Annotated in this window: 52 protein-coding genes and 2 pseudogenes; 25 read left to right on the top strand and 29 right to left on the bottom strand. The window is 64.8% G+C overall.

What is annotated here, in order from left to right; translation table 11 throughout:
* Positions 1-25 precede the first annotated feature (25 nt).
* The 3 genes from H0W40_RS05680 (at position 26) to H0W40_RS05670 (ending at position 2,945) form a co-directional block, all read left to right on the top strand.
* Positions 26-607, top strand: coding sequence for a family 16 glycoside hydrolase (locus H0W40_RS05680; protein WP_367153746.1), 582 nt, complete (start codon positions 26-28; stop codon positions 605-607).
* Between the two features lie 136 nt (positions 608-743).
* Positions 744-1,649 (top strand): DUF1259 domain-containing protein, encoded by a 906-nt coding sequence (locus H0W40_RS05675; RefSeq protein WP_292444077.1) that lies wholly within the window; start codon positions 744-746, stop codon positions 1,647-1,649.
* Between the two features lie 51 nt (positions 1,650-1,700).
* Positions 1,701-2,945, top strand: coding sequence for an MFS transporter (locus H0W40_RS05670; RefSeq protein WP_292444076.1), 1,245 nt, complete (start codon positions 1,701-1,703; stop codon positions 2,943-2,945).
* 427 nt (positions 2,946-3,372) lie between these two features.
* Here the strand turns inward: H0W40_RS05670 and H0W40_RS05665 are convergent, their stop codons facing one another.
* Positions 3,373-3,636, bottom strand: a complete 264-nt coding sequence (locus H0W40_RS05665) for a hypothetical protein (protein ID WP_292444074.1) — start codon at positions 3,634-3,636, stop codon at positions 3,373-3,375.
* 410 nt (positions 3,637-4,046) lie between these two features.
* Positions 4,047-4,259 carry a LysR substrate-binding domain-containing protein gene (locus H0W40_RS20000; RefSeq protein ID WP_367153743.1) on the bottom strand — a complete coding sequence of 71 codons (213 nt, stop codon included), beginning with the start codon at positions 4,257-4,259 and terminating at the stop codon, positions 4,047-4,049.
* 235 nt (positions 4,260-4,494) lie between these two features.
* Between H0W40_RS20000 and H0W40_RS05660 the strand changes: the two genes are divergently transcribed.
* Positions 4,495-5,379: a sulfite exporter TauE/SafE family protein gene (locus H0W40_RS05660; protein ID WP_292444072.1), complete on the top strand. Its 885-nt coding sequence runs from the start codon at positions 4,495-4,497 to the stop codon at positions 5,377-5,379.
* A gap of 131 nt (positions 5,380-5,510) precedes the next feature.
* Here the strand turns inward: H0W40_RS05660 and H0W40_RS05655 are convergent.
* The 3 genes and pseudogenes from H0W40_RS05655 to H0W40_RS05645 all read right to left on the bottom strand — a co-directional run.
* A pseudogene (locus tag H0W40_RS05655) lies at positions 5,511-5,771 on the bottom strand (IS110 family transposase); the annotation flags it as partial.
* A gap of 25 nt (positions 5,772-5,796) precedes the next feature.
* The gene (locus tag H0W40_RS05650) at positions 5,797-6,276 is read right to left on the bottom strand and encodes a cupin domain-containing protein (RefSeq protein WP_292444071.1); all 480 of its coding nucleotides are present in this window, start codon (positions 6,274-6,276) and stop codon (positions 5,797-5,799) included.
* A gap of 120 nt (positions 6,277-6,396) precedes the next feature.
* Positions 6,397-7,773 carry an FAD-binding oxidoreductase gene (locus H0W40_RS05645; protein ID WP_292444069.1) on the bottom strand — a complete coding sequence of 459 codons (1,377 nt, stop codon included), beginning with the start codon at positions 7,771-7,773 and terminating at the stop codon, positions 6,397-6,399.
* Between the two features lie 213 nt (positions 7,774-7,986).
* Between H0W40_RS05645 and H0W40_RS05640 the strand changes: the two genes are divergently transcribed.
* On the top strand, positions 7,987-8,229 hold the full coding sequence (locus H0W40_RS05640) for a nickel-binding protein (protein WP_292444067.1): 243 nt from the start codon (positions 7,987-7,989) through the stop codon (positions 8,227-8,229).
* 10 nt (positions 8,230-8,239) lie between these two features.
* Here the strand turns inward: H0W40_RS05640 and H0W40_RS05635 are convergent, their stop codons facing one another.
* The 4 genes and pseudogenes from H0W40_RS05635 to H0W40_RS05620 form a co-directional block, all read right to left on the bottom strand.
* Positions 8,240-8,467 carry a hypothetical protein gene (locus tag H0W40_RS05635; RefSeq protein WP_292444066.1) on the bottom strand — a complete coding sequence of 76 codons (228 nt, stop codon included), beginning with the start codon at positions 8,465-8,467 and terminating at the stop codon, positions 8,240-8,242.
* A gap of 176 nt (positions 8,468-8,643) precedes the next feature.
* Positions 8,644-8,835, bottom strand: a pseudogene (locus tag H0W40_RS05630) (hypothetical protein); the annotation flags it as partial.
* 91 nt (positions 8,836-8,926) lie between these two features.
* Positions 8,927-9,133, bottom strand: a complete 207-nt coding sequence (locus H0W40_RS05625; RefSeq protein WP_292444064.1) for a hypothetical protein — start codon at positions 9,131-9,133, stop codon at positions 8,927-8,929.
* A gap of 163 nt (positions 9,134-9,296) precedes the next feature.
* Positions 9,297-9,827, bottom strand: coding sequence for an MOSC domain-containing protein (locus H0W40_RS05620; protein WP_292444063.1), 531 nt, complete (start codon positions 9,825-9,827; stop codon positions 9,297-9,299).
* Positions 9,828-9,922: 95 nt separating this feature from the next.
* Between H0W40_RS05620 and msrB the strand changes: the two genes are divergently transcribed.
* From msrB to H0W40_RS05605, 3 genes are all read left to right on the top strand, one after another.
* Positions 9,923-10,372, top strand: coding sequence for a peptide-methionine (R)-S-oxide reductase MsrB (gene msrB, locus H0W40_RS05615; RefSeq protein ID WP_367153745.1), 450 nt, complete (start codon positions 9,923-9,925; stop codon positions 10,370-10,372).
* A complete protein-coding gene (gene msrA, locus H0W40_RS05610; RefSeq protein WP_292444059.1) occupies positions 10,369-10,902 on the top strand; it encodes a peptide-methionine (S)-S-oxide reductase MsrA in 534 nt (177 codons plus the stop codon). The genes msrB and msrA overlap by 4 nt, the downstream gene beginning before the upstream one ends.
* Positions 10,903-11,765: 863 nt before the next feature.
* On the top strand, positions 11,766-12,926 hold the full coding sequence (locus H0W40_RS05605; RefSeq protein ID WP_292444056.1) for an NAD(P)/FAD-dependent oxidoreductase: 1,161 nt from the start codon (positions 11,766-11,768) through the stop codon (positions 12,924-12,926).
* 114 nt (positions 12,927-13,040) lie between these two features.
* Here the strand turns inward: H0W40_RS05605 and H0W40_RS05600 are convergent, their stop codons facing one another.
* The gene (locus tag H0W40_RS05600; protein WP_292444053.1) at positions 13,041-15,197 is read right to left on the bottom strand and encodes a glycoside hydrolase family 3 N-terminal domain-containing protein; all 2,157 of its coding nucleotides are present in this window, start codon (positions 15,195-15,197) and stop codon (positions 13,041-13,043) included.
* A 106-nt stretch (positions 15,198-15,303) separates the two neighbouring features.
* Between H0W40_RS05600 and H0W40_RS05595 the strand changes: the two genes are divergently transcribed.
* The 7 genes from H0W40_RS05595 to H0W40_RS05565 all read left to right on the top strand — a co-directional run bounded on the left by H0W40_RS05595 (position 15,304) and on the right by H0W40_RS05565 (position 24,867).
* Positions 15,304-16,593 (top strand): glucoamylase family protein, encoded by a 1,290-nt coding sequence (locus H0W40_RS05595; RefSeq protein ID WP_292444051.1) that lies wholly within the window; start codon positions 15,304-15,306, stop codon positions 16,591-16,593.
* Complete coding sequence (locus tag H0W40_RS05590) at positions 16,590-18,071, top strand: glycoside hydrolase family 15 protein (RefSeq protein ID WP_292444048.1); 1,482 nt, start codon at positions 16,590-16,592, stop codon at positions 18,069-18,071. The genes H0W40_RS05595 and H0W40_RS05590 overlap by 4 nt, the downstream gene beginning before the upstream one ends.
* Positions 18,068-19,828 carry an ABC transporter ATP-binding protein/permease gene (locus H0W40_RS05585; protein WP_292444045.1) on the top strand — a complete coding sequence of 587 codons (1,761 nt, stop codon included), beginning with the start codon at positions 18,068-18,070 and terminating at the stop codon, positions 19,826-19,828. Before H0W40_RS05590 ends, H0W40_RS05585 begins: the two co-directional genes overlap by 4 nt.
* Positions 19,829-19,901: 73 nt before the next feature.
* A complete protein-coding gene (locus tag H0W40_RS05580) occupies positions 19,902-22,163 on the top strand; it encodes a CocE/NonD family hydrolase (protein WP_292444042.1) in 2,262 nt (753 codons plus the stop codon).
* 211 nt (positions 22,164-22,374) lie between these two features.
* Positions 22,375-22,725 carry a hypothetical protein gene (locus H0W40_RS05575; RefSeq protein WP_292444039.1) on the top strand — a complete coding sequence of 117 codons (351 nt, stop codon included), beginning with the start codon at positions 22,375-22,377 and terminating at the stop codon, positions 22,723-22,725.
* Between the two features lie 107 nt (positions 22,726-22,832).
* Positions 22,833-23,756: a nuclease-related domain-containing protein gene (locus tag H0W40_RS05570; protein ID WP_292444036.1), complete on the top strand. Its 924-nt coding sequence runs from the start codon at positions 22,833-22,835 to the stop codon at positions 23,754-23,756.
* A 127-nt stretch (positions 23,757-23,883) separates the two neighbouring features.
* Positions 23,884-24,867, top strand: a complete 984-nt coding sequence (locus H0W40_RS05565; RefSeq protein WP_292444034.1) for an HNH endonuclease — start codon at positions 23,884-23,886, stop codon at positions 24,865-24,867.
* Positions 24,868-25,253: 386 nt separating this feature from the next.
* On the opposite strand, the gene H0W40_RS05560 is transcribed toward H0W40_RS05565, so the two are convergent.
* Positions 25,254-25,700: a fumarylacetoacetate hydrolase family protein gene (locus H0W40_RS05560; protein WP_292444080.1), complete on the bottom strand. Its 447-nt coding sequence runs from the start codon at positions 25,698-25,700 to the stop codon at positions 25,254-25,256.
* A 108-nt stretch (positions 25,701-25,808) separates the two neighbouring features.
* Positions 25,809-26,756, bottom strand: a complete 948-nt coding sequence (locus H0W40_RS05555) for a GlxA family transcriptional regulator (RefSeq protein ID WP_292444032.1) — start codon at positions 26,754-26,756, stop codon at positions 25,809-25,811.
* Positions 26,757-26,865: 109 nt separating this feature from the next.
* On the opposite strand from H0W40_RS05555, the gene H0W40_RS05550 reads away from it, so the two are divergent.
* Complete coding sequence (locus tag H0W40_RS05550) at positions 26,866-27,666, top strand: SDR family oxidoreductase (RefSeq protein WP_292444030.1); 801 nt, start codon at positions 26,866-26,868, stop codon at positions 27,664-27,666.
* A 342-nt stretch (positions 27,667-28,008) separates the two neighbouring features.
* Here H0W40_RS05550 and H0W40_RS05545 read toward each other — a convergent pair whose 3' ends face one another.
* The 7 genes from H0W40_RS05545 to H0W40_RS05515 are packed head-to-tail and all read right to left on the bottom strand — an operon-like array spanning position 28,009 to position 33,567.
* Positions 28,009-29,247 (bottom strand): ATP-binding protein, encoded by a 1,239-nt coding sequence (locus H0W40_RS05545; protein WP_292444028.1) that lies wholly within the window; start codon positions 29,245-29,247, stop codon positions 28,009-28,011.
* Positions 29,223-29,972: a response regulator gene (locus H0W40_RS05540; protein WP_292444025.1), complete on the bottom strand. Its 750-nt coding sequence runs from the start codon at positions 29,970-29,972 to the stop codon at positions 29,223-29,225. Before H0W40_RS05540 ends, H0W40_RS05545 begins: the two co-directional genes overlap by 25 nt.
* A gap of 34 nt (positions 29,973-30,006) precedes the next feature.
* Complete coding sequence (locus H0W40_RS05535) at positions 30,007-30,885, bottom strand: ATP-binding protein (RefSeq protein ID WP_292444079.1); 879 nt, start codon at positions 30,883-30,885, stop codon at positions 30,007-30,009.
* Between the two features lie 35 nt (positions 30,886-30,920).
* Complete coding sequence (locus H0W40_RS05530; protein ID WP_292444024.1) at positions 30,921-31,934, bottom strand: SpoIIE family protein phosphatase; 1,014 nt, start codon at positions 31,932-31,934, stop codon at positions 30,921-30,923.
* A 4-nt stretch (positions 31,935-31,938) separates the two neighbouring features.
* Positions 31,939-32,355, bottom strand: coding sequence for an anti-sigma regulatory factor (locus H0W40_RS05525; RefSeq protein ID WP_292444023.1), 417 nt, complete (start codon positions 32,353-32,355; stop codon positions 31,939-31,941).
* Entirely contained in the window at positions 32,327-32,707 is a 381-nt protein-coding gene (locus tag H0W40_RS05520) for an STAS domain-containing protein (RefSeq protein ID WP_292444021.1), read from the bottom strand. The genes H0W40_RS05525 and H0W40_RS05520 overlap by 29 nt, the downstream gene beginning before the upstream one ends.
* Positions 32,708-32,718: 11 nt before the next feature.
* Positions 32,719-33,567, bottom strand: a complete 849-nt coding sequence (locus H0W40_RS05515) for an STAS domain-containing protein (RefSeq protein WP_292444020.1) — start codon at positions 33,565-33,567, stop codon at positions 32,719-32,721.
* Between the two features lie 849 nt (positions 33,568-34,416).
* Here H0W40_RS05515 and H0W40_RS05510 point away from each other — a divergent pair.
* Entirely contained in the window at positions 34,417-34,896 is a 480-nt protein-coding gene (locus H0W40_RS05510) for a VOC family protein (RefSeq protein ID WP_292444018.1), read from the top strand.
* A 2-nt stretch (positions 34,897-34,898) separates the two neighbouring features.
* On the opposite strand, the gene H0W40_RS05505 is transcribed toward H0W40_RS05510, so the two are convergent.
* The 5 genes from H0W40_RS05505 to H0W40_RS05485 all read right to left on the bottom strand — a co-directional run bounded on the left by H0W40_RS05505 (position 34,899) and on the right by H0W40_RS05485 (position 39,470).
* Complete coding sequence (locus tag H0W40_RS05505; RefSeq protein WP_292444016.1) at positions 34,899-35,528, bottom strand: hypothetical protein; 630 nt, start codon at positions 35,526-35,528, stop codon at positions 34,899-34,901.
* 46 nt (positions 35,529-35,574) lie between these two features.
* Positions 35,575-36,360 (bottom strand): thioredoxin family protein, encoded by a 786-nt coding sequence (locus H0W40_RS05500; protein ID WP_292444014.1) that lies wholly within the window; start codon positions 36,358-36,360, stop codon positions 35,575-35,577.
* 85 nt (positions 36,361-36,445) lie between these two features.
* Positions 36,446-37,132: a hypothetical protein gene (locus tag H0W40_RS05495; RefSeq protein WP_292444013.1), complete on the bottom strand. Its 687-nt coding sequence runs from the start codon at positions 37,130-37,132 to the stop codon at positions 36,446-36,448.
* A gap of 47 nt (positions 37,133-37,179) precedes the next feature.
* A complete protein-coding gene (locus H0W40_RS05490) occupies positions 37,180-38,481 on the bottom strand; it encodes a helix-turn-helix domain-containing protein (protein WP_292444012.1) in 1,302 nt (433 codons plus the stop codon).
* Positions 38,482-38,561: 80 nt separating this feature from the next.
* Positions 38,562-39,470: a YihY/virulence factor BrkB family protein gene (locus H0W40_RS05485; protein ID WP_292444011.1), complete on the bottom strand. Its 909-nt coding sequence runs from the start codon at positions 39,468-39,470 to the stop codon at positions 38,562-38,564.
* Positions 39,471-39,676: 206 nt separating this feature from the next.
* Here H0W40_RS05485 and sat point away from each other — a divergent pair, with 206 nt between their 5' ends.
* On the top strand, positions 39,677-40,915 hold the full coding sequence (gene sat / locus H0W40_RS05480) for a sulfate adenylyltransferase (protein WP_292444009.1): 1,239 nt from the start codon (positions 39,677-39,679) through the stop codon (positions 40,913-40,915).
* Here sat and H0W40_RS05475 read toward each other — a convergent pair.
* A complete protein-coding gene (locus tag H0W40_RS05475) occupies positions 40,910-41,818 on the bottom strand; it encodes a LysR family transcriptional regulator (RefSeq protein WP_292444007.1) in 909 nt (302 codons plus the stop codon). The two genes, sat and H0W40_RS05475, sit on opposite strands and share 6 nt — an antisense overlap.
* Positions 41,819-41,891: 73 nt before the next feature.
* On the bottom strand, positions 41,892-42,398 hold the full coding sequence (locus tag H0W40_RS05470; RefSeq protein WP_292444004.1) for a metallophosphoesterase family protein: 507 nt from the start codon (positions 42,396-42,398) through the stop codon (positions 41,892-41,894).
* A 168-nt stretch (positions 42,399-42,566) separates the two neighbouring features.
* Between H0W40_RS05470 and H0W40_RS05465 the strand changes: the two genes are divergently transcribed.
* From H0W40_RS05465 to H0W40_RS05435, 7 genes are all read left to right on the top strand, one after another.
* Entirely contained in the window at positions 42,567-43,391 is an 825-nt protein-coding gene (locus H0W40_RS05465; RefSeq protein ID WP_292444003.1) for a hypothetical protein, read from the top strand.
* Between the two features lie 45 nt (positions 43,392-43,436).
* Complete coding sequence (aprB, locus tag H0W40_RS05460) at positions 43,437-43,916, top strand: adenylyl-sulfate reductase subunit beta (protein WP_292444001.1); 480 nt, start codon at positions 43,437-43,439, stop codon at positions 43,914-43,916.
* Positions 43,916-45,838 carry an adenylyl-sulfate reductase subunit alpha gene (gene aprA, locus H0W40_RS05455; protein ID WP_292443999.1) on the top strand — a complete coding sequence of 641 codons (1,923 nt, stop codon included), beginning with the start codon at positions 43,916-43,918 and terminating at the stop codon, positions 45,836-45,838. Before aprB ends, aprA begins: the two co-directional genes overlap by 1 nt.
* Complete coding sequence (locus H0W40_RS05450) at positions 45,825-46,175, top strand: hypothetical protein (RefSeq protein WP_292443997.1); 351 nt, start codon at positions 45,825-45,827, stop codon at positions 46,173-46,175. Before aprA ends, H0W40_RS05450 begins: the two co-directional genes overlap by 14 nt.
* Positions 46,176-46,213: 38 nt before the next feature.
* Positions 46,214-46,723 carry a hypothetical protein gene (locus tag H0W40_RS05445; RefSeq protein WP_292443996.1) on the top strand — a complete coding sequence of 170 codons (510 nt, stop codon included), beginning with the start codon at positions 46,214-46,216 and terminating at the stop codon, positions 46,721-46,723.
* An 82-nt stretch (positions 46,724-46,805) separates the two neighbouring features.
* The gene (locus H0W40_RS05440) at positions 46,806-46,964 is read left to right on the top strand and encodes a hypothetical protein (protein ID WP_292443994.1); all 159 of its coding nucleotides are present in this window, start codon (positions 46,806-46,808) and stop codon (positions 46,962-46,964) included.
* 33 nt (positions 46,965-46,997) lie between these two features.
* On the top strand, positions 46,998-47,363 hold the full coding sequence (locus H0W40_RS05435; protein WP_292443992.1) for a nucleotide pyrophosphohydrolase: 366 nt from the start codon (positions 46,998-47,000) through the stop codon (positions 47,361-47,363).
* Between the two features lie 99 nt (positions 47,364-47,462).
* Here the strand turns inward: H0W40_RS05435 and H0W40_RS05430 are convergent, their stop codons facing one another.
* From H0W40_RS05430 to H0W40_RS05420, 3 genes are all read right to left on the bottom strand, one after another.
* Positions 47,463-48,395 carry a DmsC/YnfH family molybdoenzyme membrane anchor subunit gene (locus H0W40_RS05430; protein WP_292443991.1) on the bottom strand — a complete coding sequence of 311 codons (933 nt, stop codon included), beginning with the start codon at positions 48,393-48,395 and terminating at the stop codon, positions 47,463-47,465.
* A 19-nt stretch (positions 48,396-48,414) separates the two neighbouring features.
* Entirely contained in the window at positions 48,415-49,161 is a 747-nt protein-coding gene (locus tag H0W40_RS05425) for a 4Fe-4S dicluster domain-containing protein (RefSeq protein WP_292443989.1), read from the bottom strand.
* Positions 49,162-49,382: 221 nt separating this feature from the next.
* Positions 49,383-50,798, bottom strand: a 1,416-nt coding sequence (locus H0W40_RS05420) for a molybdopterin oxidoreductase family protein (RefSeq protein ID WP_292443987.1), incomplete at its 5' end; no start/stop codon positions are given.

The following is a 50,798-nucleotide window of genomic DNA, read 5'->3' as shown; positions in this document are numbered from 1 at the left end:
TCGCAAACGACGCCCGCCCGCCGCCGTGGACAACTCTCCACCGATATCAAACCCGCAGGGCTCCACTTATCGAAGCCGATTCGGTGTTCGAACAACCGGAGCCACCTCTAAGGGTAGCCCGCGCTGGACGATCGTTACCGAACCCGACGCACGGAGCAAGCCCAATGTGCTCAAGCACGAGGGTCAGGCCGATTTTTCCTGGTGCGCCAAGAACGGAACCGATCTCGCCGATGGCTTCGTCGAGGTGAAGTTCAAGGCCGTCTCCGGCAAGCAAGATCAGGCAGGCGGTATCGTCTGGCGGTGGAAGGACGGCGACAACTACTACGTCGCCCGCGCCAACGCCCTCGAGAACAACGTCTCGCTGTATTACACGGAGCGCGGCAAGCGCAAGACGCTGAAGTACGTTGATGCGCCGGTGGCCCTCGGCGCCTGGCACTCCTTGCGCGTTAACTTCGAGGGCAACCACATCGTGGTGCTGCTCAACGGCAAGCCCTATATCGAGCTCGACGACAAGCACATCAGCGGGCCCGGCGCCGTGGGCGTCTGGACCAAGGCCGATAGCAACACCTCCTTCGACGACTTCACGCACGGCGCGAGAAGTCGCTGAGGCGAGGCAGAGCACAACAACAGCGCTCGCTCCCAAGGCTCGTCAGAGCCGGGGGCCGGGCGCGCAAGACAGGCTGGCGGAGGGAGAAGCAAACCGCCTCGCGGCGGATCGATCCTCACCCTTCAAGGAGCATTTCATGTTGCGCTCAACCTGCATCGCGGCAGCCTTCGCCGTGCTGACCCTTGCACCCATCCACGCCGCTAACGCCGCGCCAGCGCTCGATACCAAGAGCATCGAATCCATCACAGGCCTCGAGGGCAGCTTCGACAAGACCGAACAGGTCTTCAAGCTGAGCAAGCCGCGCGATGACGTCAAGGTCGTGGTGGACGGCTGGACCCTCCCCAGCTTCATGGGCACCGGCTCCTGGGCGGCCTTCAAGAGTGCGGGCGACGGCGTCATGTTGATGGGCGACACGGTGCTGTTCGAGGACGAGGTCAACGCGGCGATGAGCGCGGCGCTGAAGTCGGGTCTGGAAGTGACCGCCTTGCACAACCACTTCTTCTTCGACGAGCCGAAGGTTTACTTCATGCACATCGCCGGCATGGGCGACACCGAGGAACTGGCCAAGGGCGTGAGGGCGGTGTACGACGCCGTGGATCGCGTCCGCGCCAAGGAGCCAAAGCCGCAGGCCGCGTTCGGTGGCCAGATCCCGGCCAAGAGCAGCATCACGCCGGGGCCTATCGAAACACTGCTCGGCGAGAAGGCGCAGACCAAGGACGGCATGGCCAAGATCGTCATCGGTCGCACCGCCGAGATGCACGGTGTCACGATGGGCAAGGCCATGGGCGTCAATACCTGGGCGGCGTTCGCCGGCAGCGACGAGCAGGCAGTGGTGGACGGCGACTTTGCCATGCACGAGGACGAGCTGCAGCCGGTCCTCAAGGCCATGCGCGCCGGCGGCATCAACATCGTGGCGATCCACCATCACATGACCCATGAGAAGCCGCGCTACATCTTCCTGCACTACTGGGGCAAGGGCCCGGCGCTCGAACTCGCCAAGACGGTCAGGGCAGCCCTCGACGCGCAAGCGGCGAGCAAGTAGGGCCCGGCCCACAAGAGCCGGCTTCCTGCCCCGGCATGTGAGCAATGCGACATGACGGCGGCCGCATCAGTGCGCCAGCGGGCCGCAAGACTGCTGGTGCCGCCCGGGGCGGAGGGCGCCGTCCCGCTGCTCGCTGCCCGTGGGCTGCGGGCCTTTGCCGACGGCTACATGGCCGTGCTGCTGCCGGCCTACCTGCTCGCGCTCGGGCGGGGAACGGTCCAGGTGGGCATCTTGGCCACCGCCACGATGCTTGGTTCCGCTGCGGCTACGGCGGCCGTCGGAGCTTGGGGACATCGGGTGCCTTCGAGCCGCCTGCTTCGCGCCGCAGCCTTGCTGATGGTTGCCACCGGTTTGGGATTTGCCGGCTTCTCGTCGTTCTGGCCGCTCCTGTTGGTTGCACTCGTGGGCACCCTCAACCCCAGCGCTGGAGACGTCAGCGTGTTCCTGCCGCTCGAACATGCACGCCTGGCCGACTCCGCCAGCGGGCACGAACGAACGGAACTCTTCGCCCGCTACAGCTTTGTCGGCGCTCTATGCGCAGCGCTAGGAGCACTGGCTGCTGCAGTGCCGGATTGGCTGGTGAGCCAAGCCAAGGTGTCCCAGGTCGACGCGCTGCGCGCTATGTTCCTGCTTTACGCGATGGTGGGCATCGCTGTCTGGTGCATCTATCGGCGCTTCAGCAGCGGGACTGGCGGGCCTGCTGCAGCCCCGACGGCGCCGCTTGGGCCTTCCCGGCGCGTCGTCGTACGCCTCGCTGCCTTGTTCAGCCTCGATGCCTTTGCCGGCGGCCTGGTCGTCAATGCGCTGTTGTCGCTGTGGCTGCTGCAACGCTTCGGGCTGTCGCTGTCGCAGGCGGGCGTCTTCTTCTTCTGGGCGGGGCTGTTGAGCGCTGTCTCACAGCTGGCCGCACCGCTGGTTGCGCGACGAATCGGACTCCTCAACACGATGGTCTTCACGCATATCCCGGCCAACGTATGCCTGATCCTCGCGGCGCTCGCCCCCACTTTGCCCGTCGCGCTTGCGCTGCTGTTCGTCCGCAGCGCCTTGTCGCAGATGGACGTGCCGACCCGCAGCGCCTATGTGATGGCCGTCGTGACCCCAGCGGAGCGGCCAGCGGCTGCGAGTTTCACCGCCGTTCCGCGCAGCCTGGCAGGCGCGTTGAGCCCGACCCTGAGCGGCATCCTGTTCGCGACCGGATGGTTCGCCCTGCCGCTCGTGGCGTGCGGGCTGCTGAAGATCGGCTACGACATTGCGCTTTGGCGAGGCCTGCGCCGCGAGCGCCTCAAAGGTGTATGAGACCGACTAGGGCAACCGGTCACCCTGCACCAACTCCTGGCCGCGAGCCTCTCACGTCGGTCGGCTCGTCGGCATCTACGACTTCACCGGGGTGGAGCACAGTTACCCACGGGCACGCTTTCCGACAGCATCGGAGGCCACGGGCTCAATGCTTGAGCAGGTGCCGAAGTGCTTCGGCGCCGGCTCGGCAGAGCGACTGCCGGTACGAGGCCGCGCGAACTGGCATCCGCGATGCGGGCCACATGCTGAGGTGCCGGGCCTCGCCCATTACGCTCTTGATCGGTACATCACCGCTTGGCGGCACGGCTCGGCGAGGTCGCAAGCCGAAAAATCTGCCGAAGACCGCGAGTGCTCACGCCGCCTGTCGGGAGGCGAGTGAGCGACCCTCGGTCCTTGTCAAGTGCTAGAAAAGCCTTGCGGCCGCCCCTTACTTCTTCATCGATTTCTCAGTCATGCCGTCTTTCTTCTTCATCATGTCGGCGCACATGGCGTCCTTCTTCATCATCATGGCGTCACCTTTCTTCGCGTCCTTCGACATCGCCATATGATCCTTGCACTGCTGCATGGTCATCTCCTTTGCCATACCGTCCTTGGCCATGGCGGCGTCCTTCTTGGCCGCGTCCTGAGCGACGGCGCCACCGGTTGCCAGCGCCATACAGGCGCACATCAAGCTTGTTGCAATCGTCTTCATTCGGATAGCTCCTGGTTGGTTACTGTGCGGATGCGTCGTTGCGCAATTCCATGCGCTAACAGCAAACGGGCGGCCCGCCCTTCGCTTCAAAGTAAAAAAAGCGCGAAGGGTCCATACCATGCCAGCTCCGTTCCTTCAGGAGCCGCTGGACGCCGCTCCGGGTGCTGCAGTAGCACTACGATGACTGCATCGCTACAGTCCGACGCATCCAATCGGTCCTTCCCGTCCCCTGCGTTTTGGAAAGCAGGAGCTGGGTGCAGGATCCGGGACTGTCCCCTACGCTAGGTGTGAAGCTTCAATACGTTGTATCGGGTGTTCACCCGGACTGAGCCTGGGAGACTGGAAGTCGCCAAACACCCAGCCCTCCAGGACATCAGCCGAATGAACACGCACATGCATGCCCGATTGACCTATGCCCGGAGAGTGGAGATGCTCCGCGGCATCAGCGCAACGCCAATTCCCGCCTTGAGGACACGCGCCATGGCGTCGAAGTTGCTCACGCGCACTCGGTGCTGCGGGACGCGCCCGCTTCTGGCGACCTGTTGTGCCAAGAATCGGCTGAGCCCGCTAGGCAGACAGCCCCACGAATGGCCGATACAGCAGTTGTGCGGACCGGAGCGCACCCGATCGCCGGCGCGGGTGCGTTACCGGCAGTGCCACGAGCCCATCTTCGATCCAGGGTTGCGCGAGCAAGCCCGCTGTGTCCGCATGTCGACCACGATTCCCACGCCAGCGACACCACGCCGCAGCGCCTCGAGAACGGCATCGCTGGTCAGTTCCTGCAGTCCGAGGGGCCGCGCTAGCCGCCGCCAATGACAAGCTCATCGCCTGGGCCCGGCAGTGACGGTGCCGTGCTCCATGACGGCGGCAAACAACTGCAGATCAAACGCCGTCGAGGAGGTGGTTCAGCGCCCGGCGTGTGGTGAATATGAGGCTTCCTTCGTCAGCGCCGAAGGATATGCGGATCACTTCCAGATGGACGCATGCCCAGGTCGCTGTGAAGATGCCGCTATGGATGCACTGCACGCGTTGGGGGTGGGAGCCGTGTTTCTGCTGGCTGGCGGCGTCAAGGGCGTCACCGGGATGGGACTGCCGACGGTGGCCGTCAGCCTTCTGGGCCTCTGGATGGCGCCAGCGCAGGCGGCGGCCCTGTTGGTTGCACCGTCGCTGGCGACCAACGTCGCACAATGCCGAGGCTCGCACTGGCGGCGGCTGCTGGGCATGCTGTGGCCCGCTTGGCTGACGTTGGCCCTCGTCACGGTCTGGGCTCCCGAGGTCAGCACGGAACCATCGCCCATCGATGCTCACCGGCTTTTGGGCTCGGTCCTCGTCATTTACGGCGTGTGGGGACTGTGGCGCCCGACGCTCCCGGATCTGTCGCGGCAGGCGGCATGGATCGGCGCCATAGCCGGCGCAGCAACCGGCTTCGTGACGGCCGCAACGAGCGTGTTCGTGATCCCGCTGGTGGCGTACCTCCAGGCCTTGCGCTTGGACAAGGATGAGATGGTGCAGGCGCTCGGGTTGTCGTTCACGGTGGCCACCCTTGCGCTGGCCGCACGGCTGCAGGCGTCCACTGGGCTGGTGCTGCTGTCTGCACAATCGGTCTTGGCACTTGCCGCGGCGTTCATGGGCTTATGGCTGGGTTTGGCGGTACGGAACCGCATCAGTGGGCCAGCGTTTCAGCGCTTGCTGTTCCTCGTTTTCGTCGGACTCGGAGCAGCCAATCTGCTGAGAGGTTCATGATCCTTGCAACAGGCGAGCGATCAATCTTGCGCAGGCAATGCAGAGGAGCGCAAGGATTCGCTCAAGAACTTGAATCGCTTCATGTCCGGCTTGGCAACTGCGGTCACCCGGCCGCCGAACTTGAGCGGCCGCTTCATCCACTGGCCGAGCCGACGTTCGATCTCGCTTATCCGCTTGTCCAGTTCGGTCAGCCCGCTCCACTGATCGCGCAGCGTGTCGATCAGCACCGCTGGCAGTCGGTCGATCAACCTTGCGATCACCACCGGGAAAGCTTCGTTCAACGCAGCGCGACCCATGCTCATCACTTCGCCGTACTCCGTCAACAGCCCTCGGAGATTGTTGCTCTGGGCGACCCTGTACTTCACGAGCTGCTGCCGCATCCGATGAGATGCAGTGCCAGCAGCCCAGGCCAATTGATCATTGGGACTTCTTGCGGGGGTCGTCGTCGGGGTTCACGTAAACGATGCTCCAAGGTCCAGGGCCGTGCAGTTGCACGATCGTTTCTTCCTTCGTCATCGCGAAGTGCGGCGTATTCGGCTCCATGATCATCATGTCGCCAGGGCGCAGGACCATCGTCGCATTTTCGGCATCGAGCTTGTCGCCCATGCCCATGTAGAAGGCGCCTGTCAGCCCGGTGACGCGCTCGAAGTGCGGATGAATGTGTGCTGGCAACCTGTAGTTCGCCGGAAACTTGATGCGCGCGGTGACGGGCACCGCCTCGCCCAGCGGCCCTTCGATGACCGCGAGCTTGGCGCCCGGCGGCAACGACGGGAGGTCCGTCCATTTCAAATCCTCGGCGGAAATCATCCGGTGCGAGTTGTCCGACCATGCCATGCCACTGAATGCCGTGACCAGCGCTGCCATGGTGATGCTGCGGGTGATGGATGCGGTTTTCATTGTCGTTTCCTGTCGTGAAGAGGGACCAGCGAGTGCCCGGCTCGGGGCCGGTCCCTCGACGGCGCCCTGCGGGATGTGAAGACAAGTTGCTGTTTTGGCGAACGTAGTCGGAAGGCGAACTCACTCGGTAGGCCGAATGTTCTGGTTGACGTGGAACAGGTTCTCCGGGTCGTAGCGACGCTTGACCTCGGCGAGCCGTGCGTAGTTGTCGCGGTAAGTCGCCTGCACGCGTTCCTGGCCTTCGTCCATCATGAAATTGACGTAGGTGCCGCCGGCGCCGTAGCCATGCATGGCGTCGTGGTAGCGGCGCGTCCAGTCGGTGATCAGCGTCTTTTTATCGGGATCAGGATCGACGCCGACAATCACCTCGGCCCACTTCGAGGTGCGGTAGCTGAACGCGGTGTCGTGGCAGCCGGTATCGTGCACCGCGCCGTCAATCGGGTACAGGTGCATCGTCGACAACGCCGTCGGCACGCGGCCGTGCGCAACGTGCTGCTCGATGGCCGCGTCGGACAACCCGTCGATGAAGTCGGCGCGCCAGTACCACTGGTGTCCAGTGCAGTAAAGCGGATCGAAGAAGCTCTGCAGCGCCGGATAAGGCATCGCGCCCACCGCATGGTGTGCGGGCGGGCCAAAGGCGCGCACTGGCGCGAACACCTCGTCGGCTGAATCCGCCGGGCCGGACCAGCGCCACACCACGCCGCACATGATCGTTTCGTGCAAGGCGTCGGGAAACAGCGGGATCGGCGGAATCTTCAGGAAGGTGAAGAAGCCGTTCAATTCGCGGGGTGCGTTCGCAATGAAGTCGCGATACCAGCGCAGCACCTCGGCCGCGCGTTCGTAGGGCCACACCGTCGGTCCGGCAATGACCTCGTCCACAGGGAGCAGCCGGAACTCAAAGGAAGTGACGACGCCGAAGTTGCCCCCGCCGCCGCGGATCGCCCAATACAGATCGGGGTGCGCTTGCGGGCCGACGCTGACGAAGCTGCCATCGGCGAGCACCAGGTCGGCGCCGAGCAGGTTGTCGATGGTCAGGCCGCAGCGGCGCGACAGGTGGCCGATGCCGCCGCCCAACGTGAGTCCGCCGACGCCGGTGATGGAGATGATGCCGCTGGGGCAGGCCAAGCCGAATGCGTGCGTCGCGTGATCGATATCGCCCCAGGTGCAGCCGCCTTGCGCATGCACCGTGCGGGTCTGCGGGTCCGCGCGGATGCCCTTCATGCGCGACAGGTCGATGACCAGCCCGTTGTCGCAAGTGCTCAAGCCGCCCCCGTTGTGACCGCCGCAGCGCACTGCGAGCATGAGCCGCCGTTCGCGCGGGAAATCGACGGCGACCATGACGTCGGCCACGTCCACGCAGCGGGCAATGGCTCTCGGGTAGCGATCGATCATGGCATTGAAGACCTTGCGCGCGGCTTCGTAGTCGGCGTCGTCAGGCTCGATCAGCTGGCCGCGCAAACGACTGCGCAAGCCATCGAAAGCGGACGTGTCTGTCATGTCGCCCTCCTTGTGCCGACCGGCTCTGTCCCGCTGCGCCGGTGGGCCGGCTCGCCCGTGACGCTGCTGGCACCATCAATTTATTCGCCGCAAGCGGCCGGCGCATCAACAGCACAGACCATTTCGCGCACCAGAAAAAATGTTCAGAATTGACCAGTGGTAGCCCGGCCGCCGCCCGGGACAATCGTGGACCGCCGCGCCGGGAGAGTCAATATGCCGCTGTTTGTCATCGAACGCCATTTCGCGGAGCAGCTCGACGTCACCCGCGAAGGCGCCGCCGAAGTCCGGCTCGTCAACGACGCGGTTGGCGTGCACTGGTTGTTTTCCTTCCTCTCGCTGGACGAGAAGAAAACGTTCTGCCTCTACGAGGCGATCCGCGAGGCCGCGTGGCGCGCCAGTTTGCCCGCCGACGTCATCACCGAGGTCACGGAACTGCGCCCCGAGGCCTTCGCCTGAGGTGCGGTGTTCAGCGCCGCTCGAGCAGGCGGTGCCGCGCCGCGAAGGCTGCCGCGTCCGTGCGGTTTGCCGCTCCGATCTTGGCGAGGATGCTGTGGACGTGGTTGGCGACCGTGTTGGCGCTGTGGAACACCATTCGCAACACTTGCAGCTCGCGCGCGGTGAGCCCGACCGGAGGGGCGTCCCCGGCCCCCGCCGGTTGCTGCAGCCCCCGCACGCGCTGCGCCAGCGTGAGCATGCCGAGTTGTTGACGCAGGGCCAGCGCGTCTCCCAGCAGCGCGGCGGCAAGCGCCGCGCGTCCACTTCCTTCCGCGCAGCGGCACCGGGCTCCCGATGCAAGACGCGGGTGGCGCGGTTGGGATTCTTCTGCCACTGGATAGATAGCGGCACCCTTCGGACAGATTTTTCGCTGACGGGGCTGCGCGGGTCGCCCTCGATGTTGACGATCTCGCCCTTGACGGCGTGTACCAGCGTCGCGCACCCCACCGAGCAATATGGGCAGACGCTCGGCGTCGCACGGCGCTGGAATGCGCAATTGCTGCGCTCGGGCTCGTTGCAGTGTTGTTCATGACTTACCCTTTCGCTCGCGCCGCTAAAGTGACGCATTGGATATGTCGTGGGCAATTTAAGTGCCCACTCTTGCAATCCTCGCCAACGCGCGCAGTCGCGGGTTGGCGTTCAACTTACGGCCCCGTACTCAGGCTGCGCAGGAACGCCACCATGTCGCGCGTTGCGCGGCGTCGGAGAGATAGAACGGATGCGGCACCGTGCTGCCTCGGCTCGGGTTCAGCAGGTTGTCGAGCTCGGGTACCGAGTTGTCGTGCAGGAAGCTCGGCTTGCGCGCCAGGTAGAGCAGCAAGGGCATCGCCAAGCCGCGCACTTCGCCGCGCAGGCTCGCGTTCACGACCGCTATTTGTCGTCGAAGATGCTCGCCACCGTGTTCAGGATCGGGTTTAGCAACGGGTCGCGCTGGGCCAGCAAGACCACCGGGGTGTCGCCGAGGAATACGCCCTTCATCAGTGCGGTGAAGGAGGGATCCGGCCTGCCTTGGTCGACGTTGGGGCAGGCTACGACTTGAAACTCCCGGCGATCTGTTCGCGCGCACCCGGCATGGGCTCGACCCGGTCGCCGACCTGGATCGCCCCGCCTTCGACGATACGCGCCGTGATCCCGCCCAAGCCGCGCACCGCGTTGTAGCCGCCGGCTCCCAAGGTCGCTTCCAAGCGGGAGCATGGATGGCACTCTCCGGAAGTCTCGAGGCAGACGGCGCCGATCCGGAACCGCCTGCCCTTCAGCGCCAGAAGGTTGATGCCCTTGACCACGATGTTCCGGCGCAGCTCGTGGGGACGGACGATTTCCCGTCCCAGGTGACTGGCGATGGTCACGAGACTCTCCGCTTGGATCAGCGTCACCTGCCGGGCTCCGTCGAGACTGCGGTACAGATCGCCGACCACTCCCTTGCCGGCTTCGAGGTCAGCAGCCATCTCGGCCCGCATTTCGGCCTGGCGCGCCGGCCGGGTGCCGATCCAGACCACCGCTCCGGGGCGAACGGGCGTCTCGATCAATTTCGCAAGCGACGAAGCTGGATGGAACGGCATGACATCTCGTGGTTGGGGCCATCACGGCGTGGATCATCGCTTGCCGTGAACTTCGCTAAGCTGTTTTGTGTCGAATGGCGATGTGGAGAATAGAAATGCCCCCTTATCAAAAGACTGCCGAGGCCGTTTCGCGCCTGACACCGGAACAGTATCGCGTCACCCAGAAAAGCGGTACCGAGCCCCCCGGAACCGGCGAGTACCTTGCCAACGAAGAGCCCGGAATCTACGTCGACATCGTGTCGGGGGAGCCGCTGTTCGGCTCGGCCGACAAGTTCGAGTCGGGCTGCGGCTGGCCGAGCTTCACTAAGCCGATCGAACCCACGACCGTCAACGAGCTGAAAGACTCCGCGCACGGCATGACCCGCACCGAAGTGCGATCGACCTGCGCCGACAGTCACCTGGGACACGTCTTTCCCGACGGGCCGGCGGACCGCGGCGGCCTGCGCTATTGCATCAACTCGGCCTCGCTGCGCTTCGTTCATCGCGACGACATGCAAGCCGAAGGCTATGGCGCTTACATCGACCAGATGGAACACAGCAAATGAACGAAGAACGTGCCGTCCTCGCCGGTGGCTGCTTCTGGGGCATGCAAGAACTCATTCGCAAGGTCGACGGCGTCTTGTCTACTCGCGTCGGCTACTCGGGCGGTGACGTTGCGAACGCGACCTACCGCCGCCACGGAACCCACGCCGAAGCGATCGAGATCGTCTTCGATCCGTCTCGGCTGAGCTTCCGCAAGCTGCTGGAGTTTTTTTTCCAGGTGCACGACCCGACAACGGAAAATCGCCAGGGCAACGACAGGGGGCTCAGCTATCGATCGGCTGTCTTCTTCACCAGCGACGAGCAGAAAAGAGTCGCCGAAGACACGATCGCCGATGCGCAGGCATCAGGGCTGTGGCCCGGACGCGTGGTGACCGAAGTGGCACCGGCAGGCTCGTTCTGGGAGGCCGAACCGGAACACCAGGACTATCTGCAGCGCAAGCCGAACGGCTACACCTGCCATTTCGTGCGGCGCGACTGGAAGCTGCCGGCCCCCAGCCCGACGAGCCTGCCCGCCGACGCGGCCGAGGTATAGGTCGTTCAAAGGCTTTTTTTCGATGGGCTAGGGTGGCTGGGCTCGTCGGTCGAGTCTTGGATTGCGGTGTTTGAGGCTGAAGCGGACTGCTGAGCGCCGGAGAACCCGGCCTTCGAGCTGACGATCCGGCCGCTTCGCCCGATTCGGAAGACCCCCGACGCAGCCGTTCCCGGCCTTAGTGCCGGCCGCTCGAACGGAATGCGTCTGATATCGCTCGGGCCGCTCGCACGGTACTGCTCACGCGCTGGCGCCCAGGGTCGTGCACGGGCCTGCAGCCCCAAGTGCGTGAGAATTTTCTCGATGACCGATGCCTCCACGATGCCGGCGATGATCTTCAGCACACCGCGCCACAGTTCGGGCGTGCTCGAGGTCGAGTTTGAAGACGCGTTTGAGTAGCCGCGCTCAACTCAGCCCGGGCGGGGATGCACACAGTTCGGCGTGCACTCGGCGGGTTGGGCTGCCTTTGGCGTTCGGTGCTTGTTTAGACCTTCAGGGTCGGCAGTACCGGTTGGGGGGCCGGCGAGAGCAGCCCTTGGCCTGATGGACCGGTGCTGGTCGGCGCCCCTCGTGCCGCCGTGCGTCAGCAGTCCACCGCATACCGGCCCTTCGCGAGACGGGCGCGCCGCCGAGGCTATGGCCGGTATACGACCTTGACCGTGAGCTCGGGGCTCCGGCGCGACAGACGGCAATCGCTGCATTGCCGTCGTCCACATGCCCAGGTGGAGAAGCAGCAACGGGTCAATCAGGCTCAACGCCAACATCGTGCACGGCTGACGCGCGTCTCGCTCAGCGCCCGCCACCGCTAGGCCTGCCATGCTGGCGCCTGTGGACGCAGTTCCTGCCCGCCGAAAAACAATCAGACCGTGCCCGTGCAATCCGAAGACATCCTTGTGATCGGCGCCGGCCCCGCGGGGCTGGCCACCTCGGCCTGCCTGCGCCACGAAGGGCTGGCGCACGTGGTGCTGGAGCGCGAGCTCACGATCGGCTCGGCCTGGCACCGGCACTACGACCGGCTGAACCTGCACACCACCAAGACCTACTCCGGCCTGCCCATGACGCCCTGGCCGAAGGCGACGCCGCGGTACCCGTCGCGCGAACAGGTGGTGCAGTACCTTCAGGCCTACGCCACGGAACACCAAGTTGCGCCTCGCCTGGGCATCACCGTGCAGGCGGTAAAGCGCGCCGGCGACCGCTTCAGGGTCGAAACGAGTGCCGGCGCGATGATGCCGCGCATCGTCGTCGTGGCCACGGGTTACAACGGCGTGCCGAAGCGTCTTTCGATGCCCGGGCTGGAGCGCTTTCGCGGCACTGCGATCCATGCCAGCGCCTACAAAAACGCCGCGCCTTACCGGGGCCGGCGCATGCTGGTGGTCGGTTGCGGCAACTCGGGCGCCGAGATAGCGCTCGACCTGGCCGAGCAGGGCGTGGACGTTGCGATGGTGGTGCGCGGCCCGGTGCACGTGGTACCGCGCGACATTTTCGGGCGACCCACGCAGCACACCAGCGTCCTGCTCTCGCACCTGCCGCTCGCGCTGCGCGATGCCATCGCCACCGCCACCATGGGCCTGGTGGTGGGCGATCTGTCGCGCTGGGGCATCGTGCGCCCGGCGCTAGGGCCCAACCGCATGATCGAGGAGTCCGGGCGCATCCCCATGCTCGACCTGGGCACCATCGCCATGGTCAAGCAAGGAAGAATCCGCGTGCTGCCGGCGGTGCAGGAGATCCTTCCCGATGCCGTGCGCTTTGCCGACGGTGCCCTGCACCCGTTCGAGGCCATCGTCTTCGCCACCGGCTACACACCAGGCCTTGGCCACGTGATCGAAGGCTTCGAGGCGATCGCCGATGCACGCGGCAGGCCGCACCGCTTCGGCGAGGAGACTGCGATCGCCGGGTTGTACTTCGTCGGTTTCAGGAATCCGCCGACCGGTGCGCTGCGCGAGATCGGGCTTGAAGCGCCACGTGTGGCAAGGGCGATTCGTGACGCCGCGGAAGGTCATACGGAGGCGCGCGCTTCATCGGTCTGAGTGCTCGGCGTCGGCCGGCCGCAAGGGCGGGTCGATGCAATCGACAGAAACTTCCAAGCTGTTGTCAATTGACAAACATCTGCCAGGCAAAGCGCCGTCAACGCAAGCACGATTTCAGCCCAACTCGATGGTCTCCCTCAGCAAACCTGCCGGCTCGGCACTCGGGCCAACGCAGATCTCGATCTCACCCGCCTCGAACAGCGGCTGCAGATCCGGCCCTAAATAGCGCAGCTCGCTCGCCGGCAGTTCCAGCTTCACCGAGCCGGCCTCGCCCGGCCTCAATCGCAGCTTCGCGTAGCCCTTGAGCTCCAGCAGCGGTCGGGTCACGCGGCTCACCTTGGCGCGAACGAACAGGAAGACGGTCTCTTCGGCCTCGCGCGCGCCCTCGTTGCGCAGCGTGACGCTGATCTTCAGCGTGTCCTGCTCGCACACGCGCCGCGGCTCGACCTGCAGCTCCTCGTAGCGGATGCGGCCGTAGGTCAAGCCGTGGCCGAAGGCGAACAGCGGCGTGTTGTCCACATCCTGGTACTTGCTCGTGTAGTAGTCGGCGGGATTCATCGGCCGGCCGGTGGGGCGCTGGCCGAAGAAGATCGGCACCTGCCCGACGGCGCGCGGCCAGCTCATAGGCGTGCGACCACTCGGCGATGCGCGGCCCGTCAGCACATCGGCGATCGCGTGGCCGGCTTCGGCGCCGAGGAACCACGCCGCCAGCAACGCATCGGCGTGTTCGGCGAGCCAGGGCACGACGAGCGGTCGGCCCGAGAACAGGATCGCGACGACGGGGATGCCGAGCGCATGCGCACGGGCTGTCACTGCCTCTGCCAGAGCCTGCTGCCTGCCGGGAAGCGCGGGCGTGGCGCGGCTCGCCGCCTCGCCGCTCATCGTCGCGCGCTCGCCCAGGCACAGCAGCACGGCGCTGGCGCCGTCGCACAGCGCGACGGCGGCTTCGATGCCGCTGTCGTCGCCGCCGTCGATGGCGACGCCGGGCGCATGGCGGATGTCGGTCTGCGGCAGCGCGACGCGCAGGCCGTCGAGCACGCTGACGGCCGGCTCGTGTTCTCCGGCGCCCCACCACGGGCCTTTCATCTCGGTGCGTGCGTCGGCCAGCGGTCCGACGACGGCGAGCGCTTTCGCCGCCGCCGGCAAGGGCAGCACGTCTCGGTCGTTCCTGCGCTCGTTCTTCAACAGGACAATGGCCCTGCGCGCGACGTCGCGCGCCAGCGCGTGCCGCTCGGCGACCGCCTCCGCGGGCTCCGGGGTCGCGCCGCGGCGGTAGGGGTCGTCGAACAGACCGAGCTGCTCCTTGAGCCGCAACACGCGGCGCACGCACGCATCGATCTCGTCGATCGTCACCCGGCCCTGCTCGAGCGCGACCGGCAGGCCCTTGCGATACGCGTCGGCCATCATGTCGATGTCCACGCCGGCCTTCAGGGCGAGCACCGCGGCATCGACGAGATCGGCGGCGACGCCGTGCTTGATCAGCTCGGCGATCGCGTTGTAGTCGCTGACGATGACGCCGTCGAAGCCCATCTCGCCGCGCAGCCAGTCGCGCAGCAAGGGAACGTGCGCCGTCATCGGCACGCCGTTGAGATCGGTGAAGGCCGGCATCAGCGTCGCGACGCCGGCTTCGATCGCCGCCACAAAACCGGGCAGGTGCACTTCGCGCAGCGTGCGCTCGGAGATGTCCACCGCGGCGTACTCCCGCCCTGCGGTAACCGGGCTGTAAGCAACGAAATGCTTCGCACACGCGGCCAGCGATTCGGCCGACGACAGATCGGTCCCCTGGAAACCGCGCACCTTCGCCCGTGCGATGCGCCCGTTGAGCCAGGGGTCTTCGCCCGGCCCTTCGGCCGTTCGACCCCAACGGGGATCGCGCGACACGTCGAGCATCGGCGCGAAGGTCATCGCCAGGCCGTCGGCCGCGCCTTCGCGCGCGGCCTCGCGCGCTGTGCGCTCCCAGACGGCCTCGTCGAAAATGCCGGCCTCCGCAAGCGGGATCGGAAAGAGCGTGCGATGGCCGTGCACGATGTCCAGCCCGATCAGCAGCGGAATGCCGAGCCGCGACTGCTCGACGGCCAACCGTTGCATCTCGTGCGCGGGCCCCGCACCGACCATGTTCAGCAGATTGCCGATCGTGCCGTCGATGATCGACTGCGTGGAGTCGCCCGCGATCACCGGGCCGGTGACGGTGTAGCCGGAGGCTGTCATCGTCAGCTGGCCCAGCTTCTCGGCGAGCGTCATCCGGGCCATGAGGGTGTCGATGCGATTCACGGGAAACTCCAAGGCAGAACCCAAGGGGATTTCATGATGGCATGCTGCCGATCCGCGATGGGGTGAAGCCCCACGTGCCCCACCGTACACAACGACAGGAGCGCCAGTGTTGCAGTTGCCAACGGATGACAGGGACCCCAAGGCCCTCGCGGCGCTGCCCGACGAGGCCTTGATCGACGCCGTGCAGCGCCAGACCTTCCGCTATTTCTGGGACGGCGCGGACGCCGCCAGCGGCTTGGCGCTCGACCGCCGCACGGTACAAGGCCCGCCCGACGGCAAGGTGGCCATCGGCGGCTCGGGCTTCGGCATCATGGCGTTGATCGTCGCCGTGGAGCGCGGCTGGGTCCCGCGCAAAGCCGCGCTGGAGAGGCTGCGCCAAATGCTCGACACACTGTTTCGCGCGACGCGTTACCACGGCGCCTTTGCGCACTTCATCGACGGCACGAGCGGCGCGACGATTCCCATGAGCCCCCAGGACGACGCGGCCGATCTGGTCGAGACCTCGCTCCTCGTCGTGGGCCTGCTGTGCGCGCGCCAGTACTTCAGCGAGGACACGGCCGAGGCGCGCCGCCTGCGCGCCGACATCGACACGCTGTGGAGCGACGTGGAGTGGGACTGGTTCACCCGTGGCGGACGCGACGTCCTGTACTGGCACTGGAGCCCGAACAACGGCTGGGCGATGAACCACGAAGTGCGCGGCTGGAACGAGTGCCTCATCACCTACCTGCTCGCCGTGGCCGCGCCGCGCCATGCAACCCCGCCCGAGGTCTATCACCGCGGCTTCGCGGCTGGGCAAGGCTTCGTCAACCGCAAGTCGTACCACGGCATCGAACTGCCCTTGGGCATGCCGTACGGCGGCCCGCTGTTCTTCACGCACTACTCGTTCCTGGGCCTCGATCCGCACGGCCTGAAGGATCGCTACGCCGACTACTGGGATCTCAACTGCCGCCACGTGCAGATCAACCGCGCGCACTGCATTGCCAACCCTCATGGCCACCAGGGCTACGGCGAGTCGTGCTGGGGCCTGACCGCCAGCGACGACCCCGACGGCTACCTCGCGCACGCCCCGGACACGGACAACGGCACCCTCTCGCCAACGGCGGCGCTGGCCAGCCTGCCGTACGCGCCTGCCGAGGTGATGAAAGTGCTACGGCATTTACTCAGCGTGCACGGCGAGCGTGTCTGGAAGGACTACGGCTTCGTCGATGCGTTCAGCGAACGGCGCGGCTGGTTCGCGGAGACCTTTCTGGCCATCGACCAGGGCCCCATCGTCGTCATGATGGAGAACCATCGCACGGGCTTGTTGTGGAAGCTCTTCATGAACGTGCCGGAAGTGAAGGCCGGGCTGCGCGCGCTGGACTTCGCGAGCCCGCATCTCGCTTCGCCGGCAACGTGACCCAGCGCGTGAACCAGAGCGTGACGAGCCCGCAGGATCCCGCGTTCGAGCCCTGGCTCGAAAAGCAGTTGCGCCATTCGGCCAGCGCGATGCTCGCCAGCATCTCGCCGGTGGCCATCGTCAAGCATCGACCCGGCTTCGGCCAGACGATGAGGCCGATCGCCGGCGCCATCGTCGCGTCGCCTGTCCTCGGCGACTGGGACCCGGACCCGGACTACTTCTTCCATTGGTTCCGCGACTCCGCCGTCGTCATCGAAGCACTGCACCTGCTCTACGTCGAGCGACGTCTCGGTGACGAAGCCTTGCAGCATCTGCGCGACTTCACTCGCTTCAGCCTGGCCTTGAACCACCTCGACGGCCGCATCGATGCCGCGGCGACCGACCGTCTCACGCGCGTGGCCCCCAAATTCCTGCAGTTCGTGCGCGCCGAAGGCGACCTCACCAGCGCCCATGGCGATGCCGTCGTCATGGAGACGCGCGTGAACCCCGACGGCACGCTCGATGTCTCCCGATGGGCGCGCCCCCAGCACGACGGGCCGCCGCTGCGTGCGTTGGCGCTGCTGCGCTGGGCGGCTGGAGGGCAGCTCGATGCGCCCTTGCTGACGGAGGTCAGCGCCTTGATCCGGTTCGACCTCGACTTCACGCTGCGTCACTGGCGCGAGCCGTCGTACGACATCTGGGAAGAGGAAAGCGGCCACCACTACTACACGCTGCGCGTCTCGGCGGCCGCGCTGGCCGAAGGCGCGGCATGGCTGCAGGGCCTGGGCGATACCGCGGGGGCGCAGCGCTGCGGCGAGGAGTCGCAGGCCGTGCTGAGTTTGCTCGACGACTATTGGGTCGACGGACACGACGCGACGCCCGGCTACTACCGCTCACGCGTGCTGGCGGACGACCGGCCCAGTGCGAAGGCGCTGGACATCGCGGTGATCCTGTCGGCGATCCATAGCATGGGCCCCGAACCGACTCATGCCGAGTTGCATTCAATTGCATCGCTCCCTCTCCCGCCTGGGCGGGAGAGGGAGCAAGTGCAAGCGAAGCCGCATCACACCGTGGCCGATCCGCGCATGCAGGCCACGCTGGCACGACTCGACGCGCTGTTCGACGCGGCCTACCCAATCAACCACGGCCGCGCAGCAAGCCGCGGCTCGGCGATGGGGCGCTATGCCGGCGACGTGTACTTCTCGGGCGGCGCCTACTACTTCTCCACGCTCGGCGCCGCCGAGTTCTGCTTCCGCGTCGCGGCGCTGGGCGGCGCGCCGGGTCGTGATCCTCGCCACTGGTTCGAGCGCGGCGACGCCTACCTCGCTACCGTGCGCGCATACACGCCGGCCAACGGCGATCTGTCGGAGCAGTTCGATCAGCGCAGCGGCGCGCAGACCTCGGCAAAGCACCTGGCCTGGAGCTATGCCGCATTCATTTCATGTGTCTCGGCGCGCCGCATCGCCGCCGCGGCCTTGCGAGCGCCTTGGCGGCGATGAGCGCACTGGCGTCACGCCGGACCGAGCTGGTGGTGAACACCGGCGTCGTCCATCAGGTCGGCGTGTTGCTCGGCGCCTGGCGAGCGTCCACTGTGGCGAAGACGCTGGCCGCGCTGGTGGGCGCCATCGTCGTGGTCATCGCGTTCACGGCTTATGGGCAACTGGAGTTGAACCGCTGGAACCAGCCGTTCTACGACGCGATCTCGCGTCGCGACCTGAACGAGTTCATCTGGCAACTCGGCGTGTTCGCGGTGATCGCGGGCGCCCTGTTGGTTCTGAACGTCGGGCAGCGGTGGTTGGTCGAAACCTTGCAGCTCAAGCTGCGCGAGGCCCTGGTCACCGACCTCGTGGGACTCTGGCTGCAGCCTCGCCGGGCGTTCTGGCTCGCGGGCAGCGGCCCGATGGGCGCCCATCCCGATCAGCGCATGCACGAAGACACGCTGAAACTGTGCGATCTGTCCGCCAGTCTCGGGGTGGGTCTGCTGCAGGCTTTGGTCCTGTTCGGCAGCTTCTCGAGCGTGCTGTGGATCATCTCCAAGGACTTCACCTTGTTCATCGACGGCGAGGACCATGCCCTGCCGGGTTTCATGCTGTGGGCCGCGATCCTCTACGCGGGCGCCGGCTCGCTGATGAGCTATTGGGTCGGCAGGAGCCTGATCCCGCGCAATGCCGAGCGCTACGCACGCGAAGGTGAATTGCGCTTCTCGCTGACCCGCATCAACGAGCATCTCGACGGCATCTCGCTGGCCGGCGGCGAAGCCGACGAGAAGCGCCGGGTGGCGTCGACTCTCGACGATGTCTTGCAAGCCACGTCGCGCGTGGTGCTCGGGCTGACCAACCTCACCTGGGTCACCGCCGGCTTTGGCTGGGTCACGCTCATTGCGCCGATCCTGGTGGCCGCGCCGCTGTACTTCTCGGGGAAGGTGTCGTTCGGCGGCCTGATGATGGCCGCCGCCGCCTTCACGCAGGCGCAGTCGTCGCTGCGCTGGTTCATCGACAACTTCAGCCTCATCGCCGACTGGCGCGCCACGCTGCTGCGCGTCGTCGGCCTGCGTCAGGTGCTGGCGTCCGACCTGGAAGCCGCGCAGCGGGGCAGCCGCATCGCCTACGCCGAGAGCGAACCCGGAACCCTCGCGATCGAAGCGCTCGAGGTGCGCGTCTGGGCCGGCCGCGATCGGCTGGACGCTTCCGATCTGGTCGTGCAAGCCGGTCAGCGCCTGCTGATCCTCGGCGCGCCGGGCACCGAGAAGACCTTGCTGTTCCGGGCGCTCGCGGGCCTGTGGCCCTGGGGCTCCGGCACCGTGCGCCGGCCTCGCGGCGAGACGATCCATTACATGCCACGCGGCACGCCCTACCTGCCCCGCGGCACCCTGGCCGACGTGCTGTGCTACGCGATCGCGTCGCCCAGCTATCCGCGGGAAGCCATGGCGGCGGCGCTGGCGAGCGTGGGCCTACAGCGCCTGGAACCCATGCTGAACGAGACGCGGCGCTGGGAGCGGGAGCTCAGCATCGACGAGCAGCTCTTGCTGGGCTTCGCCCGCGTGGTGCTGCAGAGCCCGCCCTGGCTGGTGATGGACGAGGCCTTCGGCGCCTTCGACGACGACACGCTGGCACGCATCATCGACGTGCTCAACGGCCCACTCGCGCACACCGGCATCGTCCACATCGGCTCGGCCGGAGAGGCGCACGACCGGCTGTTCACGCAGGTGGTGCATCTGGTCAAGGCGCCGGAGCGCCGCCGGGCGAAGCAGTCATGAGCCCCCGCACGGCCGCTCCGAAGGGGGCTCGCACCGCAGTGCGAAGCACGGAGGTTACCCAGTGAGCCATCGCATGCGTCGCGCCCTCCTGCTGGTGCTCGCGCTGCCGGTCTGGGCGTGGGCGCTGGATTTCAGCTTCCAGGCACCGCGCGACCCCGACGATGTCGCTGCGGGGGACGTGATGCGCGATCTGGCGCAGCGCATCGTGCCGGTCTACAAGGATGACGACACCGATGGCTACCTGGCCAACCTGACCGCTCTGCAGATCGTCAGCGGCGACTACGCCGCGGCCTACGACAGCAGCCGCTTGCTGCGCCGCCGCCACGAGGGCAAGCCGTTCGACGCCCTGGCGGAGCGCGCGATCATCGACGGCATCTACGCGCATGCGCGAGCGATCGAAGCGAAGGAGCGCCTCGGCTTCGCCAAGGCCTACACGCGCTCGTTCCAGGAGCTGGTGCCGCCGCTCGACGACGCGCAAGCCGCGGCCGTCATGGAACGGCTCGCCATCCCGCCGCCGGTGTTCCGCGAGCCGCTGCAGCAGGCCTTCGAGCGCTGGCGCGCAAAGGGCAGCCTCCCGCAGGCCGACGCCGTGGCCCTTGTGCGCGCCTGGCTCGCGTATGAATCGCGTCGCAGTTTCAACACGCTGCTGCCCGAGCTGTTCGCGGCGGAGAACCGCCGCCGCTACGTGGTGCAGGCGGACGTCCGGATCCCCGTGGGTGCGGGCGTCGTCATCCATGCGAGCGTGGTCCGACCCGGCGGCGGGAAAGCCGCGAAGGGCCCCCTGCCGACGCTGTTGCGCTTCACGCTCGACCCCGCCGAGGACGACGCGCAGCGCAGCGCCTTCAAGGGCTACGTCGGCATCACGGCGTACGCGCGAGGGCGCACGCCCGACGGCAAGGGCGATGCGTGGCCCTTCGTTCACGACGGCGAAGACGCCGCAGCCGTCATCGAGTGGATCGCCCGGCAACCGTGGAGTGACGGCCGCGTCGGCATGCTCGGCGACGGCTACTCCGGCTACGCCGCCTGGGCCGCGGCGCGCTCGAAACCGGCGGCGCTCAAAGCGATCGCCACGACCGCGCCGATGGCGCCGGGCATCGACTTCCCGATGGCCGGGCAGATCTATCGCAATGCATTCGTCCGCTGGACGCACGAGCACGCGATGGCCGAGCCGACGCTCGCTCATACCGAAGCCGACACCGACGCGGAGTGGCGCGCTCTCGATGAACGCTGGTACCGCCAGGGCGGCCCTTACTGGGACATAGACCGCGTGCTGCTGGGCAAGCGCAGCAACCTGGTGCAAAGCTGGCTGGCGCACCCCAGCCACGACCGCTACTGGCGCAAGTTCCTGCCTTCCGCGGAGCAGTTTGCGCAGATCGACATCCCGGTGCTCAACATCGCCGGCTACTACGGCGCCGAGGCTGGCGCGCTCTACTTCCACCGCGAGCATCTGCGCAACCGTCCGCAGGCCGACACGACGCTGCTGCTCGGCCCCTGGGACGCGGCCTCAATCCGGCTCGGCACAGTGGAGACGCTGCGCGGCTACACGCTCGACCCTGTCGCCCGTGTCGATCTGCCCGAGCTGCGCTATCAATGGCTCGACCACGTCTTCAAGGGGGCGAAAAAGCCCGCGCTACTGCAGGACCGCGTCAACTACCAGGTCATGGGCGCCGACCGCTGGCGCCACGCGCCGACGCTGGACGCGCCGGATCGCCCCCCGCTGCGCCTGTACCTCAACACTCGCAAGCTCGACGGCCCGCACCGTCTGTTGACGTCACCGACGCCGGCCAAAGGCGATGGCAAGGCGCGACTCTCGGTCGATCTGGCCGACCGCAGCGACGCCAGCATCCCGTGGCCGGACGCGCTGCGCACAAAACAACTGCCCATGCGCAACAGCATCCGCTTCGTCAGCGATCCGCTGCCCAAGGACACCGAGATACACGGCAGCCTGCACGGCGAGTTCGACATCACGCCCTCGCGGCAGGACGTGGACCTGAACGTCTCGCTGTACGAGCAGACGGCGAGCGGCGACTACCGGCTCCTGTTCGAACCGTACGACTTTCGGGCCAGCTACGCCGGCGACCGCGTCGAGCGCCGGCTTCTCCGGGCGGGCGAGCGCCAGTTGCTGGCGTTCACTGCCGAGCGCGTGACCGCGGCCAAGCTCGCGGCGGGCAGCCGCCTCGTGCTGGTGGTCGGCATCAACAAGCGAGCCGACCGGCAGATCAATTACGGCAGCGGCAAGGACGTGAACTCTGAGACCATCGCCGACGCGCAAGAGCCTGTGCGCGTGCGCTGGCATGTGGGCAGCCACGTGGAGATTCAGACCGGCGCGCCTTGAGACTGCTTGGAAAAAGCAGGTTGACCAGCGTCTCGCTCAGCAAGTGCCTGAGGCTGGACTGACGTTCCCCGGAAAACCTGCGGTAGTTGACATTCCATCGGCCTTGGACGGCTGACGGCTGACGGCTGCCGGCTGAGTGCCTGTGTTGGGTACATTCATTCCAATATGGGTATAGCGCGTCCTTCGCAACCGAAACGCTCCGACCTCGCCGATGCATTGTTCTCCGGCACAAAGCAGCGTGTGGCTGGGGCTTCTGTTCGGGCAGCCGTCGCGCAGCTTCTATGCGACCGAGTTGATCGGGCTGGTCGGCAGCGGGTCGGGTGCCGTTCAACGTGAGCTGGCAAATCTGGCGCAGAGCGGCTTGGTCACCGTGAGCGCTGTCGGCAACCAGAAGCACTACCAGGCCAACACTGACTCACCCATCTTCGCGGAGCAGTGCGGCATCGCGCAGAAGACGGTTAGTTTGGCCGAGCCATTGCGTAAGGCACTCGCCCCGTTGGCGCGGCAGATCATCGCTGCCTTTGTATATGGGATCGGGGGTGAAAGTGACCTCGCCGTTTGAGAACCTCAGCGGGCCCGGCAACGCATGCCAAGCAGTAGCGGCCAAAGTCGATGCACTCGGAGCGATCTCCACGTGATGCCCCCTCACAGCGCTGCCAAGGCCTCCTGATGGCCGAGATCGCTCAACAAGCTGCGATCCTTGTCGGCGTCCTTGCCGCCTGCTTCCTCGGTCCAGCGCTGGCCATTGGATTTCTTGTTGTGCGGAAACGGCGGGCCAGGGCGCGTCGAAGATCGCCGATCGGCATTGCGATGTTGCGGAGTCCCGGACACACATTGCGCGAGCAGCTCGACGAAACAACGAATGACGTATCGGCGAACGTGTTCATGCTGATGATGATTCCACTATTGCTGTTGGCAACGTTCCTTGCGCAAAGTCATTTGCGTGGACTTCAGGGAATGATGCATCTGGCGCTGATTTATGTCGTGCTTGCTCTGGCCTTCGTGGCGTTCACGGTGCGCAAATTGTTGATGGCGGGCAAACGGCTCGACAACTTGAAGGCCGGCTACGACGCTGAGCTCGCCGTGGGCCAAGAGCTCGACCAACTGATGCGTCTGGGCGCAGTCGTCTTCCACGACATCCCGGCCGACAACTTCAACATCGACCACGTCGTGATTTCCAGCGAGGGTGTCTTCGCTGTTGAGACCAAAGGCTTCACGAAGCCGAAGCAGGGGCGCGGCAGGGCCGATGCGACCGTCGTGTTCGACGGCAAGGTCCTGAGGTTCCCGACATGGACAACCAAGGCACCGTTGGAACAAGCCGAGCGGCAGGCGGCGTGGCTGGCGAAGTGGTTGACCGGCGCGGTCGGCTCGCCTGTCCAAGTGCTGCCGGTCGTTGCACTGCCTGGCTGGTTTGTTGAGCTCACCGGACGGGGTGGTGTCAGCGTTTTCAGCGGCAAGCACTTGACCGGACTACTGAAGTCCCGCGGTGCCCAGCGCTTGTCCGTCCAGGATGTGCAACGCGTCGTGCACCAGGTCGAGCAGCGCTGCCGCACGGTCGCGCCGAGATACGCCGAACAGGAGCGCGCTTCGTGAATGATCGTTTTTCTGGTTGATCTGGAGAGCATTCAGCCCATGCCCGCCGCCACGCCCAGCGCCGCTGTAGCGGCGACGGCGTCCGCCAACTCGGCGCGACAGTAGGCTGGACCAGCGGCAATCCACAGTGCGCTACTGGTGGGTCAATCAGAACCAGACCTATCGCCACGAAGTGCGGGGCGGTTATTTGTGGTCGCCGAAGCGCAAGACCAACCAGGCCCGGAACCCGTTCTACGACTTCATGCGCGAGGTGGCGCCGGGTGACGTGGTGTTCTCTTTCGCGGACACCGTCATACGCGCCATCGGTATTGCGGCCTCCCACGCCTACGAGGCGCCGAAGCCGTTGGAGTTCGGCCAAGCCGGTGCCTATTGGGACATGATCGGCTGGCGCCTGGACGTCCGCTTCAGCGAACTGAGGTTGCCGATCAAGCCCTCAGAACACATGTCCGTGCTCGCGCCGCTGCTGCCGGACCGGTATGCGCCGTTGCGCCCTAACGGCGCCGGCCTGCAGAGCGTGTACCTCACCCGCCTGCCCGAGCGCTTGGCGGCTGCCTTGATCGACCTGCTCGGCGCCGAGGCGCGAGACCTGGTGCTCGGCTATCGCGTGGCCGGGGAGGTGTCGATCCCCGCGGCGATCGGCCTCGTGGAGTGGGAAGAGCACGAACTGAGCAGGATGCGCTCTGACGACACCATGCCCGAGACCGAGCGGCAGGCCGTTGTGCTCGCGCGGCGAGGCCAAGGCATTTTCAAGCAGCGCGTGATGCGTCTCGAACATGCGTGTCGGATCACCGGCGTAACGCGAGAAGAACACCTGCGCGCCAGCCACTGCAAGCCCTGGCGTGACGCGACGAACGAGGAACGTCTAGACGGCGAGAACGGGCTGTTGCTCACACCCAGCGTCGACCATCTGTTCGATCGCGGGTTCATCGGTTTCGAGGACGGTGGGGGTTTGATCGTTTCGCCCGTGGCGGACCGCAAGTCGTTGCTGCGAATGGGCATCGACTCGCAGCGAGCGCTGAATGTCGGGAGCTTTTCGATCGGACAGCGACGCTATCTCGACTTTCACCGTGAAAGCGTGCTGCTACGGTCAAGTTTTCTTGAGCGCATGTAAAGCGAGCACGGCAGCCGATAAGTTGCGTCGGACGTACTCGAGCAAGCGAACGAGTGCAAGCTTCCGGTCTGGACTGAGTTGGCCAACCGCTATTGATAGGTGTCGTCCCACGAATTTCCGAAACAGACTGACTGCGGAAGATCGATTTCCGTTGCCCGATGACGGCTGCGCCGGAGACCGGTCGTCGACGGCTGGCAAAAGCGACCGGGCGCTCTGCTTCGGAACCCGACGTTCGAAAATTCGGCCACACGATGTCCGCTGTGGAAGACCGCGACCGGGCACTCCCGACCCTCAGCAGTCCTTCGTTCATGTGAGAAGCAGTCACCCGTGACCCGTGGCCGACGCGTGACTGCTTGAGGTGTCGCGTTCACTAGAGCGCAGATGTTTCAAAACAGGGGAAGGTGCCCTTCGCGCCAACGCCGCCCCATTCTTTCGTCATCGAAGGCCACCACCTCTTGCCGCTGCTCGCCCAGCATCCGGCTGCCCAGCTCGACGCGATCTCCGGCCTTCAGGAACAGTGGCGGCTTGTGACCCAAGCCAACGCCCGGCGGCGTGCCGGTGGCGATCACGTCGCCGGCCTGCAGGGCCATGAAGCGGCTCAGGTAGGACACGATGTGCGCGACGCCGAAGATCTGGGTGCGCGTGTTGCCGGTCTGGCGTCGCACGCCATTGACTTCCAGCCACAGGTCCACTTCCTGCGGGTTAGGAACTTCGTCAGCGGTCACCATCCACGGGCCAAGCGGCGCGTAGCCGTAGTTGCTCTTGCCCAGGACCAGCGGCTTTTGATCTGCATCGCGTAGCCAGAAGCCGCGGGCCCTGCGTCCAGCTCCAATCAAGACATCGCATGGCAACGCCAGCGCTCGTGAACGAGTGGTCGGTCTCGTGTGCCGATTGTCGACGATCGACGCATGGCAAGACTGTTACCGTCATCTCGACACGCTTCAGGACCCCAGGCGGGCGTCGCGCCTGAGTGACTGAGGCGGCTTGCCGAAGCCCCGCATGAACGCCTCGCGAAGATGGCGCCGATCGCGAAAGCCCGTTTCGCGTGCAACCACCTCCAGCGGGTGGCGGCTGCGCTCGATCATCAAGCGCGCCGCCTCCACGCGCAGACGCTCTACCGCCTTGGCCGGCGACTGGCCGGTCTCGGCCGTGAACACACGGCTGAACTGGCGCGGGCTAAGGTTCGCGGCCGCAGCGAGTTCTTCCACGCCCAGCGACTGCGCCAGGTGGCGGCGTGCATGCTCCAGCGCCCGCGCGATGCGGTCCGAACGCGGCGCGAGATTCAGGATCTCCGAATGCTGCGACTGGCCGCCCGAACGGCGCTGATGCATGACCAGCCGGTGTGCCACCGATCGCGCTATGTCGTCGCCCAGGTCCTTCCCGACGAGGCCGAGCGCCAGGTCCAGCTCCGCCGTCATGCCGGCCGAGGTCCAGATCGGGTCATCGGCGATGAAGATGCGGTCCGGCTCGACCTGGACGTCCGGATGCCGCCGTTGCAGTGCGTCCGTATAAGCCCAGTGTGTCGTGGCGCGTCGCCCTGCCAGCAAGCCGGCCTCGGCCAGTACGAAGGCTCCGGTGCACAGCCCCACGGTCCGACGCGCACGAGCGCTGCACTTTCGCAGCGCATGCAGCAGTTCGGATGGTGAGGGGGTGGCCAACGGGTCGATCACGCCCACCACCATCCATGTGTCGGCCGTGCTGCGTGCGGTGAAGGGCCTCGTCTGCAGGGCCGTGCCCAGCGAAGCCTTCACGGTGCCGCCGGGCATTGAGTGACAAATCACCTCGTAGAAGGGCTCGCCCGCCACAAGGTTGGCGAACTCGAAGACCGCCTGCGTGGCCAGCGCCATCACCTGGAAGTTGGCCGGCAGGACGTAGCCGATTCTGTGCATGTGCGGTTTCCGGAGCGGATGACATAAAACATGACTATAAGCGTCATTTACGCCAGACGCCATACGGCACAACATGTGCTCCATCGCAACCCCTAAACGGAGCACCACCATGACGCAGACGAACTTGGGCACCGCCCTCATCACCGGAGCCTCCTCCGGCATCGGAGCCCTCTACGCCGACCGCCTGGCGAGACGCGGCTACGACCTTATCCTCGTCGCCCGCAATCGCGAGCGTTTGAATCCGTTGGCCGAGGACATCAGCAGCCGCCACGGCCGCGCGGTGGAGGTCTTTCCCGCCGACCTGAACAACCCGGTGGCGCTGCGCAGCGTGGAAAACAAGCTCAAGCACGATGCGTGCATCACCGTGCTGGTCAACAACGCCGGCATCGGCACGCACACGTCGCTGCTGGAGAGCGACGTGGACCAGATGGTGCGCATGATCGACCTCAACGTGACGGCGCTCACCCGGCTGAGCTACGCGGCAGTGCCAGGCTTCGTGGCACGCGGCAGAGGAGCGTTGATCAACATCGCCTCCATCGTGGCCGTCTCGCCAGAGACCCTGAACGGCGTGTATGGCGGCAGCAAGGCCTTCGTGTTGGCTTTCAGTCAATCGCTGCAGCACGAACTGGCCGGCAAGGGCGTGCGGGTGCAAGCCGTGCTGCCGGGTGCGACGGCCACCGAATTCTGGGCACGCGGCGGCCTTCCCGTGGAGCACCTGCCGGCGCAGATCGTGATGCGTGCCGAAGACCTGGTGGATGCCGCCTTGCTGGGCTTCGAGCGCGGCGAGTCGGTGACGCTTCCGTCGCTGCACGACGTGGCCCTCTGGGACGCCTACGAAGGCGCGCGCAAGGCGATGGCGCCCCACCTCTCGAGCAACGAAGCGGCATCGCGCTACCAGCCCTTGCGCTGAGTGGCCGCATCGCATTCGAACTGCGCCCCGCTCTGGAATCAGCATGAAGGCGCATCGGAGTGCGCCAGTAAGCATGCATCCATGGCCCCCGGGCCACGAAGTACCCCTGAAGATTCGAGGAGACCCACCGTGCCGCTGAACAGCAATGATCCACTTTCCGCAATCAGGATTCCCGGAACCGAGGAACACTTTCTTGACCCACTCGGGTCAAAGGAGAGGGGGATGGCGAAACCGTCGGCTCTTCTCGGCCATAAGCACCCGTACAACGGGTCGCATCCGTGCGTCAACATGTAAGCCGTTACTACCTGCCCCACCCGCACTGTGCGAAGCGTAGGTTTGTTTCTAAAGTGGCGCCCAATGTGATCCAGAATCACTTGCACGCCCAGAAAGCACTTTGATGAGCCGAACAAGACGTTCCGCATCAAGCGGCTTGGGAAAGTGAGCGTCAAAGCCGGACGAAAGCGCCTGTTCTTTGTCTTGCTCGCGCGTGAAGGACGTAAGTGCGATAGCAGGCAATCGATGTTTCCCGGCCTCTCTCGTACGGATCTCAAGGATTAGGTCGTATCCGTCTTTTGTCGGCATGCCAACGTCGCTGATCAATACATCGTGCACTGATTCTTCATTTGCAAGAAGTGCCCCGTCGTAGTCGACGGCCAGCGTAACCACTGCCCCGCGCTCCCGCAAGATGACCTGAAGCATTGCGCGCGCCTCTGGGTCATCGTCGACCACTAGCAAGCGCAATCCCTGGAGAGCTCTCTCGTGCCCAGCCCAATCTCGAGGCACCTCGCGCAGCGCATAGGGCACGTCGCCTGAAGGACCACCGTCTTGGCGGTCTGTGGGCAACCAAACTTCGAACTGAGCACCTAGGCCAAGTCCATCGCTGAGCGCACGAATGGCCCCTCCGTGCGCTTCAACGATGTGCTTAACGATCGACAGGCCGAGACCTAGACCACCGGAATGCCGTTTGCGCGTAGCGTCGCTCTGAGTAAACCGGTCAAATAGGAAAGGTAGAAAGTCGGGTGCGATGCCCAAGCCCTGATCTTTGACGCAAAGATACAAGCCCTCCTCAACTTCCCTTAGAGTGATGCTAATTTCACCTCCGTTAGCGGAGAACTTTCTGGCATTGCTTAATAGATTCGACAAGACTTGGTCGATACGTGAGCGGTCGATCCATATGGGACGATAAGGCGGCGTTAAGTCGACGACCAAACTGACGCCCTTTTCCTCTATTGCCGGCCGAATTAGATTGACGGCTTCTTCGACGACTACAGCTGGATCAGTCAACTCTCGATCGAGTGGCAGTTTGCCCAGATTCATGCTCGACATGTCAAGCAAGTCGGCGATGAGCCTCGCCTGCATCTTGCCGTTGCGCTCAATGGCCCCCAATCCCCGCACTGCTTCGTCGCTGGTAATAAGTCGCTGAAGGACATTCGTCCAACCCATGATCGCGTTCAGGGGCGTTCGTAGCTCATGCGACAGTACTGCAATGAATTCATCCTTCATTGTATTAAGGCGTTCGGCTGAGCTGCGGGCCACACGCTCGCGTTCAAGTAGCGCTAGGCGCTGCTGCTCAAGCAGCACTCTCTGAGTATGTCCGTGGCAACCGCCACGGTGAGAGGCGGCTCGACGTGAGAAGAGATGGCCCATTCAAGGTGCACCTGCCTTCCATCTCCAGAGAGGACGGGGAACTCGTGATGTCTTGGAGCGTCTGCAACGCGTGCGGTATAGGCATCGACACGCTCGATCCATTCAGGCGGAACGAAGCAGCTCACCCGCTTCCCAACAATATCGGCAAGACTGCGCCCAAGCAAAGTCAGCAGCGCCGGATTCGCATCAGAGAACCTGCCGGTAGCGTCAAGAAGCGAGATCCCGCTTGGCGCCTGGGCGTAGATCGCCTTGAATTTCGCCTCGCTCCTGCGCATTGCTCCTTCGGCGACGTGCGTGCGCACGAGTGCTTGGACCGTCGCTACGAGGACCGCCGGTTCCACAGGGTGCGTTAAATACGCATCTGCGCCCGAGTCGAGACCGCGCACCTTGTCGTCATCCGTCACGAATGCGGCCGTGAGATGCAGCACCGGCAAACGGGCAGTAGCATCAGAGCGAAGTCGCAGTCGTTGGCAAAGCTCGAATCCGTGGATGTCAGGCAAATGTACGTCGAGAACCATGGCCGAAATCGAATCGTCGGCCAAGTCGAGACCCTGCATGCCGGTGGCTGCTTCTCGAACACGAAACCCGGCCGCTTTGAGCAGTCTGGTGGTGACGTAACGACTGGCGGGGTCGTCATCTACAACCAGCAACTCATGCATCGATCGGTCTATTGGCCAAAGCTTGGTCGCCGCGTCATTCACAATGGACCCCCCCTTCGGCGCCCTGCGGCAGTGGGAACCTCAACGGTACGCTGACCGAAAATGTGGAGCCGCGGCCAAGCGTGCTCTCGAGTGCGACAGTTCCACCGAGTAGCTCTGCGAGCCGTTTACTGAGTGACAAGCCCAGACCGGTACCTCTCAACCGCTTTTGGATCGGAGAATCGATCTGAACGAAGTCCTTGAAGATCGCACCATGAAACTCCTCGGAAATACCAATTCCGGTGTCGGACACCGAAAACGTAATCACGTCCTCGCTGCTCTGGACGGCCGCTACCCTTACCTCGCCCTTCAAAGTGAACTTAAGTGCGTTGGAGATGAAGTTGCGTAGAATCTGCGCCAACTTTTTGTCATCGTTGTACAGCAGATTGTCACCGTGCGGTTCTTCGAAGATCAACACCACGTCTGGATTGATCAGTACGGGCTTGTACATGCCACGCAGCGCTGAGAACAAGTCCACCATCTCAAACCATGCTGGCGATATCTCAACCCGCCCCGCTTCGACCTTTGCAAGATCCAGTAGATCGTCAACCATCTCCGCAAATTCTGTGGAGGTCGTTTGAATGAAACGGATCTGCTTTTCCTGCTCGTCAGTCAGCGGCCCGTCCACTCGGTCCAGCAGAAGTCGCGACAAGCTGCGTATCGCTGAGACAGGCGTCCGAAACTCATGGCTCATGTAAGCAAGGAAGCGGCTCTTCAACTCGGTAGCGTGTCTCAGCTGATCCGCTTGCGTATCGAGTTCGGCATATAGCGCCAACACACCGCTGTTTGTTTCCTCGAGCTCCTGGCGAAGGTTGTCCAACTCTTCCGTCTTAAGAGCCAGCTGGTCGCGCAGCTCGGACACGTCGGTCTCCATGGAAAAATCAGCAGGTACGATCCCGCTCGACTCGCTCATTCAGAGCGCTTAACGACGACAACAGTGGCATCGTCGCGGCCGCGGCAATGATCGCGCATCACCCAACCCGCTATGACGGCTGGATCACACTGCAGCAGAGCTGGGTCGTCCTTGAGGTCCCACCGAGTCGTTATTCCGTCAGAACAGAGCACCAACATTGCATGCTCAGGCCAGGGATATTGCGTGTCATGCAGTTTGCGCACCTGCAGTCCTATTGTCCCGTTGTGCGAGAGCAATGAGCGGTCATCGACCCCAGAGATCAGCCGGCCAGCGATATTTCCGGCACCGCAATAAGTGATGGTGCCGGCTTCGGCGTTCATCTGAGCCACGGCCACCGCAGCCCCACGTGTCGCTCTCAGAGCCTGATGCGTTCGCTCGAGTACCAAACTCGGGCTGCCCGACAAATTTCCGTGGAGCAGCTGAACGGCCTTATCCGCTGCCTCTGCAGCGTCCGGACCGTGACCTAGACCATCGGCAACCATCAACGTTGAGCATGCACCCTGATCACTAAATCCCCAGGCGTCGCCGCTTACCGTCTCGTTGGGTGCAGCGATAGCTATTCCAGCGTACTCGAATCGAGATGGCCGTCGAGCGGCGGCCTCTAGCGAGCTCGGATCCGACACGCGCGCAAGCACAACGGATCCACGCCCTATTGAGGAGAACGCGGAGAACTGGGCTGCAAGCCTTCGAACCGCTCCAAGGCCAGTGCCCGCAGTGCCGCCGGTCGAGTAGCCGTCCCGCAAGCATTCTTTCATATCTGCCATTCCTGGCCCACGATCGAGCGACAGCACTTCGAGCGACGTGCCCGACGGCCCCTGAATACCAGCGATGAGCAAACGCCCTTCGACGGCATGACGATGAAGGTTGGTGCCAAGCTCAGTGACGATGAGGGCAACTCGGCCAATCGCGACGTCCCTGAAACCGAGTTCTCCAGCCAGCCGCACCGCCACCCGGCGAGCTTCGCCGACTTGGTTCGGCTCATGCACCGGTATGACGAAATGCGGAATCACGACATCACTTCCAGCGCGTAATCGTCACGCGGGTGCCTTCGCCAACGACAGTCTTGATCTCGAACTCGTTCACAAGCCGCTTGCTGCCTGAGAGGCCAATGCCCATGCCGCGACCGGACGTCCAGCCGTCAGTAAGCGCCTGTTCGACATTCGGTATCCCAGGGCCCTTGTCCTCGAACGCCAGTCGTAGACCAATCTTCGTGCCCTGGGTCAACGTAACCCATTCCATTGCGCCTCCACCGCCATATACAACAGTGTTGCGGGACAGCTCGCTGGCAGCGGTGATCATCTTCGTCTGATCGACGAGAGAAAACTTCAGCTCCTGAGTCAGTTTGCGTACCGTTTGGCGGCTTGCGACGATGTCTCGCTCAGTAATCAGCAACATCGAACCATCAGGCGGTGTCGTCGATGTCATGCTCATCCGAGGTCGCCTTCAAAAGTGCCATCCCGCGTCCAACATTCAGTGCAGTGCGCACTCCTTCGAGCGATAGACCCAGCTCCACAAGCGTGATGGCCACCGCCGGCTGCATGCCAACTAGTACGGTGGTCGCATCAAGCACCCGTGCAATGCTGGAGATACCGGCCAGCATCCGTCCTATAAACGAATCGACAATCTCGAGTGCCGAAATATCGATCAACACTCCTGTAGCGCCGGTTCTCGCAATCATCTCGGAGAGATCATCCTGCAAGGTCAACGCGGTCTGGTCCTGCAAGTCAATCTGGATCGTAACCAGCAGGTTCTTCTCCATTTGGAGAATCGGAATTCGTTGCATATCCGTCTCGCCTACGCCTTACTACGCGTTACCTGAAAGCCGCCTTTTTTCATTGCCAAGGCCAGTGCGTCGGCGAGCGTTGCCTTTGTCTGGACCCCTTGAAGATCGATTCCCAGATGAACGATCGTTTGAGCGATCTGCGGTCGGATGCCACTGATGATGCAATCCGCGCCCATCAGGCGGATCGCCGTCACGGTCTTAAGCAGGTGCTGAGCGACCAGCGTGTCCACCGTTGGCACGCCGGTGATGTCAATGATCGCAAGCTCGGACCCTGTTTCCACGATGCGCTGCAGCAGCGATTCCATGACGAGCTGAGTGCGGTTGCTGTCAAGCGTGCCGATCATTGGAACGGCAAGCACTCCCTCCCACAGCTTTACTACAGGCGTCGACAGCTCTAGCAGCTCTGCCTGCTGACGGGCAATGATGTTTTCTCTCGAGCGCTGGTATGTGTTGACCGTAAGCTGCGCCATCTTGTCAACGAGGGTGGACACTGCCCATAAAGCGGTTACGAGCTTGTCCGGCTCCGCGCCCAAGTGTTTTTGCAAGCGCGAGAATAATGGTTTCTTGAGAGATTGAACAAAGTGGCTCGTACTGCCGGCGCTCACTCCACGGGCAGCGCTTGATTCCGACAGATCGGCGAGCACTTCCCGAAGTTTGGCCCAGCAGCTGGACTCGAAGGTCGAAGCATCGCCGTCTCGTCGAATGCCCTCCTGAAACGCCGCGAGAAACTTGTCCGCCTCCCCCCGGGAAGCTGCACTTTCCCCGGAGCCTGCGGACGAGACTTCGGCCAGCCATTCTTCCAATATCTCATCCCTGGACGATACAAGAACTCCATCCACCGCTGCGTTTTCTGTTCTCATCTTTTCCCCATCTCGCAAAAGCCACGTGCCAGGATACCAATCTTGAATTATGGGCCCCTCCAGGAGCCGTGTGGGGCCCTGCGCGGCATTTGCGATAGTGAACGTTCCCCGGTCGTCACGGACCGTGCGGCGTTCGCTCTCTTGCCAGCACGTCGTCGAACGACTCGACGAGCGTGGGCGCTTCCTTGTCGCAAAGCCGGTCTGCGAGACGCGGCTAGTCCCACTTCTCGACCCGGCAGATCAATCGGTCAGCAGCGTGGCGTTGCCAAAGTTCAGCTACACGCACAGCGTTCCTGCAGTGCGAAGCGTCCCTCAAGTCGCAAAATGGTCCCGACAGCGGCCAAAGCCAGACAGCTCGTACTAATCAAGTTCAGAGCCGGCCGGTTTGGCCAGACCGCATCTTGGTTCAGGGTGGAACCCCACGGCGACTGCGCTACGTCTCCACGTTGTCGTGGCCGGTGGGACACAACGTCAACGGGTAGCTTCCTCGCACGGCAGGGTACTCGCACTGTCGGCCATGAGCTGCCAGTCGTGCCGTCGCGGCGAAGCTCAACTGCAGACTGGCAGCGGCCGTTCAACCTTGGCGGCAGAATGTCGGCGGCAGTGCCCGGCGTCAGGCACAGGCAATGTCGGAAGTGTCTTCGACACCGTTCATTCGGATCGACAGACTCGTCGACCTCGCGATGGCTGCTTTGTGGCCGAGACCGTGCGTTCGGTGCACGGTCATCACCGACAGCAACCGCTGCGTAGCGGACCTTGGCGGCGCGACGTCGAACTGCAGCACCGGGTCGGTCTCCGTCGTTACCGTGGAGGTGCCCGTCGGCCATGAGCTTGATTTGGAGAACCAAGATGGCCAGCAAAAACACGATTTGTCTCTGGTTCGACGGCGCCGCGTTGGACGCCGCGAAGTTCTACGCCAAGACGTTTCCCGACAGCGCAGTGGGAGCTGTCCATCACGCGCCCGGCGACTATCCCGCCGGCAAGCAGGGCGATGTCCTGACGGTCGAGTTCACGGTGATGGGCATCCCTTGTCTCGGGCTGAACGGCGGCCCGGCGTTCAAGCACAACGAGGCTTTCTCGTTCCAGGTTGCGACCGACGACCAGGCCGAAACCGATCGTTTGTGGAACGCAATCGTCGGAAACGGCGGCCAGGAAAGCGCATGCGGCTGGTGCAAGGACAAGTGGGGGCTGTCGTGGCAGATCACGCCACGCGCCCTCACGTCCGCGATCGCCGATCCTGATCGAGCGGCGGCCAAGCGCGCGTTCGAAGCCATGATGGGGATGAGCAAGATCGACATCGCTGCGATCGAAGCGGCTCGGCGCGGCTGACGCTAGCGAAGCGCCATCAACAGCACGCCCGTGACGGCCAAGGTCGCGGTCCACGCTGTGCGCAAGGCTGTGCCACTCCGCAGGTGAGGGTGCAGGGCGACGCCGCGGCACACGCCGGTGGCGATGACGCCTGTCGTGATCAGCATCGCCGCCATGTGAACGCCGACGGCCGCCATTGCCAGTGCCAGCGAGCCGGAAGCGGTGATCTCGCGCGCCGGACTGTCGGCAAGGCACAGCGGCACGAGCGCCGGCACCAGCATCAGCCCGGCACCGTGGCCGGTGGCCATCAAGAAGGACCAGAGCGCAATGCCCGCATGACCCGTCGGCATGCGGATGGGCCTGCACTGCCGCGTGCTGCGCAGCAAGCGATACGCTGCTGCACCGACGAGCAGCGCGCCGGCCAAGCCCTGGACGAGAGCCCGGTCCATCGACACGCCCAGCGCAACGGCGCAAGCCACGACCCCGATCGAGGCAGCGTGCCCGCCGGCGATGGGCAGCAGCGCACGCCGCACCCTTGACTCATCGCGCGCACCCACGCCCCATGCAGCGGCGAACATCCAGCCCGTCGCCGGGTGCAACCCATGCAGAGCGCCGAGGCCGGCGATGGCCATCCATGGCCACAGGTCTGCCATGGCGCATTCGTTCGAGCGAGGCGGGGTGCGCTGCGGCGGGCGGCACTCAGGCTTGCGCCTCGCAGCAAGAACCGACGACCGGCGCCGCCGTGGCAAGCGCTTGCGGCTCGTAGCGGTCGTGGTGACGCACCCATGCCATGCCCCGGCCCGGCTCTTCGTCGCGCCCCTTGGGCGTGAGGTCGAGCAAGGCATAGGTGCCCATCATCGCTTCCACGCCCCGCCGGTAGGCCGAGTAGGTGTGCAAGACGTCGCCCGCGTCGTCCTTGTAGAACACGCTGATACCGGGCAGCTCGTCCCACTCGAAAGGCTGCTTGGCGTAGTTGTAGGTGACCTCGTTCCTGGCCTTTTCTTCGGGCGTGAAGCTCACGCCGAAGTCGTGGTTGAAGTCGCTGGCATGGGACGACACCCACTTGAACCGCCAGCCCATGCGTTGCCGAAAGCGCTCGATCTCGGCCAGCGGCGCGCGGGAAACGGCCAGGAACGTGGTGTCTCGGTGCGCCAGATGAAGCGTCATGCCGTCGGTGTGGTCGGCCATGAACGAGCAGCTCGGGCAGCCCTGCTCCCACCCCGGGCCGAGCATGAAGTGCTGCACCACCAACTGGCGGCGGTCTTCGAACAGTTCGGCCAGCGCGCGCGGGCCTTCGGGGGTGTCGAACACATAGTTCTTCTCGACATGCACCCACGGCAGCGCGCGGCGCTCGCGCGCGATCTGGTCGTGCAGGCGGGTCAGTTCCTTCTCGCGTGCAAGCAGCGCCTTGCGCTCGGCAAGCCACCGGTCCCTGGACACGACGGGATGGTTCATGGTGCTCGCTTCGGTGATTTCGGTGTTCATGCTGTGCTCCTTGGCTCGAAGAGCCGGTTCGAGGTTCTTCATGCGCCGGTCCGGCCGCCCGGGTGGCCGGCGCGCTCGTTTGCTTTCAGGATTCGTCTCGTTTCGGGCGTCTCACGGCGCGGACCTTTCCGCTCGGTCCGCCGCCGCAATAGAACAGGCCCGCGCCGTCTGATTCGATCCCGCTGACGCCCGTGCCGGGCGGCATCTCCAGCCGCTCGAGCACGGCGCCGCTGTCGGGGTTGATGCGGCGGATGTCGCTCTCGTCGCCGTCCCAGGTGCCGTGCCACAACTCCCCGTCCACCCAGGTCACGCCGGTGACGAAGCGGTTCGATTCGATGGTGCGCAGGATGGCGCCGGTGGCGGGATCGATCCGGTGGATCTTGCGATCGCGGTACTGCCCCACCCACAGGCTGCCTTCGGCCCAGGCGAGGCCTGAGTCGCTCCCATTGCCGGGTGCCGGGATCGACGCGAGGACGTCGCCGGTGGCGGGATCGATCTTGTCGATGCGCGCTTCGGCGATCTGGTAGAGGTGCGTGCCGTCGAAGGCGGTGCCGGCGTCGCCGGCCCGCTCGAGCGTGTGCGCGACTCGGCCGCTCTCGGGTTCGAAGGCGAGCAGCTTCGACCCGGCGGCGGCCCAGACGTGCCGTCCGTCGTGGGTGACGCCTGCGATCTGTTCCACACCCTCGAAGGGGCCGTACTCACGCACGATCTCGGCCGCGCGGGCGGGCGCTTGCGGGTTCGTCTTGTCGGTTCTGTTTCGGTTGGCGGTCATCGCCTGGCTCCTTTCGGCGCACTGGAATCGGCGCCACGGAAGCCAATCTACGTGAGCGGCAGCGCAGCGGGGAGTAACAAGATCGTCGTGAATCCGGCCAGCGGCGGCGACAGCCAGCGCTGCGCACGCGCGCGCCCGATGGAGCGCACGCGTCCGTCGGCCTCCAGCTCGACGAGCGCGCGCTGCACCGTGCGCTGGCTGGCTCCGAGGGCCAGCGCCAGGGCCGAGGTGGACCAGGCCGCGCCGTCGGCCAGCAGCGCCAGCAGCGACGCCTGGTCGCCATCGATCGGCGGCATCAGGACGACGACGGCGCGCTCGTCCGTTGGCGCAAGCGCCGCTGAGCTGCCCTCGGAAGGCGGCGCTCCTTCCGCCGGGTGAGTGGTCGCGGAGCGACCGGCGGGCAGTGGCGTCATTGCGTAGCCGCGCGCGCTGGCCTCGATGCGCGCCAGCGGCGCGGCGAGCGCGCGCAAACGGCCGATCTCGACGCGCAGGCGCGCCCGGTGCGTCTCGTCGGGCCGGCGAGTGCGGAAAGCGCGAGCAATCAGGTCGTTTCGATCGACGTCGCCAGGCCACGCCTCGGCGAGAGCGCGCGCCAACGCGAACAGCACCGGCCGGCGCGCCAGCGGCAGCCGCGTCGCGCCGGCGCGCAGGCCCATGCGGCAGGCATCGACGACCAGTGCGCCCGAAGCGAAAAGCGCTTCGACCTCGTCGAGGCGCAGGGGCTGTTCATGACCCGCGCAAAAGCGCCGGGCGGCGGGGCGCTCGAGCGCGGCGCCGGCCTCGGCGATCTCGGCGAGGAGCGCAGGCACGCGCGCGCGTTCGGCCGCTTCGAAGGCGCGGGCCAGCGCCGCTTTCGCTTGTGCCGTGCGCAGCGAGCGCAGCGCGAGCTCGGCCGCGGCCAGCTCGGCCACCGCCGTCAGCGACGGTGCCAGGCCGCTAAGGTCGAGGCGTTCGAGTGAGGACGCGGCCTCGTCGAGGCGACCGAGCAGGAGCAGCCGGCGCACCGCGATCAGGCGCGCCTGCACCGCGTTGGCGCGATCGGCGCGTGCTTCCAGCGTGGCCGATGCGGCGGCCAGGATGTGCGGCGAGCCGCGAAGGTCGCGCATGGCAAGGGCGACCTCGGCCTCCGCGACGACACAGCGGGCACGCGCCAGTTCCTCGTGTGCACCGAAACCAAGGGCGGCACGCCGGAGCAACTCGCGGGCGCGCGGGTGCTCGCCGAGCTGGGCCATCGCGATGCCGCGCAGCGCGAGCGCCGGCGGGTCCTCGCGCAGGCTGACGCGCTTGAGTGCGCCGAGTGCATCGCCGGCAACGAGGGCACGCGCGGCAGCGGCGATCAGGGAGTCCATCACCACAGGCTAACGCGTGGCGGCCGCGTTCGCGCCGCGCTTGTTGCTCCCGGGCGGGCGCGTGAGCCTCTTGTCGAATGTCAGGATCCTGTGGCGGCCTGCTCGGCGTCGGCTTCGCCCGAAGGACTGTCCGTCGGTGCTTGCTCGCGAAGCACGCCGTTGATCTCGGCTCCGAAGATCAATGTGGCCGCGCAGGCGTACAGGAAAACGAGCGTCGCCACGGCGCCCGCAAAGCCGCCGTACACGAGGGCCAGCTTGCCGACATTGCGCAAGGTGTACGACAGCAGGGCCGCGGCGATCAGCCACAGTGCGGCACCGACCAGTGCGCCCGGCAGCACCGTGAGCACGCGCTGCCGCACGTCGGGCAGCCAGCCGTAGAGCGTTGCGTACAGCCCGGCGACGACGAAGAACGCCAGACCGTAGCGCACGCTGTCCCGCAACCAGGGCGCCGGTGTGGCCGCACCCGCCGCTGCGAGGAGATCCCAGACATACGGCAGGATCACCACGGAGCTGGAGACGAGCACCGTGATCGACGCTCCGATGAGGGTGAAGACGATGACCTTGATCCGCGCGCCCCAGAACGACATGCCTTGCTCGACGCCGTAGGCGCGGTTCAGCGCGGTGCGGACGGCCTGGGTTCCCGAGGACGCGGTCCAGACGGTGATAAAGACCCCGGCGACGAGAAGCGTGCGGTTGCGCTGGCGCAGCACCTCGTCGATCGGCGCTCTCAAGGCCTCGAAGACGACCTGCGGCGCGAACTCGAGCACTCGCACCGCCAGTTCGGCGGCCGCCCCCGGCTCGCCGAAGAACGCCGCTGCAGCAGACAGGACGATCAGCAGCGGAAACATGGCGAGGACCGACGAGAACGCAACGCTACCGGCCTGGTTGCCGCTCTGGTGAAAGATGTAGTTGCGCACAGCCGCCACGACGATGCGCAGGCCCGGCACCTTGTCGCGCACCCGGCGCAGGCCTCTTGCCAAGCTGTTCATCGATACGTCCCAGGATGCGTGGCCACCGGCATGCAACGACTTTGCCCGAAGACCGGCCGCACCGGCAGTTGCGCCAATCGCAACGATGCTAGCGCCCTGTGCCGAGTCCTCGTACCAGAACCTCGCGATCTCCGATTCGCTCCATCACCTCGGCTTATCGGCGCATCAGCAGATCAACTTTGCCTGCCCAGCATGCGCTGACGAGAATGTGGGCAGCCAGTTCAGCTTGCATCTGGAGGACTTCGGTGACTTCTCGGATCCCACCTCATGGCGGAGGACCCCTCGAGCCATTGATGCTGCCAGCCGATCAGCTTGCCGAGGAGCGCCTGCGGGCGCTGAGCTTGCCGGCGATCCGTATCAGCTCACGCGAAAAGGGCGACGTCATCATGCTCGGCATCGGTGGCTTCACGCCACTCGATGGTTTCATGGGCAGTGCGGATTGGCAGGGAGTGTGCGATCGCATGCGCACGGCGCGAGAGGTGTTCTGGCCGATCCCGATCACTCTTTCGACCGACGTTGCGACAGCCGATTCGCTTGCCGTGGGTGACGAGGTTGCCCTGACCGATCCAGACGATTGCGGGGTGCTTGCGATTCTGCGGGTCACGGAGAAATACCGCATCGACAAGCAGCACGAGTGCCTTCAGGTTTTCAAGACCGCCGACCCGGCACATCCTGGCGTCGCAATGGTGATGCAGCAGGGAGAGGTGAACCTTGCCGGTCCTCTACGCGTGGTCTCTGACGGCGGCTTCAAGGCCAAGTACGGCGAGCTGTTCAAGACGCCCGCCGAAACACGCGCTGAATTCGAGCGACTCGGCTGGTCGCGCGTCGCCGCATTCCAGACGCGCAACCCGATGCATCGCTCGCACGAGTATCTGGCCAAGGTCGCGATCGAGACTTGCGACGGTGTGCTGGTGCACTTGCTGCTCGGCAACCTCAAGCCGGGGGACATTCCGGCCGAGGTTCGTACGCGAGCGATCGCGGTCCTGATCGATCAGTACTTTGCGCCAGGGACCGTAGTGCAGGCCGGTTACCCGCTCGACATGCGCTATGCGGGGCCACGGGAGGCGGTGCTGCATGCGCTGTTTCGACAGAACTACGGTTGCACGCACCAGATCATCGGGCGCGATCACGCGGGCGTCGGCAGCTATTACGGGCCATTCGACGCGCATCGGATCTTCGAGCAGATCCCGAGCTCGGCTCTGCAGATCAAGCCCCTGAAGATGGACGTTACCTTCTGGTGCTACCGATGTGGAGGAATGGCATCGAGTCGCACTTGCCCCCATGACGCGGCGGATCGATTGCAGGTTTCAGGCACGCAGCTGCGCAAGTCGCTTGAAAGGAACGACCCGGTGCCAGCCGAATTCAGCCGAGGTGAAGTGCTGGAGATCCTGCGGGAGTACTACGCAGGCATCGCCGCAAGCCACGGCAAGACGCACCTGTCATGACGGGCGTGCCTGGGGGCCGAGCTCTTGCTTGGCGAACTGCACGAAACTGCTCACCAACCCCGAATGGATCCGTTCCTTGGGATAAACGACCGACAGCTGACGAATCAGGGGCGGCGCCAACGGGATCTGCACCAGCTGCCCCAGGCGCATCTCGTTGGCCACCGTCGTGCAGGACATGATCGAGAACCCGAGCCCTGTGGCGGCCAGTCCCTTCAACGCCTCGGGGCTGCCGAGCTCCATCAGGCGCTGCAGCGAGTCAGGGGATACACCTGAGTTGTGCAAGTAGTGATCGACAACCTCGCGTGTACCCGAGCCGGGCTCGCGAGTGATGTGGGCGTAACCAATCAACGACTGGGCCGACACCGACTTCAGCTTCGCCAAGGGATGCGATGGTGCGCAAGTCACCTGAAGCTCGTCGTCGCACAAGACATCGGTGACCAGCGTGGGCATGTGCGAGCAACCTTCGATGAAGCCGACATCGAGACTGCGTTCGGCCACCCGACTTTGAACCGAGTCGGAATTGGCCACGAATAGCCGAGGAAGTGCGCCAGTGAACCTTGCCTTGAAGGCCCCGAGCACACGGGGAAGCATGTAGTCGGCGATCGTGGTGCTGGCGCCGATCAGCAAAGGTCCGCCGAGCTCGCCGACGATGTCCTGGATCCGGTTGTCGAGCTCGGTGGACAAGGTCAGGATTCGTTCGGCGTACTTGAAGGCCACGTGCCCCGCAGCGGTTAAGGAAATCCGTCCCTGGCCGCGATCGAACAGGCGAGTATTGAATTGCTCCTCGAGTTGTCGGATCTGCGAGGTCACCGCCGGCTGCGTCATGTACAAGGCTTCAGCCGCCTTGGTGAACGAAAGGTGCTTGGCGACGGAGTGAAACACCTGCAGGCGACGATCCGACATTCAATCTACCTCGGAACTTTCAACACATGCGTTTTCGAACGTGAGCCGATTGCCTGGCTTGGGTATGAACACCCTAGAGGTTCTGAACTTCGAAATGCATCGCCAGCAGATCACCGGCAATCCATGTCGCAGGAGCCCCTAAACCGGCCACGGTTCCCGGGTTGACGAGCCAGGTCTTCCCTCCCTTCACATTGGAGACTTGCGTGATCTCGGCAATGTGCGAATGACCGCAGCACACGAGATCCCAATTGCCGGTGCACGCCATCGCATAGCCGTATTCGGGATAGTGAACGGCAAAGATCTTCCGCCCACCGAGTTCGATACGTGCTTCGTTGCCGTAGTAGAGAAGCTGCCCGGCGCTTTCGTTCGCCAGCCGGTGCAAGGTGAATGAATCGCCGAGGTTATTGCCGTGGATCAGATGGATCGGCAAGCCTGCATACATCGCCGGGCGCAGCGTATGCCCTCCGATCAGATCTCCACAATGAATGACAGCGGCGAAGCCCTCGGAGGCGGCTTTGCGAACAACGCCATCCAGCGCCTGGGCATCATCGTGACTGTCGGAAACGATGCAGACTTTCATGTGGCAAGCATAGCGCGCACGCGATCCTGTGGCTGAAGCGCCGGGTCAACATGACTTCGCTGGCTCCACCCTGTAACGCCATAAAAGCGCTGTATGCCCGCATGGCAAAAATTTGGGTTGACCCGCCGGACGCCTACGTAGGATAAAGAGCGGGAGGAGACAAATGCCATGCTCAGCGTCAATCCTTTCGCCATTGCGGGCGCTTCGTTGCCTGACGGCTTCATGCAGGGGTTCCTGGTGGTGATGGTCCTGGCCGTGGTGGTCGGGACACTCTTCGACATCGTCCACAAGCGCAGCGCGATGTACTTCTTCGCCAACATGCGCAAGTCGAAGGAGAAGGGCCGTAAGGTGGGCGGTGGCAAGCTGGTGTCGATCGCCGTGCAGACCGCGGTCGTCGACGTGCTCGCCTCGGGCGAGTTCTGTAGCCAGAAACGCCGGGTGGCGCACCTGCTCGGCATGTACGGTTTCATCCTCTACGTGGTGGCAACGGCGGTCATGGTGTTCGGCTACCCCGCCGGCGGCACGCCCACGCCTGCAATCTGGCCAGCGCTGTGGTGGATCGGCGCCCTGATGGTGATGGTGGGCGGCTACTGGTTCTGGTTCTTCATTCGCGTGGACGTCGCGGCGGAGGGCCGCACGCCGCTGCGCCTCGTGAAGGCGGACCTCTTCGTCCTGTCGCTGCTCGCGAGCGTGACGCTCGGGGTCGTCTGGGCCGCCACGGGCGGCGGCGTCAACGTGCTCTTCTGGCTCTACATCATCGCGACCCTCGTGCTCTTCGGCGGCGTGCCGTGGTCGAAATTCGCCCACATGTTCTTCAAGCCGGCGGCAGCCTTCGACAAGCGGGTATCCAGGGCCAACGGCACGGCCGAGAACCTGCCGACACTGACTCGCGACGATCCCGAGCAACAAGGGCGGCACTCCATGGAACTGCTGCGAAAGGCTCCGATGGACATGGGACTCGGCATCAAGCGCGAGGCGCCCCGTCATTACTAGACAACAGACAGCGAATTCGAAAGCAACAGTTCAAGGAGCCGGCCCATGCCTACCTTCGTCTACATGACGAGATGCGACGGATGCGGACACTGCGTCGACATCTGTCCCTCGGACATCATGCACATCGACGAGACGCATCGCCGCGCCTACAACATCGAACCGAACATGTGTTGGGAGTGCTTCGCCTGCGTCAAGGCTTGCCCCCAGCATGCGATCGACGTGCGCGGGTATGCCGATTTCGCCCCGCTGGGTCACAGCGTTCGCGTCGACCGGGACGAGCACAAGGGCACGATTGCCTGGAAGATCAAGTACCGGGACGGAACGGAAAAGAACTTCCTGTCGCCCATCACCACGAAGCCCTGGGGAACGGCGATCCCCAAGCTCGCGGACGTTCCCGCGCCGAGCCAGGCGATGCGCGACGGCCAGCTGCTGTACAACGAGCCGAAGTACATCCGCCTGGATGAGGGAGGTCTGCGAACGCTCGAGGACAGTGGCCTCAAGCTTCAGAAAGGCGTGTACTACTGATGGCCTACAAAACGATCATCGAAGACGGCATCGATGTTTTGGTGGCCGGTGCGGGCCTCGGTGGCACGGGTGCCGCTTGGGAGGCCAGGTTCTGGGGTCAGAACAAGAAGATCGTCATCGCCGAGAAGGCCAATATCGATCGCTCCGGCGCGGTCGCCCAGGGCCTGTACGCCATCAACTGCTACATGGGCACCCGGTGGGGCGAAAACAATCCGGAGGATCATGTCCGCTACGCTCGCATCGACCTGATGGGGCTGGTGCGGGAAGACCTGCTGTTCGACATGGCCCGTCACGTCGACTCCACCGTGCACCAGTTCGAAGAGTGGGGCCTGCCGATCATGAAGAACCCGTCGACCGGGCGCTATCTGCGCGAGGGGCGATGGCAAATCATGATCCACGGCGAGTCGTACAAGCCCATCGTGGCCGAAGCCGCCAAGAAGTCGGCGGACAAGGTCTTCAACCGCATCTGCGTCACCCACCTGCTGATGGATGAAAGCAGGCCGAACCGGGTTGCCGGTGCCGTCGGTTTCAACGTCCGCACGGGCAATTACCACGTCTTCAAGTCCAAGACGGTGATCTGTGGCGCGGGCGGCGCCTCCAACATCTTCAAGCCGCGCTCGACGGGCGAAGGTGCCGGCCGCACCTGGTATGCGCCTTGGTCATCCGCGTCGGCCTACGGCCTCATGATCAACGCCGGCGCCAAGATGACGCAGATGGAGAACCGGATCGTGCTGGCGCGTTTCAAGGACGGCTACGGCCCGGTCGGCGCCTACTTTCTTCACCTGAAGACCTATACGCAAAACGCCCTGGGCGAAGAGTACGAATCCAAGTGGTTTCCGGAGCTGCAGAAAATGGTCGGCAAGGAGTATCTCGACCCGGAAGCCTCGCACCTGACCCATCGGCCCATCCCGACCTGCTTGCGCAACCATGCATTGATCAGCGAAGTGGCCGCCGGCCGCGGCCCCATTCACATGGTCACCATGCAGGCGTTCCAGGATCCTCACCTGGAAGAAGTCGGCTGGGAGAACTTCCTCGGCATGACCATTGGCCAGGCGGTCCTGTGGGCCGCCACCGACGTCGATCCCAAGAGGGAAAATCCCGAGCTGACCACGTCCGAGCCGTATGTGATGGGCTCTCACGCGACGTGCTCCGGCGCCTGGTGCTCGGGCCCCGAAGACGTTTCCCCGCCCGAGTATTTCTGGGGCTACAACCGCATGACGACGATCGAGGGTCTGTTCGGCGCGGGTGATGCAGTCGGCGGCACGCCTCACGCCTTCTCATCCGGCTCGTTCACGGAGGGCCGTCTCGCCGCCAAGGCAGCCTGCAAGTACATCGACGACGGAAAGGGCGAAGGCATCGTCGTATCCACCGAGCAGATCGAGCGCCGCGGCAAGGAGATCTTCAAGCCCCTGGAGCACTACAGGATCTACCGCAATGCGGTCGTGGCGGGCACCGTCAACCCGCACTACATCAATCCTCAGCAGGGCCTGGACCGCCTGCAAAAGCTCATGGACGAGTATTGCGGAGGCTATACCGTCGGCTACATGACCAACGAGAAGCTCCTGAACATCTGCCTGAAGAAGCTCGCAATCATGGAGGAGGATCTCGAGAGCCTGGCCGCGAAGGACAATCACGAGCTGCTGCGTGCCTGGGAACTGAAGCACCGTCACCGGGCCGCCGAGTGCGTCACGCAACACACGCTGTTCCGCAAGGAGACGCGCTGGCCGGGCTACTACTACCGCGGCGATGTCATGAAGGTGGACGACGAGAACTGGCACGTGCTGACCGTTTCGCGTCGCGATCCGCAAACCGGCGAATACACCATGGAAAAGGCGCCCTGCTACCACTTGGTCGCGGACAACCCGCCGGAAAACCAACCGGACGAACAGCCAGAGGCACAAGCTCGCGTTGAACATCATTGAAAGGACCGATGAGGAGATCCGCGCGATCGCCGATCCCCTGTGGCGAGATCTCCTCAGGTACTCCAACGAAGGCAAGTACGGAGAGTTCGTCGGCAAGTTCGCCAGATCTCTCGCACTCGCCATGAATCAAGTCGTGGTGAATCACCAGTTCGCGAACAGCGAACTGGCCAGGAATCTTTCCGAGAATGCCGACTGTCTGGGCACCATCCGCCGGGGCGAGCATGTGACGGTTCTCTACCGGCAACGCAGTACCAAGAAGCCGGGCGAATGGCTCGGCAGGCTTGTCCTCGGCTACGAAGATGGGGAGATCAGGGTTTTCGCGGCGTCCATCTTCTGAGCGAGTGGGCTGCGATTGGGCATGAGTGAAACGACAGCATGAGTGGCACCATCCATGACGGCACGTTCGTCGAGCTCACCTACGAGGTGACCGACAGAAAATCGGGGCATGTCTTGAGCTGCGTCGAATTTCCATTGGGCTACGTTCACGGACACAACGAGATCCTGGCTCCTCGCGTCCACGAGGAGCTGGAGGGCAAGTCCGCCGGCGATGTCATCGAAGTGCCCCTCGACGGCAATCGCATCTTTGGCCCGAGGGACGAGTCGCTGGTGTTCACCGATCTCATCGAGAACGTCCCCGAGGAGTATCGGCAGGTCGGCACCGCCATCCTCATGGAGAACGACAAGGGCCATACCCGCAGCTTCGTCGTGACCCAGGTGGACGACGAGACGCTGTCCCTCGACGGCAACAATCCGTTTTGCGGCAGGGAGGTCGTCTTCAGGCTCGAGATCCTGACGGTGCGCGACGCCACCGACGAAGAGATGAAAGCCGGCGGAGCGATCGGCGCACAGCCGGACGTCGACCCGGCGATGATGAGGCCGGTTTGAGCGACCGTCACGATCGGCATCCGAGGACCCGGCTTCATTGCCTGGGCTTGCACTCCTGACTTCTGCGAAAGATGAGGTGACCATGAGCGAGCAAAAACCGATCACCAAGGTTCCCGACGGCCAGACGCGCTTCTATACGACGCGCCAGAAGGCGCCGAACGCAAAAGGGTTTGTCGGCTACGAAACTCTCTGGAAGCCGTTTCACAAAGAAGCTGAATACAAGACGCCGAAGAAGCCGTAGGGCCTGCTGAACGCCGACTCGGGAGCGCGCCTCATGTCTGCAGATCGGATCAGTCAGTTGACGGAGGAGGTATTGGCCTTCGCCGCAGCACGCAACTGGGAGCAGTTCCATAGTCCCAAAAACCTCGCGATGGCTCTTTCAGGGGAGGTCGGTGAGCTCGTCGAACACTTTCAGTGGCTGACCGAGGATGAATCACGTCACCTCCCGCCGGAGAAGCTGCAGGCTGTGGGAGAAGAGGTAGGCGATGTCTTGCTCTACCTGGTGAATCTCGCGGCTCGTCTCGGGATCGACGCCGTGGATTGCGCGACGAGGAAGCAGGTGCAGAACGGCCTCAAGTACCCTGTCGGTCAGGCGTATGGAAGCAGGGCCAAGTACAGCGAGATTCAGCGCGCGAAATGAGCCGGCGCTTCGCGTACGCGGCGGCGCACGCGATCTGCACAAGTCGATCGTCCGGCCGATGGAGGAGCAGCGTCATCGGCGAAGTCGTCGAACTCGCGCCTAGGACACCGCCTGGTAGTACAAATTCTGCGGATGCCGCGCCTGCGCGAAGAAGAACCAGCGCTCGGCGAAGAGCCCCGGGGCCTGCACCAGCAGCGCAAGCACCCAGGTGAAGGCGGGGCCGCCGAGCAGCCCCCACAGGAGCAGGGCGGCCGGCACCGCGAAGCCGAGCACGATGAGGGCGAGCTTGGCCTGCTTCACCGCGATCGCGCTGGCGCCGTGGAAGAACTCGCGCGTGTTGTAGGAGCCGGCGGACATGCCCATCGACTTCTGCACGAGCTGCGGCGAGCGGATGCCGGTGGCCGTCTGGAGCGTCGACTTCGGCTTCAGCGTGGCATTGCGACGCAGTGCGAGCGTGCGCGTCAGCCACGCGGCCAGGGTCGCGCCCAGGGCGAAGGGCGCGGCGGCGGCAAGCAGGTTCGCTTCGCCGAACATCGCTGCCAGCGCACAGGTCAGGATCAGCCCTGAGGACAGGCCAATCAGCGTGTAGTTCACGATGGTCAGAGGATGCGCCCATTCTTCGATGAAGCGCAGGCACGCATAGATCATCGCGGTGCAGTACCAGAGCACCGCAGCGCCGACGATCGCCGCCACCGGCAGCAGCAGCTGCGAGGCCGCGCGCGTTTCCGTCCACACGGCCAGCCACCACAACGCGACGAGCCCGATGAACGCCGGCAGCACGATGACCTCGCGCGACATCCAAGAGGTGCGCCACATCAGCGCCGAGCGCCAGGCGCGCTCGGGGCGGCCGAGGTGGAAGAACGACGAGACCAGCCCCACCATCAGCAGCACGAAGGCCACGGCGAGCGCAGCGCTCAGGAAACCCGCCGACATCGGCTGGCCCAGCAGCACCGCCACGGCCAGCGCTACCAGCAGGCCCTGCGCGCTGCCGGCAAGGGTGGTGAAGAAGACGATCGAAAGCGCTGGCTTCATTGCGGTCTCACTGATGCCGTCACTGCGTGCGGGTGGGCACGTGGTCGTCGGCGCCCGGGACGCCGACGGTCTTTTGCGCCGCATGCTGCGCGGTGCTGGCCGGTTGGCCCTGAAGATCCGGCGTGGTGATGCGCCGCGGCAGGTACTGGTTGGCCGGCTGCGTTTCCCACTCCGGCATCAGCGAGTAGCCGCCGCGCTCGCGGATCGCCTTCGACACGTCGGAATCGGGGTCCTTCACGTCGCCGAACAGGCGCGCGCCGGTGGGGCAGGCCATCACGCAGGCGGGGCGGCGGTCGGCTTCGGGCAGCGTCTCGCTGTAGATGCGGTCCACGCACAGCGTGCATTTGGTCATCACCGCGCGCTCTTCGTCGAGCTCGCGCATGCCGTAGGGGCAGGCCCAGGCGCAATAGCCGCAGCCGATGCACTTGTCGTAATCGACCAGCACGATGCCGTCGTCCTTGCGCTTGTAGCTCGCGCCCGTGGGGCAGACCGGCACGCAGGGCGGCTCTTCGCAGTGCAGGCAGCTCTTCGGGAAATGGATGGTCTCGGTGCCGGGGAAGACGCCGGCCTCGTAGGTCTGCACGCGGTTGAAGAAGGTGCCGGTCGGGTTGGCGTCGTAGGCGTGCTCGTCGGCCAGCGGGCCGGCCGAGCCCGAGGTGTTCCATTGCTTGCAGGAGGTCACGCAGGCATGGCAGCCGACGCAGACGTTGAGGTCGATGACCAGGGCGAGTTGCTTGGCGAGGGTTTCGCCTTGCTCGGCCCGCACGCGAGGGGTGCTCCCTTCGCCGCTGGTGTTGCTCCCTCTCCCTCTGGGAGAGGGTTGGGGTGAGGGCCGGCCAGCGTTTACGCCACTGCCCATACCCTCACCCCGGCCCTCTCCCGCAAGCGGGAGAGGGGGTAAGACGCGGGCCTCGCGGGAGCCTTCCCCGTGCGATACCCGCGGCCCACCCACCATGCCGGGCGCCAACAGATCTTTCAGCCACTGAATCATTTCTTTCGCCCCGCGAAGTAGGTCAGCACATGCTGCGAAGCCTTGCCCAGCACCCCTGGCGGAGCCGGCACCGCGGCGACTTGCGGGAACGTCTCCTCAGGCTCCTCGGGCGCCGCTGGCCGGATGCGCACGCGCACGTCGTACCAGCCGGCCTGGCCCGTGATGGGGTCGGAGTTGCTGATGGTCCGCGCCGTCGTCGTCTGCCGATCGGCGCCATCCCTCAGCGGCAGCTCCTCGGAGATCAGGTGGTTGAGCAGGAAGCCCTTGCGCGACTCGTCGGCACCTGGCGCGAGCTGCCACGCGCCGTCGGCCTTGCCGATCGCGTTCCACGTCCATACCGTGCCCGGTTCCACCGCCTCGCTGTAGCGCAGCATGCAGCGGACCTTGCCCCACTGGCTCTCCACCCAGCACCAGCCGCCGTCGGCAATGCCGGCGGCTTGAGCCGTCGCCGGGTTGACGTGCAGGTAGTTGTGGCTGTGGATCTGGCGCAGCCAGGCGTTCTGCGAATCCCAGGAGTGGTACATCGCCATCGGCCGCTGCGTGATGGCGTTGAGCGGATAGGCCGCGCAGTCGGTCGCGTCGTCCTCGAGCGGCGGGTACCAGAACGGCAGCGGGTCGAAGTACGTGGAGATGCGCTCGCGCAGATGCTCGGGCGGCTGGCGGCCTTGCGTCTTGCCGAGCGCCGCGAGGCGAAAGCTCTGCAGCGTGTCGGAGTACAGCGCGAGCTGCACCGGGTCGTTGCGCTGGCGCCAGCCGTGGTCCTTCGCGAAATCGAGGTAAGGCTGGTTCCAGTTGCGCATGTACTGCATGTCCTCGGGCATGTGGTACTGGAAGACGCAGTTGTTCTTCTCGTACATCTCCCACTGCTTCGGGTTCGGTGCGCCGCGCAGGTGCTGGTCGCCGTTCTCGCCGCGCCAGCCCATCAGGAAACCGAAGCCTGGCTGTGGCTGGAAGTTGACGACGAAATCCGTGTAGCCGCTGAACTTGCGCCCGCCCTCGGCCGTGGTGAAGGCCGGAAACTTCAGCCGCGAGGCCAGTTCGATCAGTACGTCCTGGAAAGGCTTGCACTGGCCCGTGGGCGGCACCACCGGCACGCGCACGGAATCGACGGGGCCGTCGAACTCCGAGATCGGCCGGTCGAACATGCTCATGACGTCGTGGCGCTCGAGGTAGGTGGTGTCGGGCAGCACCAGGTCGGCAAAGGCCACCATCTCGCTCTGGAAGGCGTCGCACACCACCAGGAAGGGAATCTTGAACTCACCGTCCTCCGCCTTGGCGTTGAGCATCTCGCGCACCGCCATCGTGTTCATCGTCGAGTTCCAGGCCATGTTGGCCATGAAGATGAGCAGCGTGTCGATGCGGTAGGGGTCGCCCTTGGTCGCGTTGGTGATCACGTTGTGCATCAGCCCGTG

The sequence above is a fragment of the Methylibium sp. genome (genome assembly GCF_013817345.1).
Taxonomy (GTDB): Bacteria; Pseudomonadota; Gammaproteobacteria; order Burkholderiales; family Burkholderiaceae_C; genus Methylibium.
The sequence above is the reverse complement of the archived record's forward strand: the minus strand, read 5'-3'. Positions and strand labels throughout refer to the sequence as shown.

What these genes read in the sequence shown, in the direction of transcription:
- sat (WP_292444009.1), top strand. Translation starts at nt 39,677, where the DNA reads ATGTGGGCAGCCAGTTCAGCTTGCATCTGGAGGACTTCGGTGACTTCT.
- H0W40_RS05515 (WP_292444020.1), bottom strand. Translation starts at nt 33,567, where the DNA reads ATGAGAACAGAAAACGCAGCGGTGGATGGAGTTCTTGTATCGTCCAGG.
- H0W40_RS05475 (WP_292444007.1), bottom strand. Translation starts at nt 41,818, where the DNA reads ATGTCGGATCGTCGCCTGCAGGTGTTTCACTCCGTCGCCAAGCACCTT.
- msrB (WP_367153745.1), top strand. Translation starts at nt 9,923, where the DNA reads ATGCCCCCTTATCAAAAGACTGCCGAGGCCGTTTCGCGCCTGACACCG.
- H0W40_RS05585 (WP_292444045.1), top strand. Translation starts at nt 18,068, where the DNA reads ATGAGCGCACTGGCGTCACGCCGGACCGAGCTGGTGGTGAACACCGGC.
- aprA (WP_292443999.1), top strand. Translation starts at nt 43,916, where the DNA reads ATGGCCTACAAAACGATCATCGAAGACGGCATCGATGTTTTGGTGGCC.
- H0W40_RS05445 (WP_292443996.1), top strand. Translation starts at nt 46,214, where the DNA reads ATGAGTGGCACCATCCATGACGGCACGTTCGTCGAGCTCACCTACGAG.
- H0W40_RS05555 (WP_292444032.1), bottom strand. Translation starts at nt 26,756, where the DNA reads ATGCACAGAATCGGCTACGTCCTGCCGGCCAACTTCCAGGTGATGGCG.
- H0W40_RS05640 (WP_292444067.1), top strand. Translation starts at nt 7,987, where the DNA reads ATGCCGCTGTTTGTCATCGAACGCCATTTCGCGGAGCAGCTCGACGTC.
- H0W40_RS05430 (WP_292443991.1), bottom strand. Translation starts at nt 48,395, where the DNA reads ATGAAGCCAGCGCTTTCGATCGTCTTCTTCACCACCCTTGCCGGCAGC.
- H0W40_RS05465 (WP_292444003.1), top strand. Translation starts at nt 42,567, where the DNA reads ATGCTCAGCGTCAATCCTTTCGCCATTGCGGGCGCTTCGTTGCCTGAC.
- H0W40_RS05440 (WP_292443994.1), top strand. Translation starts at nt 46,806, where the DNA reads ATGAGCGAGCAAAAACCGATCACCAAGGTTCCCGACGGCCAGACGCGC.
- H0W40_RS05645 (WP_292444069.1), bottom strand. Translation starts at nt 7,773, where the DNA reads ATGACAGACACGTCCGCTTTCGATGGCTTGCGCAGTCGTTTGCGCGGC.
- H0W40_RS05660 (WP_292444072.1), top strand. Translation starts at nt 4,495, where the DNA reads ATGACGGCGGCAAACAACTGCAGATCAAACGCCGTCGAGGAGGTGGTT.
- H0W40_RS05670 (WP_292444076.1), top strand. Translation starts at nt 1,701, where the DNA reads ATGACGGCGGCCGCATCAGTGCGCCAGCGGGCCGCAAGACTGCTGGTG.
- H0W40_RS05490 (WP_292444012.1), bottom strand. Translation starts at nt 38,481, where the DNA reads ATGGACTCCCTGATCGCCGCTGCCGCGCGTGCCCTCGTTGCCGGCGAT.
- aprB (WP_292444001.1), top strand. Translation starts at nt 43,437, where the DNA reads ATGCCTACCTTCGTCTACATGACGAGATGCGACGGATGCGGACACTGC.
- H0W40_RS05650 (WP_292444071.1), bottom strand. Translation starts at nt 6,276, where the DNA reads ATGAAAACCGCATCCATCACCCGCAGCATCACCATGGCAGCGCTGGTC.
- H0W40_RS05520 (WP_292444021.1), bottom strand. Translation starts at nt 32,707, where the DNA reads ATGCAACGAATTCCGATTCTCCAAATGGAGAAGAACCTGCTGGTTACG.
- H0W40_RS05675 (WP_292444077.1), top strand. Translation starts at nt 744, where the DNA reads ATGTTGCGCTCAACCTGCATCGCGGCAGCCTTCGCCGTGCTGACCCTT.
- H0W40_RS05485 (WP_292444011.1), bottom strand. Translation starts at nt 39,470, where the DNA reads ATGAACAGCTTGGCAAGAGGCCTGCGCCGGGTGCGCGACAAGGTGCCG.
- H0W40_RS05505 (WP_292444016.1), bottom strand. Translation starts at nt 35,528, where the DNA reads ATGGCAGACCTGTGGCCATGGATGGCCATCGCCGGCCTCGGCGCTCTG.
- H0W40_RS05635 (WP_292444066.1), bottom strand. Translation starts at nt 8,467, where the DNA reads ATGCTCACGCTGGCGCAGCGCGTGCGGGGGCTGCAGCAACCGGCGGGG.
- H0W40_RS05620 (WP_292444063.1), bottom strand. Translation starts at nt 9,827, where the DNA reads ATGCCGTTCCATCCAGCTTCGTCGCTTGCGAAATTGATCGAGACGCCC.
- H0W40_RS05550 (WP_292444030.1), top strand. Translation starts at nt 26,866, where the DNA reads ATGACGCAGACGAACTTGGGCACCGCCCTCATCACCGGAGCCTCCTCC.
- H0W40_RS05500 (WP_292444014.1), bottom strand. Translation starts at nt 36,360, where the DNA reads ATGAACACCGAAATCACCGAAGCGAGCACCATGAACCATCCCGTCGTG.
- msrA (WP_292444059.1), top strand. Translation starts at nt 10,369, where the DNA reads ATGAACGAAGAACGTGCCGTCCTCGCCGGTGGCTGCTTCTGGGGCATG.
- H0W40_RS05540 (WP_292444025.1), bottom strand. Translation starts at nt 29,972, where the DNA reads ATGCATGAGTTGCTGGTTGTAGATGACGACCCCGCCAGTCGTTACGTC.
- H0W40_RS05535 (WP_292444079.1), bottom strand. Translation starts at nt 30,885, where the DNA reads ATGGAGACCGACGTGTCCGAGCTGCGCGACCAGCTGGCTCTTAAGACG.
- H0W40_RS05510 (WP_292444018.1), top strand. Translation starts at nt 34,417, where the DNA reads ATGGCCAGCAAAAACACGATTTGTCTCTGGTTCGACGGCGCCGCGTTG.
- H0W40_RS05435 (WP_292443992.1), top strand. Translation starts at nt 46,998, where the DNA reads ATGTCTGCAGATCGGATCAGTCAGTTGACGGAGGAGGTATTGGCCTTC.
- H0W40_RS05580 (WP_292444042.1), top strand. Translation starts at nt 19,902, where the DNA reads ATGCGTCGCGCCCTCCTGCTGGTGCTCGCGCTGCCGGTCTGGGCGTGG.
- H0W40_RS05495 (WP_292444013.1), bottom strand. Translation starts at nt 37,132, where the DNA reads ATGACCGCCAACCGAAACAGAACCGACAAGACGAACCCGCAAGCGCCC.
- H0W40_RS05525 (WP_292444023.1), bottom strand. Translation starts at nt 32,355, where the DNA reads ATGAGCATGACATCGACGACACCGCCTGATGGTTCGATGTTGCTGATT.
- H0W40_RS05470 (WP_292444004.1), bottom strand. Translation starts at nt 42,398, where the DNA reads ATGAAAGTCTGCATCGTTTCCGACAGTCACGATGATGCCCAGGCGCTG.
- H0W40_RS05665 (WP_292444074.1), bottom strand. Translation starts at nt 3,636, where the DNA reads ATGAAGACGATTGCAACAAGCTTGATGTGCGCCTGTATGGCGCTGGCA.
- H0W40_RS05570 (WP_292444036.1), top strand. Translation starts at nt 22,833, where the DNA reads ATGGCCGAGATCGCTCAACAAGCTGCGATCCTTGTCGGCGTCCTTGCC.
- H0W40_RS05575 (WP_292444039.1), top strand. Translation starts at nt 22,375, where the DNA reads ATGCATTGTTCTCCGGCACAAAGCAGCGTGTGGCTGGGGCTTCTGTTC.